At 65.9% G+C, this 56,438-nt stretch carries 51 protein-coding genes and 10 pseudogenes (2 of these 61 running past the window's edge); 26 read left to right on the top strand and 35 right to left on the bottom strand.

Annotated features, from left to right (window positions below; genetic code table 11):
• Positions 1-70: pseudogene (locus tag RHA1_RS37845) on the bottom strand (PDDEXK nuclease domain-containing protein); its annotated part reaches 305 nt to the left of the window's first position; the annotation flags it as partial.
• A gap of 319 nt (positions 71-389) precedes the next feature.
• Here RHA1_RS37845 and RHA1_RS37850 point away from each other — a divergent pair.
• From RHA1_RS37850 to RHA1_RS37860, 3 genes and pseudogenes are all read left to right on the top strand, one after another.
• Positions 390-1,523, top strand: coding sequence for a site-specific integrase (locus RHA1_RS37850; protein WP_007298607.1), 1,134 nt, complete (start codon positions 390-392; stop codon positions 1,521-1,523).
• The gene (locus RHA1_RS37855; RefSeq protein WP_007298608.1) at positions 1,520-2,455 is read left to right on the top strand and encodes a tyrosine-type recombinase/integrase; all 936 of its coding nucleotides are present in this window, start codon (positions 1,520-1,522) and stop codon (positions 2,453-2,455) included. Before RHA1_RS37850 ends, RHA1_RS37855 begins: the two co-directional genes overlap by 4 nt.
• Positions 2,452-3,303, top strand: a pseudogene (locus RHA1_RS37860) (tyrosine-type recombinase/integrase); the annotation flags it as partial. The gene RHA1_RS37855 and the pseudogene RHA1_RS37860, both read left to right, overlap by 4 nt.
• A gap of 285 nt (positions 3,304-3,588) precedes the next feature.
• Here the strand turns inward: RHA1_RS37860 and RHA1_RS49855 are convergent.
• From RHA1_RS49855 to RHA1_RS52520, 4 genes and pseudogenes are all read right to left on the bottom strand, one after another.
• Positions 3,589-3,729, bottom strand: a pseudogene (locus RHA1_RS49855) (PDDEXK nuclease domain-containing protein); the annotation flags it as partial.
• 44 nt (positions 3,730-3,773) lie between these two features.
• A complete protein-coding gene (locus RHA1_RS37865) occupies positions 3,774-5,039 on the bottom strand; it encodes an IS256 family transposase (protein WP_011599287.1) in 1,266 nt (421 codons plus the stop codon).
• A gap of 69 nt (positions 5,040-5,108) precedes the next feature.
• Positions 5,109-5,681 (bottom strand): annotated as a pseudogene (locus tag RHA1_RS37870) (DUF1016 N-terminal domain-containing protein); the annotation flags it as partial.
• A gap of 88 nt (positions 5,682-5,769) precedes the next feature.
• Positions 5,770-5,976, bottom strand: a complete 207-nt coding sequence (locus RHA1_RS52520) for a sigma factor-like helix-turn-helix DNA-binding protein (RefSeq protein WP_237727055.1) — start codon at positions 5,974-5,976, stop codon at positions 5,770-5,772.
• On the opposite strand from RHA1_RS52520, the gene RHA1_RS52525 reads away from it, so the two are divergent.
• Positions 5,969-6,106, top strand: a complete 138-nt coding sequence (locus RHA1_RS52525; protein ID WP_237727056.1) for a hypothetical protein — start codon at positions 5,969-5,971, stop codon at positions 6,104-6,106. The genes RHA1_RS52520 and RHA1_RS52525 overlap by 8 nt on opposite strands.
• A 122-nt stretch (positions 6,107-6,228) precedes the next feature.
• Entirely contained in the window at positions 6,229-6,768 is a 540-nt protein-coding gene (locus tag RHA1_RS37880) for a helicase associated domain-containing protein (RefSeq protein WP_011599290.1), read from the top strand.
• Between the two features lie 118 nt (positions 6,769-6,886).
• Here the strand turns inward: RHA1_RS37880 and RHA1_RS37885 are convergent.
• A pseudogene (locus RHA1_RS37885) lies at positions 6,887-7,597 on the bottom strand (HNH endonuclease family protein); the annotation flags it as partial.
• Between the two features lie 639 nt (positions 7,598-8,236).
• On the opposite strand from RHA1_RS37885, the gene RHA1_RS37890 reads away from it, so the two are divergent.
• From RHA1_RS37890 to RHA1_RS51245, 3 genes are all read left to right on the top strand, one after another.
• The gene (locus RHA1_RS37890; protein ID WP_007296749.1) at positions 8,237-8,461 is read left to right on the top strand and encodes a hypothetical protein; all 225 of its coding nucleotides are present in this window, start codon (positions 8,237-8,239) and stop codon (positions 8,459-8,461) included.
• Between the two features lie 58 nt (positions 8,462-8,519).
• The gene (locus RHA1_RS37895; protein ID WP_041813177.1) at positions 8,520-8,759 is read left to right on the top strand and encodes a hypothetical protein; all 240 of its coding nucleotides are present in this window, start codon (positions 8,520-8,522) and stop codon (positions 8,757-8,759) included.
• A gap of 244 nt (positions 8,760-9,003) precedes the next feature.
• Positions 9,004-9,495, top strand: coding sequence for a hypothetical protein (locus RHA1_RS51245; protein WP_011599293.1), 492 nt, complete (start codon positions 9,004-9,006; stop codon positions 9,493-9,495).
• Between the two features lie 112 nt (positions 9,496-9,607).
• Here the strand turns inward: RHA1_RS51245 and RHA1_RS37905 are convergent, their stop codons facing one another.
• The 3 genes from RHA1_RS37905 to RHA1_RS37915 form a co-directional block, all read right to left on the bottom strand.
• Positions 9,608-10,690, bottom strand: coding sequence for an IS630 family transposase (locus tag RHA1_RS37905; protein WP_011599198.1), 1,083 nt, complete (start codon positions 10,688-10,690; stop codon positions 9,608-9,610).
• Between the two features lie 151 nt (positions 10,691-10,841).
• Positions 10,842-12,281 carry an ISNCY-like element ISRjo3 family transposase gene (locus RHA1_RS37910; RefSeq protein ID WP_011599295.1) on the bottom strand — a complete coding sequence of 480 codons (1,440 nt, stop codon included), beginning with the start codon at positions 12,279-12,281 and terminating at the stop codon, positions 10,842-10,844.
• Between the two features lie 530 nt (positions 12,282-12,811).
• Complete coding sequence (locus RHA1_RS37915; RefSeq protein ID WP_011599296.1) at positions 12,812-13,057, bottom strand: helix-turn-helix transcriptional regulator; 246 nt, start codon at positions 13,055-13,057, stop codon at positions 12,812-12,814.
• An 896-nt stretch (positions 13,058-13,953) separates the two neighbouring features.
• Here RHA1_RS37915 and RHA1_RS37920 point away from each other — a divergent pair.
• Positions 13,954-14,361: pseudogene (locus RHA1_RS37920) on the top strand (ATP dependent DNA ligase); the annotation flags it as partial.
• Between the two features lie 282 nt (positions 14,362-14,643).
• Here the strand turns inward: RHA1_RS37920 and RHA1_RS37925 are convergent.
• The 3 genes from RHA1_RS37925 to RHA1_RS37935 form a co-directional block, all read right to left on the bottom strand.
• Entirely contained in the window at positions 14,644-15,396 is a 753-nt protein-coding gene (locus tag RHA1_RS37925) for an SOS response-associated peptidase (RefSeq protein WP_007298012.1), read from the bottom strand.
• A gap of 52 nt (positions 15,397-15,448) precedes the next feature.
• A complete protein-coding gene (locus RHA1_RS37930) occupies positions 15,449-15,796 on the bottom strand; it encodes a histone-like nucleoid-structuring protein Lsr2 (RefSeq protein WP_011599299.1) in 348 nt (115 codons plus the stop codon).
• A gap of 215 nt (positions 15,797-16,011) precedes the next feature.
• Positions 16,012-16,404, bottom strand: coding sequence for a hypothetical protein (locus RHA1_RS37935; protein WP_007298010.1), 393 nt, complete (start codon positions 16,402-16,404; stop codon positions 16,012-16,014).
• 71 nt (positions 16,405-16,475) lie between these two features.
• On the opposite strand from RHA1_RS37935, the gene RHA1_RS37940 reads away from it, so the two are divergent.
• Positions 16,476-17,618 (top strand): IS701-like element ISRhosp2 family transposase, encoded by a 1,143-nt coding sequence (locus tag RHA1_RS37940; protein ID WP_011599300.1) that lies wholly within the window; start codon positions 16,476-16,478, stop codon positions 17,616-17,618.
• Between the two features lie 434 nt (positions 17,619-18,052).
• Here the strand turns inward: RHA1_RS37940 and RHA1_RS37945 are convergent, their stop codons facing one another.
• From RHA1_RS37945 to RHA1_RS37995, 11 genes are all read right to left on the bottom strand, one after another.
• On the bottom strand, positions 18,053-18,853 hold the full coding sequence (locus RHA1_RS37945; RefSeq protein ID WP_007296684.1) for an SDR family NAD(P)-dependent oxidoreductase: 801 nt from the start codon (positions 18,851-18,853) through the stop codon (positions 18,053-18,055).
• Positions 18,854-18,878: 25 nt separating this feature from the next.
• The gene (locus tag RHA1_RS37950; RefSeq protein WP_007296683.1) at positions 18,879-19,901 is read right to left on the bottom strand and encodes a sugar ABC transporter substrate-binding protein; all 1,023 of its coding nucleotides are present in this window, start codon (positions 19,899-19,901) and stop codon (positions 18,879-18,881) included.
• A complete protein-coding gene (locus RHA1_RS37955; RefSeq protein WP_011599301.1) occupies positions 19,898-20,911 on the bottom strand; it encodes an ABC transporter permease in 1,014 nt (337 codons plus the stop codon). The genes RHA1_RS37950 and RHA1_RS37955 overlap by 4 nt, the downstream gene beginning before the upstream one ends.
• Positions 20,908-21,906 carry an ABC transporter permease gene (locus RHA1_RS37960; protein WP_007296681.1) on the bottom strand — a complete coding sequence of 333 codons (999 nt, stop codon included), beginning with the start codon at positions 21,904-21,906 and terminating at the stop codon, positions 20,908-20,910. The genes RHA1_RS37955 and RHA1_RS37960 overlap by 4 nt, the downstream gene beginning before the upstream one ends.
• Entirely contained in the window at positions 21,899-23,452 is a 1,554-nt protein-coding gene (locus tag RHA1_RS37965) for a sugar ABC transporter ATP-binding protein (RefSeq protein WP_011599302.1), read from the bottom strand. Before RHA1_RS37965 ends, RHA1_RS37960 begins: the two co-directional genes overlap by 8 nt.
• A gap of 256 nt (positions 23,453-23,708) precedes the next feature.
• Positions 23,709-24,491 (bottom strand): SDR family NAD(P)-dependent oxidoreductase, encoded by a 783-nt coding sequence (locus tag RHA1_RS37970; protein WP_011599303.1) that lies wholly within the window; start codon positions 24,489-24,491, stop codon positions 23,709-23,711.
• Between the two features lie 75 nt (positions 24,492-24,566).
• Positions 24,567-24,956, bottom strand: coding sequence for a nuclear transport factor 2 family protein (locus tag RHA1_RS37975; protein WP_007296678.1), 390 nt, complete (start codon positions 24,954-24,956; stop codon positions 24,567-24,569).
• A 49-nt stretch (positions 24,957-25,005) separates the two neighbouring features.
• Positions 25,006-26,082, bottom strand: coding sequence for a maleylacetate reductase (locus RHA1_RS37980; protein WP_007296677.1), 1,077 nt, complete (start codon positions 26,080-26,082; stop codon positions 25,006-25,008).
• On the bottom strand, positions 26,079-26,975 hold the full coding sequence (locus RHA1_RS37985; protein ID WP_007296676.1) for an intradiol ring-cleavage dioxygenase: 897 nt from the start codon (positions 26,973-26,975) through the stop codon (positions 26,079-26,081). The genes RHA1_RS37980 and RHA1_RS37985 overlap by 4 nt, the downstream gene beginning before the upstream one ends.
• Positions 26,976-26,989: 14 nt before the next feature.
• Complete coding sequence (locus RHA1_RS37990) at positions 26,990-27,715, bottom strand: SDR family NAD(P)-dependent oxidoreductase (RefSeq protein ID WP_011599305.1); 726 nt, start codon at positions 27,713-27,715, stop codon at positions 26,990-26,992.
• Between the two features lie 44 nt (positions 27,716-27,759).
• Complete coding sequence (locus tag RHA1_RS37995; protein WP_007296674.1) at positions 27,760-28,611, bottom strand: sugar phosphate isomerase/epimerase family protein; 852 nt, start codon at positions 28,609-28,611, stop codon at positions 27,760-27,762.
• Between the two features lie 256 nt (positions 28,612-28,867).
• Between RHA1_RS37995 and RHA1_RS38000 the strand changes: the two genes are divergently transcribed.
• The 4 genes from RHA1_RS38000 to RHA1_RS38015 all read left to right on the top strand — a co-directional run bounded on the left by RHA1_RS38000 (position 28,868) and on the right by RHA1_RS38015 (position 31,510).
• Positions 28,868-29,518 (top strand): helix-turn-helix domain-containing protein, encoded by a 651-nt coding sequence (locus RHA1_RS38000; RefSeq protein ID WP_007296673.1) that lies wholly within the window; start codon positions 28,868-28,870, stop codon positions 29,516-29,518.
• 167 nt (positions 29,519-29,685) lie between these two features.
• Positions 29,686-30,891, top strand: a complete 1,206-nt coding sequence (locus RHA1_RS38005; protein WP_007296672.1) for an MFS transporter — start codon at positions 29,686-29,688, stop codon at positions 30,889-30,891.
• Positions 30,892-30,962: 71 nt separating this feature from the next.
• On the top strand, positions 30,963-31,184 hold the full coding sequence (locus RHA1_RS38010) for an antitoxin MazE family protein (RefSeq protein ID WP_011599308.1): 222 nt from the start codon (positions 30,963-30,965) through the stop codon (positions 31,182-31,184).
• The gene (locus RHA1_RS38015) at positions 31,181-31,510 is read left to right on the top strand and encodes a type II toxin-antitoxin system PemK/MazF family toxin (RefSeq protein WP_007296670.1); all 330 of its coding nucleotides are present in this window, start codon (positions 31,181-31,183) and stop codon (positions 31,508-31,510) included. The genes RHA1_RS38010 and RHA1_RS38015 overlap by 4 nt, the downstream gene beginning before the upstream one ends.
• A gap of 148 nt (positions 31,511-31,658) precedes the next feature.
• On the opposite strand, the gene RHA1_RS38020 is transcribed toward RHA1_RS38015, so the two are convergent.
• Together RHA1_RS38020 and RHA1_RS38025 are read right to left on the bottom strand one after the other, a co-directional pair.
• The gene (locus RHA1_RS38020; protein WP_011599309.1) at positions 31,659-32,540 is read right to left on the bottom strand and encodes an SDR family oxidoreductase; all 882 of its coding nucleotides are present in this window, start codon (positions 32,538-32,540) and stop codon (positions 31,659-31,661) included.
• The gene (locus RHA1_RS38025; RefSeq protein ID WP_011599310.1) at positions 32,537-32,962 is read right to left on the bottom strand and encodes a nuclear transport factor 2 family protein; all 426 of its coding nucleotides are present in this window, start codon (positions 32,960-32,962) and stop codon (positions 32,537-32,539) included. The genes RHA1_RS38020 and RHA1_RS38025 overlap by 4 nt, the downstream gene beginning before the upstream one ends.
• 62 nt (positions 32,963-33,024) lie before the next feature.
• Between RHA1_RS38025 and RHA1_RS38030 the strand changes: the two genes are divergently transcribed.
• The 4 genes from RHA1_RS38030 (at position 33,025) to RHA1_RS38045 (ending at position 35,807) form a co-directional block, all read left to right on the top strand.
• The gene (locus tag RHA1_RS38030) at positions 33,025-33,669 is read left to right on the top strand and encodes a TetR/AcrR family transcriptional regulator (RefSeq protein ID WP_011599311.1); all 645 of its coding nucleotides are present in this window, start codon (positions 33,025-33,027) and stop codon (positions 33,667-33,669) included.
• A gap of 334 nt (positions 33,670-34,003) precedes the next feature.
• On the top strand, positions 34,004-34,558 hold the full coding sequence (locus RHA1_RS53765) for a DUF6226 family protein (RefSeq protein ID WP_050787565.1): 555 nt from the start codon (positions 34,004-34,006) through the stop codon (positions 34,556-34,558).
• 89 nt (positions 34,559-34,647) lie between these two features.
• A complete protein-coding gene (locus RHA1_RS38040; protein ID WP_007299267.1) occupies positions 34,648-35,163 on the top strand; it encodes a DUF6578 domain-containing protein in 516 nt (171 codons plus the stop codon).
• Positions 35,160-35,807, top strand: coding sequence for a hypothetical protein (locus RHA1_RS38045; RefSeq protein WP_007299268.1), 648 nt, complete (start codon positions 35,160-35,162; stop codon positions 35,805-35,807). Before RHA1_RS38040 ends, RHA1_RS38045 begins: the two co-directional genes overlap by 4 nt.
• 41 nt (positions 35,808-35,848) lie before the next feature.
• On the opposite strand, the gene RHA1_RS38050 is transcribed toward RHA1_RS38045, so the two are convergent.
• On the bottom strand, positions 35,849-36,295 hold the full coding sequence (locus RHA1_RS38050; RefSeq protein ID WP_237727057.1) for a hypothetical protein: 447 nt from the start codon (positions 36,293-36,295) through the stop codon (positions 35,849-35,851).
• A gap of 323 nt (positions 36,296-36,618) precedes the next feature.
• A complete protein-coding gene (locus tag RHA1_RS38055) occupies positions 36,619-37,218 on the bottom strand; it encodes a recombinase family protein (RefSeq protein ID WP_007299270.1) in 600 nt (199 codons plus the stop codon).
• Between the two features lie 176 nt (positions 37,219-37,394).
• Here RHA1_RS38055 and RHA1_RS38060 point away from each other — a divergent pair, with 176 nt between their 5' ends.
• Positions 37,395-38,654: an IS701 family transposase gene (locus RHA1_RS38060; protein ID WP_011595195.1), complete on the top strand. Its 1,260-nt coding sequence runs from the start codon at positions 37,395-37,397 to the stop codon at positions 38,652-38,654.
• 214 nt (positions 38,655-38,868) lie between these two features.
• Here the strand turns inward: RHA1_RS38060 and istB are convergent, their stop codons facing one another.
• Positions 38,869-39,639, bottom strand: a complete 771-nt coding sequence (gene istB / locus RHA1_RS38065) for an IS21-like element helper ATPase IstB (RefSeq protein WP_011599313.1) — start codon at positions 39,637-39,639, stop codon at positions 38,869-38,871.
• An 8-nt stretch (positions 39,640-39,647) separates the two neighbouring features.
• Complete coding sequence (gene istA, locus RHA1_RS38070) at positions 39,648-41,162, bottom strand: IS21 family transposase (RefSeq protein WP_011599314.1); 1,515 nt, start codon at positions 41,160-41,162, stop codon at positions 39,648-39,650.
• A gap of 248 nt (positions 41,163-41,410) precedes the next feature.
• On the opposite strand from istA, the gene RHA1_RS38075 reads away from it, so the two are divergent.
• A complete protein-coding gene (locus tag RHA1_RS38075; protein WP_007297898.1) occupies positions 41,411-41,917 on the top strand; it encodes a hypothetical protein in 507 nt (168 codons plus the stop codon).
• Between the two features lie 102 nt (positions 41,918-42,019).
• Here the strand turns inward: RHA1_RS38075 and RHA1_RS38080 are convergent.
• Positions 42,020-43,166: pseudogene (locus RHA1_RS38080) on the bottom strand (IS30 family transposase).
• A gap of 65 nt (positions 43,167-43,231) precedes the next feature.
• Positions 43,232-44,218: an IclR family transcriptional regulator gene (locus RHA1_RS38085; RefSeq protein WP_011599318.1), complete on the bottom strand. Its 987-nt coding sequence runs from the start codon at positions 44,216-44,218 to the stop codon at positions 43,232-43,234.
• 104 nt (positions 44,219-44,322) lie between these two features.
• Here RHA1_RS38085 and RHA1_RS38090 point away from each other — a divergent pair.
• From RHA1_RS38090 to RHA1_RS52540, 3 genes and pseudogenes are all read left to right on the top strand, one after another.
• Positions 44,323-45,501, top strand: a pseudogene (locus tag RHA1_RS38090) (NADH:flavin oxidoreductase).
• A gap of 247 nt (positions 45,502-45,748) precedes the next feature.
• Positions 45,749-46,450, top strand: coding sequence for a Ca2+-dependent phosphoinositide-specific phospholipase C (locus RHA1_RS52535; RefSeq protein ID WP_007297812.1), 702 nt, complete (start codon positions 45,749-45,751; stop codon positions 46,448-46,450).
• A pseudogene (locus tag RHA1_RS52540) lies at positions 46,441-46,749 on the top strand (NHL repeat-containing protein); the annotation flags it as partial. The gene RHA1_RS52535 and the pseudogene RHA1_RS52540, both read left to right, overlap by 10 nt.
• Before the next feature lie 475 nt (positions 46,750-47,224).
• Here the strand turns inward: RHA1_RS52540 and RHA1_RS38105 are convergent.
• From RHA1_RS38105 to RHA1_RS38110, 3 genes and pseudogenes are all read right to left on the bottom strand, one after another.
• On the bottom strand, positions 47,225-49,573 hold the full coding sequence (locus RHA1_RS38105) for an FHA domain-containing protein (RefSeq protein WP_007297810.1): 2,349 nt from the start codon (positions 49,571-49,573) through the stop codon (positions 47,225-47,227).
• 561 nt (positions 49,574-50,134) lie between these two features.
• Positions 50,135-50,397, bottom strand: a pseudogene (locus tag RHA1_RS47300) (acyl-CoA-binding protein).
• Positions 50,354-51,028, bottom strand: a complete 675-nt coding sequence (locus tag RHA1_RS38110) for a hypothetical protein (protein ID WP_007297808.1) — start codon at positions 51,026-51,028, stop codon at positions 50,354-50,356. Before RHA1_RS38110 ends, RHA1_RS47300 begins: the two are co-directional and overlap by 44 nt.
• A 243-nt stretch (positions 51,029-51,271) precedes the next feature.
• Between RHA1_RS38110 and RHA1_RS38115 the strand changes: the two genes are divergently transcribed.
• Positions 51,272-53,233, top strand: a complete 1,962-nt coding sequence (locus RHA1_RS38115) for a serine/threonine-protein kinase PknD (RefSeq protein WP_007297807.1) — start codon at positions 51,272-51,274, stop codon at positions 53,231-53,233.
• Between the two features lie 150 nt (positions 53,234-53,383).
• On the opposite strand, the gene RHA1_RS38120 is transcribed toward RHA1_RS38115, so the two are convergent.
• Positions 53,384-54,615 (bottom strand): IS3-like element ISRhosp5 family transposase gene (locus tag RHA1_RS38120; RefSeq protein WP_085996103.1). Its coding sequence is split into 2 segments (ribosomal slippage): positions 53,384-54,294 and positions 54,294-54,615, totalling 1,233 coding nucleotides; the frame shifts between segments, so codons are not numbered across the junction.
• A 399-nt stretch (positions 54,616-55,014) separates the two neighbouring features.
• On the opposite strand from RHA1_RS38120, the gene RHA1_RS38130 reads away from it, so the two are divergent.
• Both RHA1_RS38130 and RHA1_RS38135 read left to right on the top strand, forming a co-directional pair.
• Positions 55,015-56,055 carry an iron ABC transporter substrate-binding protein gene (locus tag RHA1_RS38130; protein ID WP_011599323.1) on the top strand — a complete coding sequence of 347 codons (1,041 nt, stop codon included), beginning with the start codon at positions 55,015-55,017 and terminating at the stop codon, positions 56,053-56,055.
• A gap of 71 nt (positions 56,056-56,126) precedes the next feature.
• A protein-coding gene (locus RHA1_RS38135) for an ABC transporter permease (protein WP_237727059.1) crosses the window boundary here: on the top strand, positions 56,127-56,438 show its 5' end (the start). 1,203 nt of this gene lie beyond the right edge of the window; 312 of the gene's 1,515 nt are visible here — the first part of the coding sequence; the start codon lies at positions 56,127-56,129; the stop codon falls past the right edge of the window.

A 56,438-nucleotide genomic window follows, 5' to 3' on the forward strand; every position in this document is an offset into this window, starting at 1 on the left:
ACCGACCTACCTTCAGCTCGACCACGACGAAGCGGGCCTGGATCCAGTTGAAGAACAGCAGGTCGATGAAATTCCGAGGTCGGAATTTTGTCGATTATTCCGATTCCCGGGTTATGCCGATCTGCGCGTAGGCCCTGCGCTGACGACGTGTTTTCGGAGCGGTTGTCGGAATAGTTCCCTCAAACCGCTGACCATCTCCGGCCGATAGCGCGCTGCCGGGTCATGCCGTTGTGTTGGTTGCGGACGTTCCGATGGAGCGTCCGTGACCGTCACGATGGAAGGACGAGACCATGGAACCAGCCATGTCTGTGTTGGTGGACGGAGTGTTGACGGCAGCCCGGGGTGCCGGACTGACTGAGGCATCGCTGAAGTATCAGAGGAGCTGTTGCGTGACCGTGGCACGGTACTGCACCGACCACGCGATCGACGAGTACAACGAGCAGGTCCGCGACAGGTTCCTGGCCGAGCAGGACACCCGACTGCAACAGGGCAGCATCGGTCCGGTGTTCCGGTCGTCGCTGGAGAAGACAGCGAACATGCTGCTCGAGTTCAAGCTGGCCGGGAAGGTGGCATGGCGCAGGCGGCGTCCGATGTCGACACAGCTGCCATCACGCTTCGAGACGGCCCTGCGCTTGTTCGACGAGTCGCTCTCGGGAACCCTGGCCGTCGGATCGGTCGAGTTTGCTGTAGGCGAGATCAGGCAGCTGCTTACTCATCTGCGTGACCGTGGCCATGACAGCTTCGGCAGTGTCGGGCTAGACGACGTGCGGGGATTCCTGATGGCCGTGGCCCCGAATCACCGGTCGGGCATGGGGAACACCGTGTGGGCGGTCAAGCGATTCTTCAGCTTCCTCAACGACTTCGAACTGTCCGACCTGCCAGTGCACGCGATGTTGTCACAGGTCTCACCGAGACGGATTCGGACCTTGCCGCGCTTCACCCAGGACGAGGTCGCCCGGCTGCTAGCAGTGATCGACACCGCGACGGCCGTCGGCAACAGGGATTACGCGATGGTACGACTGGCCGTGTCGACAGGGCTGCGCTGCGGCGACATCACCGATCTGCGGTTGGAGAGCATCGACTGGCGACGCGATGAGATCAGAATCGTGCAGCGAAAGACCGCGGCCACGCTGGCGCTGCCGCTCACCGCCGAGGCGGGCAACGCGGTCGCCGACTATGTCTTGAACGCCAGACCTGCCTCCGATGCACCCGAGGTGTTCCTGCGCGCCAACGCTCCGCACGTCAAACTGACGGGACCGACGGGCGCGTTGATCATGAGACGCTATCTGGCCGCGGCGGGCATCCACCACAAGGCCGGCGACGGAAAGACGTTCCACGCGTTACGTCGCACCCTGGGCACCAGGCTGATCGAGACCGGTACGGAACTGCCGATGACCGCCCAAATTCTCGGTCATGCCCGAATCGACTCGTCGAAACGCTACATCGCCTTGGACACGGACTCGCTGCGCGAGTGCTACCTGCCCTTGACCGGCTTTGGATGCCGGGCGGAGGCGCTGCAATGACCAACTACACCAGCGCGTTCGCCTCCCATATCACCGCAATGCTGGAGCTGAGGGACTCGCTGGGCCTCTACACGGGCCCGCTGCCGTTCGTGATGCAAAACTTCGACCGATTCTGCCTAGCCAAATATCCCGACACCACCGCCCTGACCCGGGAACTGGCCACCGAGTGGTGCGACGAGGGCAAGTCGGCGGGCGGGTCAGGCTACAAGATGCATGCCATCCGGTCTTTCGGCAAATGCCTTCAATCCGTCGGTGCCGATGCGTTCGTGATGCCGTCCGCCTGGATCGGCAAACCGGCCAGGCGATTACCGCACATGTTCACCGACGACGAGCTGGAACGGTTCTTCAACGCGTGTGACCGGATCGGACCGTCGAAGCTGAGCCCGTACCGCGAGCACATCATCCCTGTTGTGTTCCGCCTCATGCTCGGCTGCGGGCTTCGACCGCAGGAGGCCCGGCGCCTACGCCGCGCCGACGTCGACCTCGACACCATGGTGCTGACCGTCGTCCAGGGGAAGCGCCGCAAAGACCGCCTCGTCCCAGTCGGCGACGACATGACCGAGCTGCTGGCGAGGTTCGACCGGCTCGCCGACGTGCGCCAGCCCGATCGCGAGTGGTTCTTCGAACAAACCTCCGGCCGGCCCTACCCGCCCCGCTGGCTGACCGCGCAGTACCACCGCGTTCGGGCAATAGCCGACGGGGTCGCCCCCGGCTCGACGCCCTACACGCTGCGCCACAACTACGCCACCCGGACACTCGCGCGCTGGGTCGACGAAGGCCGCGACCTCGGCGTCTGGTTGCCCTACCTGTCCGCCTACATGGGCCACGCCACCTACACAGCCACCGCCTACTACGTCCACCTGCTGCCCCAGCGGATCGCCGCGACGGGCCTGACCAGCGCGGACGGGGTCATCCCGGAGCCGCCGCTATGAGCACCCCGGCCGACACCTTCCTCAAACACCTGCGCGACTGGTTCACCGTGTTCCTGCCGAGGCAACGCGCCGCCAGCCCCCACACCATCGAATCTGCCCGCCGCGCCTGGAACATGCTCCTGAGCCACGTCTGCGACACCGGCGGCATCCCCGTCGACAAGATCACCTTTCCGATGCTGGACCGCGCCTGCATCACCGGGTTCCTCGAACAGACACGTGCCGAACGCAACTGGACAGCGGCAACCTACAACCAGCGCCTCGCCTGCATCCGGTCGTTCTTCAAATACGCCGCCACCGCCGAGCCGACACTCGCCATCCACCTCGCCGATCTCGCAGGCATCCCGCTGATGAAAGCGCCCGCCACCAAACCCGTCTCCCACATGAGCCAGCAAGCGATCAAAGCGCTCCTCGCCCAACCCGATCCGACCATACGGACCGGACTGCGAGACCAGTTCTTCATGATCTTGATGTATGACACCGCCGCCCGCGACGCCGAGATGCTCTCTGCCGCCATCGGAGACCTCGACGCGACACGTCTCACCATCGACCTACTCGGCAAGGGATCCAAACCCCGCCGCATCCCCATCACGAAGGAGACCGCCGCCCACTACAGGCGCTACACCGCCGCGTTCCACCCCGACCCCCAGCTTGGCGACCCGCTGTTCTACACCATCCACAGCCACCGCAAGAGGCGCATGTCCGACGACAACGCCGCCCGGATCATTCGCCAGCACGCCCAAGCCGCCCACCGAAAATGCGCCGAAGTGCCCGCCGGAGCGCACCCCCACATGCTGCGCCATTCCCGAGCCATGCACCTCTACCAGGCAGGCATGCCGCTCGCCCTCCTCACCGAGTGGCTCGGGCACGCCGACCCTGAGACCACACTCATCTACGCCCACGCCGACACCGAAATGAAAACCGTGCCATCCAGAAGGCCACCGCCAACGGCGCCCCGACACCCCAGCCATCCCAGGCTGTCTGGCACGACAACGAAGACATCCTCAACCGGCTACTCGGACTCAGATGACCGCAATATCCCGACACCCAACCAACCGAAACCAACATCACCCCAGGCTGCAAGCACAAAGCAGCCGCTCGACACCGGGCCTCGGAATAACCCGGGAATCAGAATAATCGATGTAGAAGTCGTCACCGTCGACGTCGAAGTGGTACTGGCGGCCGACGAACGCGAAGCCGTGACCGAGCTCGAGCAGGAACCGTTCCAACCGGGCCATCAGCGCGGCCTCGAGCTCTCGCTCCGCGACCCGATCGGTCGGGACTGTCAGAACATCGGTGGATCCAGTTCTGGCGCATGAATCTAGATCACGGTTGGGGTGATTCGGCCTTCGAATGTGATAGCAAACGCGTTGAGGGCCGGCTTCCACCTCGTCACCCATCGTGCTCTTCCCTTACCCGTCGGGTCCAGTGACCGGGTGGCGAGGTAGAGGCACTTGAGCGCGGCCTGCTCGCTGGGGAAGTGGCCCCTCGCCCGCACCGCCCGCCGGTAGCGCGCGTTGAGGGACTCGATCGCGTTCGTCGAGCAAATGACCCGGCGGATCTCGGGGTCGTAGTCGAGGAAGGGCACGAACTCGCTCCAGGCGCTTTCCCACAGCCGGACGATCGCCGGATACCTCGGCCCCCATTTGTCGGCGAACTCGGTGAACTGCTCCTTGGCCGCGGCCTCGTTGACAGCGGTGTATATCGGCCGCAGGTCCCGTGACATTTCGTCCCAGTACTGACGCGATGCGTAACGAAAGGTGTTACGCAAGAGGTGAATCAGGCAGGTCTGCACCACCGTGAGTGGCCACACGGTAGTGATCGCGTCGGGCAGTCCCTTGAGTCCGTCGCAGACGGCGATGCACACGTCTGCGACCCCGCGGTTGCGGATTTCCGTCAGGACGGCGAGCCAGAACTTGGCCCCCTCCCCGCCGTCACCTGCCCACAGCCCGAGGATCTCGCGTTCCCCGGCGGTGGTGACGCCGATGGCGACATAGACGGGCCGGTTGGCGACCTGACCGTCGCGGATCTTGACGTGGATGGCATCGATGAACAGCACCGGATACACCGGGTCGAGGGGACGGACGGACCATTCGGCCATCTCCGTGAGGACCTTGTCGGTGATCTTGCTGATGGTCTCCTTCGAGACCGATGCGCCGTAGACGTCGTCGAAGTGTGCTGCGATTTCGCCTGTGGTCAGGCCTTTCGCCGAGAGGGACAAAATGATTTCGTCGACCCCGGTCAGGCGTCGCTGCCGTTTCTTGACGATCTGCGGATCGAACGAGGCATCGGTGTCTCGTGGCACCTGGATCTGTACCGGTCCGATTTCGGTGAGCACGGTCTTCGTCCGCCTCCCGTTCCGGGAGTTTTCTCTGTTTCGTCCCGTGACGTGGTGTTTCTCGTAGCCGAGGTGCTCGTCCATTTCGGCTTCGAGTGCGGTTTCGAGGACGTTCGCGGTGAGCTGGTTGAGTAGTCCGTTCGGTCCGACCAGCTCGACGCCCTCGGCTTTGGCCTGGGCCAACAGTTGTTGGGCCAGCTTCTGGTGGTCAATCTTCGACTGATCCATGTGATCAAGTGTTTCGGTCATCGTCTTGCCTTCTCGCCAAGAGAACTCGGCGTGTCGGCCAGATCCAGTTCAACCGTTATCCCGACAGTCCCGATCGGTCAGATCCAGGAAGTCGAAGACGTACGGGTCGCGGACCAGTTGCTGCGCCAGGTCGGAGTCACCGGTGGGCAGGTGGTCGGTGAAGTTCGATGGTGCTGCCCCGATCCGCTGGTCGAGTCGGTTGCGGATCTGATGGGATAGGACGTTGCGGGACCAGCCCCGCTCGAACGCCGCGGCCGCGTACCAGTCGCGGGAGTTCTGGTCGTCGAGCCGGTCGACGAGCACGGTCACGTGTCCCCACGGGATTTGTCCAACAGCTTGTTGGACGAATGCGCTCCGGGGCCAGGCCGAGGCGATCTTCCGCATGTAGTGCAGATTGCTGCGGGAGAACCCGCGCATCTCGGGGAACTCGGACCGCAGGTCGACGGCAAGTCGGTCGATGACCTTGCTCCCCCACCCCTCGGCTGCCTGGCGGTCCAGGATCGCGCGGCCGATGTCCCAGTACAGCAGGAGCAACTCGGTGTTGACCACTCGTGTGGCCCGGACCCGGGCCTGCCGGACCTGGGTTTTGAGGTGTTCGAGGAAGTCGCGGTAGTCGTCGGGCAGCAGTGGAGAATCACTCACCCGCCCATCCTCCCGTACGACCGGAAGCACGAGGGTTAGGCACCGCCGATGCGTACCGTGCGTCGCGTATGAATCACGCGTGGTCGACTCACGGGTCGATCGCCGGTGCGAGGAGTGTGGCCAGTTGTTTGCGGGCGCGGTGGATTCGGGTTTTCACGGTTGCGACGGTGACGCCTTGGTGTTCGGCGATGTCGGCGTAGGGCGGGGAGGCGAACTCGGCGAGCACGATGGCGGCGCGGAAGTCTTCGGGGAGTTGGGCGAGGGCGGACCGCGTCGATGGTGGTGATTTGCTCATCGAATCGGGGTGCGGGGTCTTCGAGCAGGATGCCGTATTCGCCGTCGGTGTCGTCGAGGCTGTCGGTGTTCTTGCGGCGTCGGACGACGTTGAGGGCGGCGTTGGCGGCGATGCGGTGCAGCTCCAGTAGCGCATCCCCTTACATTCGGTTGGATAATCCTGCTTTCTTGCAGAATCGTCAAACCGATTGACATACTTGGAATAATGACAAATTCGAAGACGTGCGACGGTTTTCGGAAGGATGCGATATCAATGCGCGCCACCCAGTCCGCAGCCTCTCCCCTGCAGCACTACCGCATTTTTCGGCGTCAACATCCTCGCACTGCGATTCCGGCCGACTACGTCACCGAAGACGGCTTACGACTGGGGCGTTGGCAGGAGCGCCAGCGAGTTGCCCGCATGCTCGGCACCCTGCCGCCCCAACGCATCGCGCAACTCGATGCGATCGGGTTCATGTGGAGCGACGATGACGATGTCCCAGTTCCGGCTGTGTCACGTGCCGACAGCAAGCAGCGGCGAATGCTCACCGAAATCGCTGCGTACCGCGAAGAGCACGGCAACGCGCTGGTGCCCGCGAATTATGTCGCCGACGGCGAACAGGTCGGTCAGTGGCTGTATCGGGCGGTCAAGAAATGGCGTGCCGGAGCATTGCCCGACGAGGAGCGTCGTCCTCTCGCCGCTCTCGGGGTCTCCCCCGGTCCACGGCCGCGGGGTCCACGAGCGTCGGCACAGCACACCGGAGCGGGAGTCCATCGCCGCGACCGGCGGCTTTCGGCTCGAGCACGGAGCTGAGCGCGAATCCGCTGGCGGAACATCCATTTCCGCAGTCGGATGAGTGCTCTCTTACGTCGGGGGCAGCGATGGTGGCCACCACTGCCCCCGCGGCCGAACCCAGGGGTGGGTGTCGTTAGCAGGAGTGCAGGACCTGGCTCATCGCGTCCTTCTCGGCCTGCGTCACCCACAGTCGGTAGAGCGCTTTGACGTCGATCTGCCGCGAGACGTAGGTGCACCGGTAGGCCTTGTTCGGCGGCAACCACGATGCGGCGTCGGAATCGGACTTCTGCGAGTTCGTCGGCCCGTCGACGGCCTGCAGGTTCCGGGGGTCGTTGGCGAGGTCGCGGCGCTGCTCCGGGCTGAGCTGCTGGGCGCCCTTCTGCCACGCATCCGACAGGGCGACGACGTGATCGATCTGCACCGCGGTGGAGGTGTCCTGGCCGCGGACGAACGCGATGGTGGTGCCGGTGTAGGTGTCGTGCAGGGTTCCGGTCGCCACCACACAATCCCGGGTACTGGTCTTGTAGGTCAGGTCGACCAGGTCGCGGCGGAGGATGTCGTTGCGGGTGTCGCAGCCGTTGTGGCCGCCCTCGACGCTGTTGTCGTCGGACCACGACGGGCCGAACTGTTCTCGCGTGTATCCGGTCTTGGGGGCGCGTCCCTTGACCGCCAGGGTGTCGAGCTTCGCCAACGCCGGTGCCGCATCGAATGCCGGTGCGGGGGTGGCCGGGGCGCCGCCGAGTGACCCGGTTCCCGGATCCGCATCAGCGATGGCCGAGCACCCCGACAGACCGAGGACGGATGCCGCAGCGAGAGCGAGGAAAGCGGCCCGGGGGCGATGGTGCATGGTGTCTGTTCTCCTGTTACCTGTGGGGCTGTTGTGATTGCAGTATTGCGGGTGCCTCTGACAACTGCGCGAGTGCTACCGGCTGAGGCGGACCCGGTGACGGAGTGGTATGAAGCCCGTCGATGATGCCGGATGTTGCACCCCGAGCCGCCAGAGAAGGAGGGTACGGCAGGGAATGTTTTAAATTGTCCAGCAGCCTGCTGGACAATTTCTACAAGTATGGAACCGGCTTGCTGCTGCTGGCGTCCGAGCGAGTATGACGATGCGCCACGATGACCCGAATCTCGACGCCTGATCCCGGCCCGGTGCTCGCCTATGCCTACCGGACAAATCATTAGCACTCCACCATGGAGAGTGCTAAATTCGTCATACTCGGTGACACGATCAGCGAGAAGCCGCTGGGCCCAGTCACAGTCGCTGGTTACAGGTGCAGTGCACTTGTTACCGGGTTGGGGCAGTGGCTGGAAGGTGATTGATTGGCACATCCGGCTTCGCAACATCGACGACCGGGCCACCCGACGCACTGGAGGAGGATCAGTGACCGCCGCTACCTCGCGCCCATCAGGTGTCACCAGTGACGGGTGTTCCTCCGGGCGCGCACGCCGTCGAGCGCCGTGTGATGGATCGCGGTTGCCCTCCGTGTCGATTTTCCTGGGGGCGTTGTCCATCGCGTCGTTCTGGGTGGTCGGACTCGGGTTCGTCCTGGGCGTGAGCGCCGTGGTGTGTGGCGCTTTCGCCACGTCCCGGTCCGGCGTAGCGGACGATGAGTCCGCATCGCTGCGGGCGTTGCTCGGAGTCGTCGCCGGAGTCGCGGGGATCACGGTGTCCGCGATCGCGCTCTTTCCGGTGCTGGAGTACCTGTGACCCGCGCATCAGCCTTTTACACCTCCTGCCCTCTGCTTTGGAAGGATCCCCACCACCCGTGACCGTCGTCCCCGGCCCGCATCTGTCCGCCACGCGTACCACCCTCGACACCGGGCGCGACGACCCCGCGGCGTCCGACGCTGCGCTCCTCGAGTGCTGGCAAGCGGGTATCGCCGTGACCATCGGCTTGGCGCTGCTGACCACCCTCGTGTGCACGGTCCTCGGATCCTTCCCGCTGGCCCTTCTCGCGCTCGTCGCGGTGGCCGGCATTGCCGGCCTGATCACCGCCGCCCTCTGACACTGCCCGCATACCCCGTCCGCCGGCGTGCGTGTTCCAGTAGTGCGCGGTGTCACCCAGCATCCTGCGTTCGTCGTACTCGGGGGGACCTGGAGCAGACACGACCCTCTTCGGCGACAGCACAGGCGCCGGCACCCTGCTCTCAGTTACCGGGCTGTAGGTCTCGTTCTCGAATCGTACTCGCGGGGAGGGACTCTCAGGAAATTCACAGACACCGCGGGGCCGAGTGATGCGACGATGAAGCATGCGCCGCCATCGTTGGCCGGCCCTCGCGCCGCCCACCACCGGAGGGATCACCGTGCACGCGGGCATGCCGATCGTGGCCGAGAACGACCTCACCCTCGAACTGTCCGCCGCGACCGCGTTCGCGTCCGGGCTTTTGCTGCGGTTCGCACTGTGCGTCACCGGTGTCCGCGCCGACTTCGCGCGCTACGAAACCCGGCCCCTGACCGACCCCCAAGATTGGTCGGCGCAGTGGTCCTACCTGGCCGTGCGCATCCTCGCCGACGACCTGGGCGGGCTCGCTGACCCGTTCCACCCGGTCCCCGACTCCGGCCCGGAGGGATCCGGGCCGTACCGAACCACGCCGCAGCACTGGATCGGCACCTACCCGACCACCGGATCGCTGACCGTCACCACCAGCTGGCCTCAGGTCGGACTCCACCCCACCTCGGTCACCCTCACGCTCGGTCCCAGCCCCTTCCCCACCACCTTCGGGTCCGATGCCCGCCGGTGACGGTGTCCGACTGCGCTCAGCGAGGAAATGTTCAGCCGCTGGTGACGATTCCTGGCTATCGGAACTCTACCCGGGGCCACTCTGCTAGCTATCCTAGTGGTGTGTCTCTGATTTAGCTGATCTTTTCCAGTGCGACGCGGCCGCGCGCAACCTTGGCGAGGATGGATTCGGCGGTCGCGGTCCATTCGTACGGTCGGGGGCTTTCATTGTGGGCATCGAGGTATTCCTCAATGGAGGCGATGAGGTGCGGTACGGAGTGAAAGACCCCGCGCCGCAGAGCTTTATCTGTCAGCTCTCGGAACCAACGTTCGACGAGATTAAGCCACGAGGAGGAGGTGGGAGTGAAGTGCAGGTGGAACCGTGGATGCTTATCGAGCCAAGCCCGGACCTTCTCGTGCTTGTGGGTGGCGTAGTTGTCCAGGATCAGATGGATCTCCAAGTCCTTGGGCACCTCACGGTCGATGGTGCGCAGAAATCTCAAGAACTCCTGGTGACGGTGGCGCGGCAGGCACTGGCCGATCACCTTGCCGGTAAGGACGTCGAGCGCGGCAAACAAGGTGGTGGTGCCGTGACGCTTGTAGTCGTGGGTCATCGTCTCGCCGCGGCCCTTGATCATCGGGAGCGAGGCCTGGGTCCGGTCGAGGGCTTGCACCGACGACTTCTCGTCCGCGCACAACACGATCGCCCGCTCGGGCGGGTTCAGATACAGACCGACGACGTCGACGAGCTTGTCCTCGAATCGCGGATCATTCGACAGTTTGAACGTCTCGACCCGGTGCGGCTTGAGTCCGCGAGCAGACCACACGCGCTGGACGGTGTCCTTGGAGACCCCGACATACTCTGCCATCGTCCGGCAACTCCAATGAGTCTCGCCTTTCGGGCGGTAGTTCTGCGTCAGGTCCACGATCTCCTCGATCTTCTCCTGCGGGATCGAGGGCTTGCGACCACGACCCTTGCGCACCTCACCCAACCGCGCCATGCCGTCCTCGGCGAACCGCACCCGCCAGTTCGCCACCGATCCCGGCGATACCGACAACGCCTGCGCGATAGCAGTGTTAGCCAAGCCCTCGGCCGCCATCAACAACGCCTTGGCCCGCACCACCTCCCGATGTGCACCCGACTGCGAGCGCGCCAACGACTCGAGTACAACGCGCTGCCCATCGGAAATCTCCAAAGCTGGTACCGGGTTCCTCATGTACGGATTCTATCGAATCGATCAAGAATTATTTGCGAGACACACCACTAGCTACTTCGACCTGAAAAACGAGGCGCCCCGGTGAGCATGATTCGGCCGTTCTCGGCCGGTCGTGATTGGGTTGGCCGCAATTCCCCCCGATCGGCGCCTTTCACGCTGCCAGGGTGCTGATCTTGACCAGGTTGTGCGCCAGGACCCCGTGGCCGACCCAGATCTTGGCGCCTTCGGTGCTGTCGATGCGGGTGCGGTCCCAGCCATATCCACGTTTGAGGGCGCTGATTCTGCCTTCGACTCCGGTGCGCCACTTGATTGTTCGTCGGAACGCCGGGCGGTGTTCCTCGGCTCGCCGGTCAGCTGAGGGTTTGCCCTTGCGGGGGATGACGACGTGGCGCACGCCGAGGTCACGGAGGTCGTCCTCGACGGCCTTCTCGCCGTAGCCGCGGTCGGCGGTGACCGTGCGGGGTGGCCGGCCGGCGCGTGTGCGGACCCGATCCACGGCTGGGGCCAGCTGGGGTGCGTCGGCCGGGTTGCCGCGTTCGACGTTGTGGTCCACGATCACGCCGTCGTCGCCTTCGACGAGCTGGGTCTTGTGGCCGAACTCGACCGGTTTGCCGAGCCGTCCCTTGGCGATGGGCCGGGCGTCGGGGTCGTGCAGGCTGACTCGCCGGGTGGCTCCGTCCGGGGTCTGCCCGGCCAGCCGCTGTCGGGTCTGCGCGGTGATCTGCCGGGTGGCGGTGACCAGGTCCTCGAGGTCGTCGATGGCGCGGGCCAGGCGTCCGCGCCGGCGGCCCGCGGCCCCGTCGTGCTCGCCCTGGGCCTTCCGGGCTGTGGCCTTGGTGCGTGCCCGGCGCAGCGCGTGTTTCGCGTTGGTCAGCAGCCGTTCGGCATCGGTGGCGGCGGTCTCGGCCAGGTCGGCCAGCTCCCCGGTGGTGCGCCGGACCGCCGCCAGGGCCTCGTCTCGGCCGGCGGCGCTGCGCGACCGCAGCTTGAAACCGATCGCGTGCGCACGCCTGCCCGCCGCACGGGATCGGTCCCGGACCGTGGTGCGTGTCGCTCCACCGGCGGCCTGGATCCGCTTGCCCGTGACCGCGATCCGTCGGATTGCCTTGGCCAACAAACCGGAGTCGGTGGGGTAGGACACGTTGCTGGGCACCACGGTGGTGTCGGCCCGCAACTTGGTGGTGCGCAGCACCTTGGCCTCGGTGGCCTTGGCCAGCAACGCCTCGTTCAGCCCGACCACCGCCGCCGCGCCACAGCGGGTGGTCAGCTTCATCAACGTCGTCGGGTGCGGCACCGACCCGTCCAAGGGGATCCGGCAGAACCGGCGCCAGGTGAACGAGTCGCTCACCTCGCGGCACAGGCTCTCGTAGCCGAGCCGGTAGCGGAACTTGAGGAACATCAGCCGCAGGTAGGTCTCCATCGGCGTCGACGGACGACCGATCCGCGGGTCGAAGTACGGAACGAACGGTGCGAAGAACGCCGGATCATCCAACAGCGCATCCACTCGCTCGAGCTCCGCGGGAAGCCGCAGCAACTCCTGCGGCAGCACCGACTCGAACAACGACGGTTGATCGCCTACGGTACGGAACACGATGGCCTCGATCCCTTCTAGCCCAACGGGTTGAGGCCATTGTTCCGGTTCAGGACTGGCTGATCACGTACCGCCACACCCCGACTTTTTCAGGTCGAAGTAGCTAGGATTGCATTGTGTCAGATGTCGACCACAGGTTCGTGCACCACACCCTTAACCGAGCGTCCGCCGCCATCCTTTGAGAAACCACCCATCTGCCCCAATGGCTTTCACCAGATGATCCCAACGCGCGCCACTCTCGCCACTTTCGTCACGGTGATGCAATTCGAGCGCCGGCGGCCGTACCGCTCCTTCGGGCGCCCACGACGAACAGCCGACCCGTGAAGCCGCGGAAACACTCTCGACCTACACGTGCGGCCGTAACGCCATCTCGCGCACCGGATGCACGTCGAGCATGCGCCCACCTCCGCCTGTGTACACCACCACTTCCCCGCGCCGTCCCGCTGGCGTAGTGCGGACCGGCCTTCAGGTGTGGGCGAACGCCCGTGGACCGGCCTCCAGGTCTTCGACGTCGCAAGAGGGAAACGCGATCACTCGGCGCGGCGCCGACGCGGTTTGCGGATATCGGTGCGCGCGCCCTGACCCGGCCTGTTGTTCGCCCACTTGACGATTTCCGAGCGCTTCCACAGCGGGGTGCGGCCGATCTTTTCCACCGGCGCCGGCGCTTGCCCGCGGGAGACGTATCCGCGGAACGTCGAGACTGACAGTTCGGTACCGGTTTCCTCCTTGATCAGGTCGATGACCTGATCGGTGGTCAGTCGATGCGGGTTGGCCATCTGGTGAGGGTCCTTCCTGTTCATCGCCCGTCGACGATGCGGCGAGTAGTCCGGTTGCCGCAGCCTGGGGGGTCGACCGGCAGACGGGCTGCGATACGACGTCTCAGGCGGTGCGGAACTTTCCTCGACATGACTCTACAACGGCGTGCTGTAATGCTCACGCACGCGTTCAGTGGTCAGATAGCGGTCCATTCGGCCCGGATCCCGCTCGTGGGGCGGATGTTTTCGTCGTTGTTACCGCAGGGGTGTGGCCCGGCATCGGGGGGGTGATGCCGGGCCACAGGGGGGTGTTCTGGAAACAAAATTGGGGGGATGTTCACCAGAACGCCCATCAGTCTAATGACTGCCCGGGACGATTACGTCGCGGGGTCAGGCGGATCCGGGCAGCACGTTTTTCGAGGTTGCCCGATCTCCCGGACGAGGAGATTGCGGGCATCTCGCGCCCCAAGTCACGCCCGACTGCGCCTCCGCGTGGCTGTGGACTCGATGTCGAGAGCGACGAACGCCATTCGGGATCATCGAGTGGATCGTTCCTGCCATATTTGCTGCGCTGCCGTCGATGTCGAGCCGAGCCAGGAGGCGGTTGATTTCGGATCCGAGTGACCAACCCCCTGCCGCGGTTGTTTCGACCAGCGCGGCATATCTGGGTTGCGCACTCGATGTTCGGTGAGTGGCGGTTGGGGGTCATTCATTCCCTGCCGTCCGCGGGTGGCCGCGATGAGGAACAGGTCGTCGGCGTCTCACTGGATCCGAGTGCAGCAGATCGTCACCGGTACCTCACGCAATGTCCACCGCCGGGCGGGTAGGAACGCAGTAGATGGGTCAGGCCTGGTCGGCGGCGGTGACGGCCGCTGCGGGGCACCAGTGGGTGACCTCGAGACTTCCCAGCTTGTTGCCAGCGCACCCGGTCGTGGCGGAAGGTTCTCCTGCGCACGAGGAGCTCTTGCTTGATTGTTGGTTGGATCGCGGGCGGGGGTGCACAGCGCAATATGGTCAGCTCACTCGTCCTCGGTGCCTACGATGACCAGGGCGTTCTTCGCTACGTGGGCAGTGTCGGGACCGGATTCACGATGGCCGTGCGCCGCCAGCTGAAGGAGAAGCTGGCCACCCTCGAGCGCCGCACCAGCCCGCTTGGAACCGATGCACCGGCCGCGGAGGAGCACGGGATCGTGCGCTGGGTCGAACCGGTGATCGTCGTGGACGTCGCGTATCGCGAATACCAGCCGGGCGGGCTGCGGCATCCCAGCTTCAAGGGACAGCGACGAGACCTCGATCCGGGGTCGATCACCCGGGATTCACTGTGACGGAACGTATCCGGGCAAACGGAAGCCGCTGTCGCCTTCCCCGGTGATAGCGGCTCCTCATCCCCTTCGCCCGGGAACGCTACGCACTGTAGGCCTTACCCGGCTAGCGGGACGGTGACGCCATATCGCCTCTCGGCAAGTGGTCGCTCGCAGCGACTTTTCTGGTGTGGTACCCGGGGTATGAGCGCCACCGTCAGACTCTTCAACAGCGGTCCATCGGGTGGTATTCCGAAACCGGTGTCCGCCGGCAGTGCGTGGTGTTTGCGCGGGGTCCACCAGTGGTCAGTGGGCGTCCTCGAGAGTGATCGGCTTCAGCAGGTCTTCGCCGTTGTTGCGGACGTTGTTCACGGCCTTGGACACCGGGTAGGTCTCGAGGCTGCCCGGTGCCGGCGGCGCCATCAGCGATCGGATGTAGTCGATATCGGTGTTGGTGGGGTCGAGCCAGTCCGCCCAGTTCTCCGGGGCGACGCTCATGGGCATCCGATCGTGGATATGTCCCACATCGTCGGTGGCGTTGGTCGTGATCACGCAAAATGTGATCAGCCAGGCGTCCGGATCGTCGCCGGGGACGTCGGGGTTGCGCCAGAAGTCGAAGATGCCCGCCAACGGGAGAATGCCGCTCTCGGCCGGGTGGATGTAGTACGGCTGCTTGAGGGGTTTCCCGGACTTGCCGACCTCCTCGGTCGGGAACCACTCGTAGAACCCGGACACCGGGACGATCCCGCGCCGCGACCTGAAACACTGCCTGTACGCGGGCTTTTCGTGCACGGTCTCGGCGCGAGCGTTGATCATGCGTGAGCCGATCTTCGGATCTTTGGCCCAGAACGGTGTCAGGCCCCATTTGAGGTTGCGGAGTTGTCGTTGGGGTTGCTCGTCGTCGGTGTCCTTCGGTACCCGCGCGATCACAACCGGTGAGGTCTTCGTGGGCGCTACGTTGTAGTCCGGCGCCAGCTCCGGGTCGGCCCGTTCAGGGTCGATCTCGAAGGTCTCGAGCAGCGATCCCCGGCTCGTCGTCGATGCGTAGCGACCACACATACCGATAGCCTGCCACGACCGACCACCGCGACGGGGAAGGCGCTGCGCAGGTTCAGTGGGCGTCGTGGAAAGCCTGCTCGATCTCGGTGGGGATACGTCCACGAGAGGACAGTTCGTAGCCCTGCTCGAGTGCCCAGGCGCGGATCTTCGTCGTTTCGCCCGACGGCCGTCTCTCGGCAGTGGGGTTGACCGGTCGGTCCGAGCGGTGCTTGCGGCCGCCGACGCGGGTGGAGTGCGCGATGTAGTACTCGAAGGTCTCTCGGAGTTCCTTCGCGTGCTCGTCCTTCAGGTCGATCACGTACTCGACGCCCTCGACTGCATAATGGATGCTCTCACCGTCCTCACCGAAGGTGGTGCCGTCGATGTCGTCGACCATCTCAACTACAAGCTTGCGTGCCACAGATGTCACTCCTCAGCTCTCCAGTACGGACCAGATAACAGTACTGGCAGTACCAGTAATTTCGTGAAGTCCAGCGTGGACTGTGGGTGCCCATGGGACTACGAGAGCTGTGGCAGCTCGATCAGGCGACGCGAGAACAGTGTTCCACACCCAATTGGCTTCTCGCGGATCGGATTCGCCCGCGTGCCGTGTGAACGAGGCGGAGTCGGGGTCGCTCATCCGACGGCAGCGAACTGCCGGGCAGCGGCGAGCACCTGAGATCCGATGTCGGCGAGTTCCCCCTCGCGCAGCAGCAGCGCCGGTGCCCGATCGTCGAGGATCGGGTTCAGGCCCTGAAACCAGGCCTGCGCCACCGCCGGGGTGTCGCGGTCCGTGATCAACCGGGCGGCACGGTAGGCGATCCGTAGCCGTTCGACATCGGAGGCGTTGCCGATGGTCCGGGTCCCGTCCGCCCACTGCCGCACCGCGCGGGTTTCCTTGACCCGGCCCAGGTAGGCGACCAGCTTGACGCCGAGCAGCTCACGCAGGGCAGTGACCAGCTCCGGCTGACTCATCCGAGCGGCCTCGTTGTACGCGGCGAGATCCGGTCGCGGGTGTGCGGTTGCCATGGGCAGATCCACCTCCTAATACTGCAACGACAGTTTGTGACTAACGGGACTGTTGTGGTAATTGATCTAGGGTGCAGTCAGAGGTGCTGGAGTGGTCAGCGGGGTTCACCGCGTTCTGTGCGCGGTTCGCCCACCGGTTTTCGCGGGTGGAGTCGCGGCGGCGGATGGCCGCGTATGTGCGCGGACTGCTCGGTGAGGTCGAACGTAAGAACGGATGGACACTGGCGGAGGCGGCCGGTGATACGGGCCCGGAGGGCATGCAGCGGCTGCTGAACTTCTACTCCTGGGACTGCGAGGGGCTTCGTGACGACGTGCGTGAGGTCGTGGTCGAGACGATCGGTGACGCCGACAAGGGCGTGTTGATCGTCGACGAGACAGGATTTTTGAAGAAGGGCACCCGCTCGGCCGGGGTGGCCCGGCAGTATTCCGGCACGGCCGGACGTATCGAGAACAGCCAGATCGGGGTGTTTCTCGCCTACGCCTCCGACCGGGGCCGGGCGCTGATCGATCGCGAGTTGTATCTTCCGAGGGCCTGGACCGAGGACCGCGATCGGTGCCGGGCTGCCGGGATCGGCGACGAGGTGGCTTTCGCGACGAAACCCGAACTGGCGCAGATGATGATCGAACGGGCTCTCGATGCCGGGGTGCCGTTCGGGTGGTTTACCGGTGACGAGGCCTACGGGCAGGTCGGCAAGCTCCGGCTGTGGCTCGAATCCCGTGGTGTGGCCCATGTTCTCGCCGTTCCGAAGTCGCAGATGGTGATCTCGATGGAGTTGCGCCAGCGCCGCGCCCACGCCGTGATCGCCGACCTGCCGGCGACCGCGTGGCAGCGGATCAACTGCGGCGACGGCGCCCACGGACCCAGGCTCTACGACTGGGCGGTCGTCGACATTCGGCCACTGCGCGAACGGGGTAGCGGCCACTGGCTGCTGGCCCGCCGGTCGATCACCGACCCCGACGAGATTGCCTACTACATCTGCTATGGCCCCGCCGACACCGAACCCGCCGAGCTGGTCCGGGTAGCTGGCAGTCGCTGGGCGATCGAGGAGTGCTTCCAGACCACCAAGAACGAGACCGGACTCGATCACTACCAGGTGCGCGGGTACCCGGCCTGGTACCGGCACATCACCTTGTCGATGGCCGCGGCTGCCTTCCTGACCATCCTGCGCCGCGGCGCTCAAAAAGGGGATCTGAAACCGGTACCCGAGATCTAATACCTCTGACAATCAACGAGATCCGGCGATTGTTCAACCGCGTCGCCTGCCCAGTCCAACACGCCCTCGTCCACGTCTGGCACTGGTCGAACTGGCGCCGCGCCAGCCAGGCCAGAGCCCGCGCCAGCCACTACAAACATCGACATCACAAACTGTCGTTGCAGTACTAATCCCAAGGTAAAACACAAACATCCCCGCCATTGTTCAACTCGACCCACTGCGCGCGCAGCAAGCGAGGAACCCGACCGGGCACGCCGTCCCCGCGCCTGCGGTCGGCCATCCTGCCGGCGATCGGTGATGCGATGGCTCCGGCGGCTCCGGCGAGGGTTTCACTCTGGCGATCTCGGAGCCACAGACGGCAATTGTCGGAGCCAGCCATCGACCTGCCGGTGTTCGGACAGGCCCCCGATTCGGCGCGCGGTTGTGCGCTGCGGTCAGGTGATGCTGCGGAATGATCCGCCGTCGACGCCGTACACCGAGGAGGTGACGTACGAGGCGAGGTCGGAGGCGAGGAAGACCACCACGTTGGCCACTTCCTCCGGAGTTCCGATGCGTTGCAGAGGAAGTCCACGATGTTTCATCTCGACGTCGATGGACTCGTCGCGGTGCACGCCGTGGACGGCGGCGAAGGTGTCGGCGAGGCCGCCCTCCGTCAACCACATCGGCGAGAGGATCGGCCCGGGTGCGACCGCGTTGACGCGCACGATCGGTCCCTCGCTGATGGCGAGTGAGCTGGTGAACGACAGGATGGCTGCCTTGGACGCGGCGTAGTCCGGTCCGGCGGCGATCGGCTGGCGGCCCAGGTCCGAGGCGTTGTTGACGATGACACCGCGTCCGGCGGCCCGCATGGCCGGCAGCACGTGGGTGGCGGCGCGGACCTGGCTGAGGAAGTTCAGTTCGAGGGTGGAGACCCAGTCGGTGTCGGTGAGGCTGTCGAAGGTTCCCAGGCTGCCGGCGCCGACGTTGTTGAACAATACGTCTACCCGGCCGTCGTAGGGGGCGAGGACCTCGTCGAGGCTGCTGGTCACCCCCGTCTCGGTGCTCAGATCGGCTACGGCGCAGTGCACCTCGGTGACCTGCTCGAGTTCCTTGGCGAGGATGTCGAGGCCGTGCCGGTCGTGGTCGAGCAGGGCGAGGCGGGCGTTTTCCGCGGCGAAGGCGCGTGCGGATGCGGCTCCGATTCCGGAGCCGGCGCCGGTGATGACGACGACCTTGTCCCCTAGTCCGGTTTCCATCGTGATTCCTCTCGGGCGTGGGGCGTTAGTTGGTGGCGGGTTCGGAGTACCCCTCGGGCAGGCAGCCGTTGGGGGTGAACTCGTCGAGGTTGTCCTTGGTGACCACCGGCAGCGGCATGTAGCTGACCGGCGGCACGTCCTTGCCGGCGAGGACGTCCATCATGGTGGTCAGGGCGTGGGTGGAGTCCCAGCACGGTGACTGGAACAGGGTGGTCGACATGGAGCCGTTCTCGAGCAGGGACCGGGCGACCGGGGCGTAGTTGTGGCCGAGGAGTTTGACCTGTCCGGCCATCCCCGCGGCGTCGAGGGCTTGGGCGGCGCCGGAGGCTATGATGTCGTCGGGGGTGACGAGGGCATCGATCTGGTTGCCGAATCGGCTGATCAGTGCGCTCGCTGCAGTCTGGGCCTGGTTCTTGTCGAAGTTGCCCGGCTGGGAGCCGAGGAGCTTGACGTCGGGGTGGTTGGCCATCTCGCGTTCGAGGCCGATCTGACGGTTGATCGCGGCCGCGTTGCCCGGGGTGCCGCCGATGTAGACGTAGGTTCCCTTGCTGCCGAGCAGCTTCGCGAGTTCCTTGCCCTGGAGTTCGCCGATTCGTTGGTCGTTCGGTCCGGTGAACGCGTGGTAGAGGCTGGTGTCGAGATCCTCGGGGGGCTGGGAGTTGCTGATGTCGACCGGAATTCCGGCGCGTTGGGCCTGGATCAGCATCGGCTGTTCGGCGCCGTAGAGCGCGGGCCAGATGACGATGCCGTCGACCTTCTTGGCGATCGCGATCTTCATCTGCGACGCCTGCACCGAGGCGTCGTAGTTCGAGTTCATCACGAAGGCGTTGACGTGGTGTTCTTCGGCTGCCTTCCGCAGGGACGAGACGTAGTTGCGGCCGTACTCGTGGTTGCGGTCCATCGGCACGAGGAAGGCGATCGTCGGCCAGTCCTCGTTGTCGGTTGCCGCGCCGGGAGCGCCGCATCCGGCGCCGGCCAGCGCGGTGGCCGCGCAGACGGCGATCGCGAGTGCGGCCCGGTGGAACAGAGAATTCTTGTGCGCCATCATTGTGCCTTTCCTGCTGCGACGGCTGTGTGGTCCGAGGATGCACCCGTGAGGGGACCGAGCAGCGACGGCAGCCGCAGGGCCCGCACCCCTTCCTTGGTCAAGACGATCGCGGCGAACAGGATCGCGCCGATGGCGATGCTTTCGACGCTCGAGTCCAGCCCGCTCATCTGCAGGCCGATGCTGATGCCGCCGAGTGCGATCGCCCCGATGACGGCGCCGATCACGCTGGCGCGGCCACCGGACAGGCTGGCGCCGCCGACGACGGCGGCCGCGATGGCCAGCAGCATCACCGTCGATCCCAGGGTGGGTGAGGCGGCGACCAGGTTGAGGGTGTCGACGACACCGGCGAGGCCGGCGACGCCGCTGCAGATGGTGAAGGCGAGGATTTTGCGGGTGTCGATCGAGATGCCGCCCGACGCCGCGGCTTCGGCGTTGCCGCCGATGATGTAGAGCTCACGGCCGGTACGCATCTTGGTCATGAAGAACCACAGGGCGGCGGTCGCGGCAACGGCGATGACGATGTCCGGGGTGATCTGCCCGATCAGCGGGACGCTGAATTCCAGGGCCCGGGTGGCGTCCTGCAGTGGCACCGGGGCGCCGTCGGTGATCGCCAGGGCGAGGCCTTGCAGGGTGATCAGCATGCCGAGGGTGGTGATGAAGGAGTTGATGCCGACCTTGACGACCAGGAGACCGTTGATCAGCCCCACTACCGCACCGGTGATCAGCGCGAGGGGGATCGAGACGGCGAGGTTGCCGGAGACCTGCGCGGTGACGGCCGCGGTGACGGCCATGGTCGATCCGACGCTGAGGTCGATCTCGCCGAGGACGAGGACCGGGACCAGCGCGATCGCCACCAGCCACACGTCGACGATGCGGGACAGGGCGATGCCGTAGGAGCCGAGGGCGGTCGGCTGGACCGCGAGCAGCACCACGACGACCAGGGCCAGCAGGATCACCGCCCGGAATGCGGTCCAGCTCTTGAACTGGGTCAGAAGAGTGTGGCCGTTCACTTGAGACCTCCACGTCGGCGCAGGATGGCGTCCGCCGCGAGGGTCGCGACGATGATGAAGCCCTGCACGAACTGTTGCCATTGGAACGGCAACCCGGCCAGGGACAGCACACTGAGCAGCACCTGGACGAACGCGACACCCAGGACGGTGCCCAGGATCGACCCGCGGCCGCCGAAGAGGCTGGTGCCACCGATGACGACGGCGGCGAGGGCGTTGAAGTCGTAGCCGGCGGACATCGTCGAGACGGCACTCGAGCTGTAGCCGGCCAGCGCCATGCCCGCCGCGGCGGCCCCGAGCGAGGAGACGGCGAAGGTGAGGGTGAGGGTGCGGGTGGTGTTCAGCCCGGCGATCCGGGCGGCACCGCGGTTGGTGCCGGTGGCCCGCAGCGAGTACCCGAAGCTGGTGGCGGAGAGCAGGTTGTGGGCGAGCACGGCCACGACGGCGAAGATCAGGAACACCACCGGAATGCCGGCGACGGAAGCGTTGCCGATCCACGACAACAGCGTGGTGTTTCCGGAGTACTGGGCGCCGCCGGTGATGTAGTTGAGCACGCCCATGCCGGCGGTGGCGGTGGCCAGGGTGACGATGACTCCGTTGCCGCGCATCAGTCCGGCGCCGATACCGTTGACGATCACGAACACCAGGCACGCCAGGATCGCGGCCGGTGCGGCCACGGCGATGCCGTGCGGGCTCAACGCGATCACGACGATGGCGGCGAGGGCGATTTGCGGCACCACCGACAGATCGATGATCAGGCCCGAGACGACCACGAACGTCATTGCCAGTGCGACGAATCCGAGGAAGGCGCTGTTACGCAGCAGCGTGCCGAGGTTCTGTGCGGACCAGAAACCGTCGAGTCCGACCGCGGCGAACAGCAGTAATGCGATCAGCGCCCCGGTGACCACGATGGCGGTGGGGTTCTCATCGAATTTGCGCCGCAGGGGCGGCACGTAGGGTGCGACCCTCCCTGCCGGCGCGATCTGGGTGTCAGACATGTGCGGCTTCCTTGCGTTGGTGCGTGGTGTCGTGATGGGTGCCGAGCCGGACGATGGCCTGTTGGTCGGCCTCGGTGGCGGACAGTTCGCCGGTGATCGTGCCGTCGCGCAGGACCGCGATTCGGTCCGACAGCGACAGCAGCTCCTCGAGGTCGGAGGAGACGACGATGACGGCGGTGCCTTTCGCGGTCAGGTTGCGGACCAGTTCGTGGATTTCGGCCTTGGCGCCGACGTCGACGCCGGCGGTGGGCTCGTCCAGGACGAACAGTCGCGGGTTGGTGGGTAGCCACCGGCCGAAAGCGACCTTCTGTTGGTTGCCGCCGCTGAGCAGTTTCACGGTGGCGGAGGTGTTGGCGGGGCGCAGGTTGACCTCGCCGGCGAGGCCGGTGGCCATCTTTTTCAGTGCCTTGGTGCGGATCTGTCCGAACCGGCTCAGCGCGGTCAGCGAGGGCAGCGCCAGGTTCTCGCGCACCGAGCGGGCCAGCAGCACCCCTTCGGTGCGGCGGTCTTCCGGGACGAAGGCGACCCCGGACCGGACCGCGGAGCGGTAGGAACTGATGGTGCGGCGGTGGCCGTCGTAGCGGAGGGTGACCGATCCGCGGGAGCGGGGTTCGAGGCCGAGGATGGCCCGGACCAGTTCGCTGCGGCCCGAGCCCATCAGACCGCCGAGACCGAGGACCTTGCCGGCACGGACCTCGAGGCTGGTGCCGAATACCCCCGGTGCCCAGAGGTTGTCGACGGACAGCACCACCTCACCGAATGAGTTCGTCTTCTCTTCCCGCTCGTGTTGTTCCTGGTCGAGCAGTTTCTGCCCGACCATGCTCTCGACCAGTCGATCGGTGGTGGTTTCGGCGAGGTCGAGGTGTTCGACCAGGCGGCCGTCGCGGAGCACGGTGGCGCGGCTGCACAGTTCGAAGATCTCCCGCAGCCGGTGCGAGATGTACACGATGGTCACACCCTGATTGCGCAGGGACTCGAGCAGTTCGAGCAGCTGGTCGGTTTCTTGGGGTGTCAGGGAGGCGGTGGGCTCGTCGAGGATGAGGATCTGCGGGTCCAGGCGCAACGCCTTGGCGATCTCGACGAACTGTTGCAGGGTCGTCGGCAGCTGACCGACGAGGGTGTCGGGGTCGATGTTCACGCCCAGCCGCGCGCACAGTGCGGCGGCGATCGAGCGCATGGCTTTGCGGTCGACGAGTCCGTGTTTGGTGGGAGTGGTTCCGACGCAGATGTTTTCGGCGACGGTCAGGTCCGGGCACAGGCTCAGTTCCTGATGGACCAGTGCGATGCCGGCGGCCTTGGACGCTACGGTTCCCCCGGACAGCGGTTGTCCGGAGACCAGTACCTGACCCTCGTTGGGGGAGTAGAGGCCGGCGAGCACCTTCATCAGTGTGGATTTGCCGGCGCCGTTTGCGCCGACGATGGCGTGGCAGGTACCGGAGTCGATGCGGATGCTCACGTCTTTGAGCGCGTGCACACCGCCGAAGTGCTTGCTGACCCCGGTCGCCTCGATGGCGGCGGGTGACGAAGCGGGGATCTGTGAGGTCACGGGGGCTCCTGATACAGGCTGGGAAATAACGCGGTACTGCGGGGCTCGGGGGTGGAGACGCCCCAGACGGCTTTTCATCGTTACTTAACCGTGTGATGCCAACCATACCATTTAGTTCAGCGTGACTGTCAACACTAAGGGACTTCAGAGTTATTCGGGGAAAGATTTACCGTGGCTGAATGCAGACGCGGTGGTAATCGATCGGGTGAATCCGATCGGTTACCACCGCGGTGTCTGCGCCGAGGCGGCCGGAGGTCTAGAAGAAGACCTGCTCGCCGCCGGTGAGGTTGAGAGCGGAACCGGTGGTGAACGAGGCCTCGTCGGAGGCCAGCCAGGCGACCATCCGGCCCACGTCCTCGAGAGTGCCGAAACGTCCCGTGGGGATTTTGGCGTCGAGGTAGTCCTGCAGCTTCTGCTCGAGCGTAATTCCCTCGCTCTGAGCGATTTCCGCGAACGACTTCTCCATCATCTCGGTGTGCATGCAGCCGGGGCAGATGGCGTTGACGGTGATGTTGTAGGGCGCCAGTTCCAGCCCGAGGGCCTGCGTCATCAAGATGACGGCCGCCTTCGATGCGGAGTAGACGCCCTCGTTGGGGCGGGCGAGTTTGCCGAGCTGGGAGGCGGTGTTGATGATCCGCCCCGACTTTTGCTCTTTCATCACCCGGGCGGCCGCACGGGATCCGTTGAAGACGCCGCCGATGTTGACGTCCATGGTGCGGCGGAAGTCGTCGTCGGTGACGTCGGCGATTGCACCGTAGGTGTAAATGCCGGCGTTGTTGACCATGATGTCCAGGCGCCCGTGCGTCTCGACAGTGGAACCGACCAACTCGTCCACCGACGCCGCGCTGGACACGTCGACCTTGGCGGAGCTGCTCTTCGGGCTGCCGGCGGACTGCAGCGTGGTGGCGGTGTCCTCGGCGCTGTGCAGGTCGGCGCAGACGACGGTGGCCCCGCGTGCGGCGAGTTCGACGGCGATGCCCTCACCGAGTCCGCGGCTGGCTCCGGTGACGATGGCGATCTTGTTCTCGAGGGTGGACATGGGGAATCCAATCTGGTGTTCGGGTGGGGTGAACTCCGCCGGCACACCGGTGCACGGGGGTCGGGTGAGGGGGATTTACGCGGTGGGCACCGGGGTGGGCTGGTAGGCGAGGAATCGCCAGCCCGCATCATCGGTGTACTTCCACACGGCCAGGCAGCGGTTACGCAGCTTCTTCTCGCGTCCGTCGGCGGTGATGCTGGCGTTCATCTCACCGATGACGAGCGCGACGTCGTCGACGATCCGGATGAACTCGATCGGGTGGTCGATGTCGTGATAGACGTAGTAGCCCGACCGCACCTTGTCGAGGTAGGAGTCGAGGCTGTCCGTGTCGCCGGAGGAGTGCGAGTAGGCCAGGTCGGGGTGGCTGAGCTCGGCGAACCGGGCCAGGTCCTGCTCGACGATCGCCCGGTACCGGGCGTTTTCGAGGTCCCGGATGGTGGTCGTCGCGTCGTGGGTAGCTGTCACGTCGGCTCCTGGGCTGTTCAGGGTGGGTGAGGGTGGGTGTCGTACCGGGTCATCGGCGGGTGGGACGATCGCCGCGCAGAGCCTGGCCGAGGAGGTGGCGCAGCCCGTCCTCGGTGACCGGGGTCGGGTTCGAGTAGGGGTTGGACAGGACCTCGTCGATGACGGCAGGGAGTTGGGTTTCGCGTACGCCCAGTTCTTCGAGCGAGTGCGGGATCTGCAGCTGCTGCTCGAGTTCCCACAACGCGGTCGACGGGTCACCATCGGTGCCCAGGGCCCGCTGCAGGGCGGCCCGCGCTGCCGGGGCGTGGGATTCGTTGTAGCCCAGCACATGGGGCAGCACGATCGCGTGCGTCTGGGCGTGCGGCAGGTCGAGGGATCCACCGAGGACGTGGCAGAGCTTGTGGTGCAGCGACATCGTGGTCGCCCCGAGGCAGGCGCCGCACAGCCATGCCCCGTAGAGGGCTTTCGACCGGGCGTCGAGATCGTTGCCGTCGGCGACCACCGCCGGCAGCGATTCGGCGAAGGCGCGTACTCCCTCTTCGGCCATCAGCGAGATGATCGGTGAGGCGTCCGGGGCATAGAGCGCCTCGACGGCATGCGCGACCGCGTTCAGACCGCTGGCGGCCGAGATCTCCGCCGGCAGCGTGGCGGTCAGCTGTGGGTCGTAGATGACGCTCTGCGGCAGCACCTTCGCGTCGCGCCCGGTCTGCTTGCGCCCGTCGCGGGTCAGGCCCCAGATCGGGGTCATCTCCGATCCGGCGTAGGTGGTGGGGATCGCGATGATCGGTAGCCCGTGTTCGAGGGCGATCGCCTTGCCGAGGCCGATCGAGGAACCACCGCCGATCACCACGCAGCTGTCCGCGCCGAGCTTGCGGGCCCGGTCCCGGGCGCGGTCCGCGGTCTCGACCGGCACGTGCATGCGGGCCTGGTCGAAGATGCCGGCACCGCGGTCACCGAGGTGATCCATGACGAGATCGGCCAGATGCTTCTGCTCGGGGGTGCACAGCACCAGCGCCCGGCTCAGCCCGAGTCGGTCGAGTTCCTCCCCGATCTTGGTCACCGCGCCGACCTCGAAGCTCACCCGCATCGGCAGGGCCTGATAGTGGAAGGAGCTGGTGAAGGTCACAGTCCGGCCTCCTCTCGTACCTCGGTTTCGAGCAGGGTCACATCGAAATGGACCGTGCGGAAAGGATTGTCGAACCCGAGCTGGCGGGCCCGTTCCGGGTCGTCGACGACCGGGAACTCCCGGATCAGGCTTTCCTTGACCCCGAACACGACATCGGAGTCGATGTAGGGGGTGCCGTCGACGAACAGGTGGGTGGTGACCGGTTCGTGGCCGGGCGCGGTGACGATGAAATGCACGTGCGCCGGCCGGTTGGGATGGCGTCCGGTGATCGCCAGCAGCTCCCCTACCGGTCCGTCGTCGGGGATGGGGTAGTACCGGGGAACGATCGAGCGGAACCAGAACTTGCCCTCGTCGTCGGTGGTGAACAACCCACGCAAGTTCAGTTCCGGCTGGATGCCGGGTTGCTGGACGTCGTAGAAGCCGTCGGCGTTGGCCTGCCACACGTCCACGCTCGCCCCGGCCAAGGGGGTGCCGTCCGCGCTGCGGACCTGTCCGGTCACCAGGCACGGCTCACCCCCGTCGTCGAGGGCGATGGTGTCGCCGAGCTCGCGCGGCGGGGAGTCGACCATGTGGAACGGGCCCAGAACGGTCTGCTCGGTGGCGTGATCGAGGGCGCGGTGGTTGATCGTCTCGACCAGCATCGATACCCCGAGGACATCGGAGAGCAGGATGAATTCCTGACGCACGTCGTTGCAGGTGTGCCCGGTGCGGGTGAGGAACTCGATGCCCTTCTCCCACTCGGACTCGGTGAGCTGGACGTCCTTGACGAAGTCGTGCAGGTGCTCGATCAGGGAGGTCAGAATCTGCCGCAGCCGGGGATCGGTGTCGGCTCCGAGGCTGTCGATCACCACCTCGGCTGAGCGGCCTTCGGTGAACAGTCCACGATCGGTCATCGGTTCAACTCCTTTCACGGTGCGGTGTAGCCGCCGTCGACCGGCAGTTCGATTCCGGTGACGTAACTGGCCTCGTCGCTGGCGAGGAACAGTGCCCCATAGGCGATTTCGCGGGGATTGGCGGCACGCTTCATCGGGGTGGCGGCGATCACGTCGGCGGTGATCGCCTCGTCCTGAGCGTCGATCATCGGGGTGCTGGCCAGACCCGGGTGCAGGGAGTTGACCCGGATGCCGTCGTCGACGTACGACAGGGCGGCGTTCTTGCTCATCATCCGCACCGCGGCCTTACTGGCCTGGTAGGCCGAGACTCCGGCGGCGCCGACGATGCCCCAGATCGACGAGACGTTGACGATCGAGCCGGCGTGCTGGGCCTGCATCGTCGGCAGGACCGAGCGCATGCCGTAAAAGACCCCGGTCTGGTTGACCGCGATGATTTTGTGCCAGTCGTTGAGGTCGATCTTGGCGATCGCCTCGTAGGAGCCGACGAGGCCGGCGTTGTTGACCAGGATGTCGATCCGCCCGTGCTGGGCGACCACCGAGTCGACGAGCCCCTGCCAGCTGTCGAGCTGGGTGACGTCGAGGGGGGTGAAGGTGATGTTCGGGTGATCGAACGGTTCCGGCTCGCGCAGGTCGCCGACCACCACCCTCGCGCCTTCCTCGGCGAACAGTTCCGCCGTGGCGCGGCCGATACCGCGGGCTCCGCCGGTGACGATAGCTACCTTCTGATCCAACCGCGCCATTGCGATGTCCTCTTCTTTCGGTATTCGATCGGTATCCGGCCAGGTCAGCGCAGGTACTTCATCGACGCTTCATAGGCGGCGGGAACGGCCTCGCCGATCGGGAGCTTGCGGTACTCGGCGGACAGGATCTCCACGCCGTAGATTCCGTCGTAGCCGGTCTTACCGATGGCGTCGACGAAGCCTTGGACGTCGAGTTCGCCCTCACCGGGAAGCCGGCGACCGTTGAAGGTGTCGGCGATGAGGTCACCTTCGAACGTCAATGGAGCATCGTCGAGTTCGACGTCGAAGATGTACTTCGCCGGGATGTCGGCAAGAGTGTCGAAGTCGACGCCGGCGCGGGCGACGTGCCAAATGTCGATCAACAACCCGCCAGCAGGATGATCGGCCTTGGCGATGAACTCGAGTGCCTGCTGCGGGGTCTTGACGTTCACGAACGGCATCGGCTCGAACACCACCGTGGTACCCGCGTTTGCAGCGTCGGTGCAGAGCTTCACGAACTCGGCCGCCATGTAGTCCGCATCAAATTCACCACCGCTGAAGTCGCCGCCGACCTTGATGTGGCGGGCGCCGAGGGCCTCGGCGGCCCGGAACATGTTCGCGCGAATCTCGTCCGCGGCCGCCCGGCGCTCGTCGGTGAGAAACCAATTCTCCAGAAACTCGAGCTCAAGGTGAGCGATGCCGTTGTCGGCGAGCATGGTCTTGACGGTGGGGAACCCGTACTGCTGCTCGGCGTCGAGAAGATCCAGGTAACCAATGCCCACGCCGGTGAATCCGGCCTTCGCGGCAACCTCGATGCGCTCCTGGAAGCTGTGCGGACTGCGATCGTTCTCCGCGTTGCCGGCGTCGGCGTCACCAGCGGTCGTCCACGTTCCCGCGATCAATTCGATCTTGCTCACTATCAAATCTTCCTTCCAGAGGGGGTTGGGTGGGTTGCATCCTGCGGCGTAGCGCAGGTTCATCACGATGCCAGACCGACCAACTCGATAATTCATCCTGGCTTAAATCTGTGACTCCAATCATGCAAGTCGTGTAGTGTGAATGTCAACATCGGGCGATGAACTGCGGTGTTGCACCACCGCCGGAGTTAAGCCAGAGTGGATATCGAGCGTCAGACACACAGAACGGGGCACAGTGGTGGAAGAGGAAATCGGCGTGGCCTTGAAGCGGGCCCGCCTGGACAAGAAACTGTCACTGCGCCAGGTCGCCGATCAGCTCGGCATCTCCACCAGCCTGCTCTCGCAGGTGGAGAACGGAAAAACCCAGCCGTCGGTGAAAACGCTCTTCGGTCTCGCGACCGTGCTCGAGGTCTCCCTCGACAAAATCCTTTCCGGTCGCAGCGGACTCGACATCGAGCTCCCCGCGGACCGCGACGCCGCGGCCGGTATCCAACGCGCCGCAGACAATCCCGTCCTCGAGATGGAAAACGGGGTCACCTGGCAGCGGCTGGCCACCGGCGGTCGTACCGAGATCGAACCGCTCTACGTCACCTACGAGGTCGGTGCCTCCAGCTCGGTCGACGGCAAACAGATGCGCCACGACGGAGCCGAGTTCGCGTACATCCTCGAAGGCACGCTGCGGCTCCGGCTCGACTTCGACGAACACGATCTGGGCCCCGGCGACTCGTTCTGCTTCGACTCGAGCCGACCACACCTGTTCTACAACCCGGGCACGGTACCCGCCCGCGGCGTCTGGTTCGTCTTCGACACCGCGACCCACACCGCCGACGTCAAATCGCTGCTCGACGCGATGCGAACGGCCAACGGAAGCGGCCAGGGCCGCACCCATCTGCCTATGTTCAGGTAACCCCACCAAGAGCCTGTCCCCCACCCCCGGCGACCTCCGCCGATCGCGCTGCCTGCCGGTGAGTCACCTGCACCGACCTGAGTGCCTTCTAGATGCGTAGTGCGCGCACCACACCGTGAATAACTGTCCGACGGCGTGCACACTTGTCGCTGCCGAGAGGAATCTCGATGTCCCGAGCCGATACCACCCCGGCCACCGAGACCCGTACGGCCATGCCGACCTGGCTCGTGCTGCTGATCGCAACCGCCTGCGCAGTGGTGGTCGCCAATCTCTACTACTCACAGCCTTTGATCGGCGAGATCAGCGCATCTCTGGGCCTACCTGCCCAGTCAGCGGGGCTGATCGTCACCCTCACCCAGATCGGCTACGGCGTAGGACTTCTCCTCGTCGTACCCCTCGGTGATCTCTACGAGAACCGCACCCTGGTAACGGTCCTGCTGGCCGCCGAAACGGTGGTCCTCATCGCAGCGGCCCTCGTCACGGCGCCGATTGCCTTCCTGGTGATCTCCGCACTCATCGGGCTCGCCGCGGTCGCAGTCCAGGTGTTGGTTCCCTTCACCTCGCACTATGCCCCCGAACACCAGCGCGGCCGGATCATCGGCACGGTCATGGGCGGCCTCACCATCGGAATCATGCTGGCCCGCCCTGCCGCGAGCCTCATTACCAGCGTGTGGTCCTGGCGGGCCATCTACGTCCTGTCCGCCCTCCTCGTCGTGATGATCGGCGCCGCGATCCGATTCACGATGCCCGCCCGGCGCCCCGAACACACCGCGGGCTACCGCGCACTGCTGGCATCCCTACCTCGCCTCGTGCGCGACATCCCGGTCCTGCGCCGCCGCGCGCTCTACCACGCCTGCCTGTTCGGGGCGTTCAGCCTCTTCTGGACCGCCGTTCCGCTGCTGCTGACCAGCGACGCGTTCGGAATGTCCCAGAGCGGAGTCGCACTGTTCGCCCTCGTCGGAGCCGCCGGAGCCATCGCATCACCGATCGCCGGCAGAATGGCCGACCGCCACCGAACCCGATCATGGACGCGGATCGCCATCGGCTGCGTCCTGATTGCACTGCTGGCCGCGGCCCTCGCCCCCGCCGGATCCGCCCTCGGGCTCTCAATCCTCGTCGGTGCGGCAATTCTGCTCGACTTCGGCGTCATGACCAATGTAGTGCTCGGACAACGCGCCATCTACAGCCTCGGACCCCAACTACGTGCCCGCCTCAACGGCCTCTACATGGCCATATTCTTCGTCGGGGGCGGAGTCGGCTCAGCACTCGGCGGATTCGTCTACGCCCACCACGGATGGACAGCCGCCGCACTGACCGGGGCCGTCCTGCCCGTCCTCGCCCTCGGATACTTCCTCACCGAGCGACACGACTAACACCCGGATGACGATCGGCCAGCGGACGCACGTCTGTTGTCGACTGAACCCGTTACATGTAACATTGGCGGATGGCGAGCACACGAGAGCGGGTACGCGAGCATCGCCGGCGGTTGCGCGAGCAGGGCCTGCGGCCTGTTCAGATCTGGGTGCCCGACGTACGGGCTCCGGAGTTTGTCGCGGAAGCTCACCGCCAGTCGGCTGCCGTCGCGGCGAGCGAGCATGAAGCCGATGACCAGGCATTCGTTGATGCCATCTCAGTCGATTGGGATGAGGCGGAGCCCGGCGAGTGAGGCGGGGCGACATCTACATCGCTGCTGCGCGTGGCGCCTACACCGGCAAGCCGAGACCCGTGGTCATCGTCCAGGACAATCGGTTCGACTCGACCGCTTCGGTAACGGTGTGCCCGTTGACGACCAATCCCGTCGAGGCGCCACTTGTCCGGATCGCCGTGCAGCCGACCGACACCACCGGAATCGAAAAGCCAAGTCAAATCATGGTCGACAAGGTCACGACGATGCCGCGGGCAAATGTACGCGACCGCCTCGGCCAACTCGCCGATGCCGATCTGGTTCGGCTGGACCGCGCACTTGTGGTATTTCTCGGGCTTGCCGATTGAGCCGGCTCGCTCGGCGGAGCGATGCCGCAAGCGGTTCTGCTTCCGGAACGCCCGCCAGTCCACACGTTCGCCTGAGGGAGGGCGTTGTTGTCGATTGCGAGGGGTGTTTGTCTCTGGTTGGCAAATTCGGCTGGCTCCGCGGTGGGGGCTACGGGCTGAGTGCTGCTGCGATGTTTGTGGCCGGGAGTTGCGGGTATCGGTCGTGCAGCGGTGACGAGTCGAATGTCATGTCGGCCGTGTCCATGTAGAGGGCGAGTTCGGCGAGTCGCGCCTGTGCGGTCGGCCAGAGGTGACCGGTCGCAGCGAGCGCGCGCAACACGAGTCGGGGAACATGCCGGGCGCGGACAGCATTGTCGCCGATCCGATTTCCGAGGATTTTCGTAAGTTCGCCGAATGTGAGGTTTCGGGGCCCGCCGATCTCGAACAGTTGGCCACGGGTGCTGGCGTCGAGTGCGACCAGTTCGATCAGCGCGGCGACATCGTCAATGGCAACGAAGTTGATCGGATTATCGCCGCGACCGAAGAGGACCGGCCGGCCGGATCGACCGGCGGACTGCGCGAGAAGGTCGAGGTACAGCTCGGCGAATGCGGTCGACCGGACGATCGTCCACGGGACGCCACTGGTTTGCAGGTAGTGCTCGGCGACCGCCTTCATCCGGAACAAGCCGATCGGATGGTTGGCAGTCGTGCCGATTGCGGAGACGAGAACAAACTCGGCACCTGCGGCGCGTGCGGCGTCGACAAGGTTGATGATGCCGTCGCGGTCCACCGCCGCCGGGTTCACCCGGCCCGGGCCGATCAGTCCGTGCACCGCCGAGATGACGAGGTCCACCCCGTCAACAGCCGGCCGCAGTGATGGCGCATCACGGACGTCACCGGTCACGGTCTGTACACGTTCGGCGGCGAGGCCGGTCGCTGCGGCGCTTGCGGGATCGCGGGTCAGAACGCGGACCTGGTGTCCGCGCGCGGCGAGCCGGTGCACGACCAGCGAGCCGAGGCGGCCGGTGCCCCCGGCGACGAGGATGATCATCGGGCACCGACTTGCGCGTGGACGGTGGGCTCGACTCCGACGGGCGAGTCATCGACCGGTTCGAGGTAAAAGCGACTCCATTTCGCGCGACCGTCGTCGACACCGAACACGATCACTCCGCGCATCAGATGCGGGTGCCCATCGCGGCGGGTGCCGACCATCTCCCACTCACCCCAGATGGTGTCGCCGTCGACCGCCCAGCGCAGCACCCTGGCCCGTAAATCGGGCACGCCGCCGAAAATTTCCGTCCAGTTGCGTCGCACCTGCTCGCTGCCGGTGAATCCGCGCGCCGGATGCGCCGGCGTCTCGTTGAGATAGTCCGACGCGAAGCAGTCCACTACTGCGTCGAGATCATGTGCGTTGACCGCGTTTTCGAGTCGGCGGAGCATCGCCAGGGTGGGGTCGGGCTCAGGTGTCGGCATCTCGCACTCCGTCAAATTTTAGATACAGTGTGGTGTATCCAATATGAGGAGTATCCGCCCCGATGACCGACCCAGTCAAGACTCCGCGACGCTACGACGCCAGCCTCCGACGCAGCCGGGCGCGGATGCGCCAGCAGAAGGTGCTCGACGTCGCGCGGGAGATGTTTCTGCGTGATGGCTACGCCGCCACGACCGTGGCGGCGATCGCCACCGCAGCGGACGTCTCGGTCGAGACGATCTACAAGACGTTCGGTGGCAAACCCGGCCTGATCCGCGAGATCCAGGCCGCGGCACTGACCGGGACCGGCCCCGTGCCGGCTCCGCAGCGTTCCGACCATATGTCGGCCTCCGAGCCCGACCCCGAGGTCGTGCTTCGGAATTGGGCAACCCTGGCCACCGAGGTTGCACCTGCGGTGACGCCGATCATCGGGCTCGTCCGCGCCGCCGCAGCGACCGATCCGGATATGGCCTCACTGCTCGACGACATCAATACCCAACGCCTCGCCCGGATGACGCACAACGCGCGACGTCTCCGCAGCCACCTGCCGCCGACGATCTCGCTCGAACATGCCCGCGACGTGCTGTTCACCTACACCGCGCCCGAAATCTACGAGCTACTCGTCCTCGCCCGACATTGGAGCGTGGAACAGTACGCCGAGTTCATCTATCGCGGCATGGCCGCACAGTTGCTGCCCCCGCCCGACTGACGGACATCTCCACTCCCACCATTGACACCGAACCCAAACCGGGCTCCGCACCTGCAGGCGACAGGGGGTTCACCGACCCAGTGGTCCGCCGGGAGCTCGGGGTCGGGCTCCAAGAATCCGCCCGGACAAAGATCCACTTCCGGAACGCGTCGGTGACGGTTCCCCTGAGACGCCGGGTTCCGACGCCTAAGGGTTCCTACTCGATCTGTGCCAGGTAATTGCGTTGCCGCTGATCTGAGTTGCCGAGGACGATGGACCTACTGGCAGCGAATGCCGCAATCGGCACAGGAACGGAGCGGTGGTGGAAGATCCACCGGCAGAGGCATACGGGCGGGTGACGAACCCGGAACGGTTCGCCCCGCTGCTTCCGGCTGCCGAGGATCTGATCGCCGACCTGGAGCGCCGGTTCGATGTCAGTGTCGCCCGTGGTCCCGCGCCGCCGTCGGAGTCGGCGACAGTCGAGTTGGTGGAGTTGGTGGAGATCACTCCTATTCGCGTAGACCAGGCGCCGTTGGCGATCACCTTCACTTCGTTTCCTGGTCTGTATCTCGACGCGGGCGCATGGGCGCACATCGCGCTTCCCGCGTGCGGGTGTGACGCGTGTGATGAGTCCGCGGAGGACGTCTTGCGGGAGTTGGCCGAGTATTCCGAGGCGCTGACTGCCGGGCAGCTGTCCGAACGGATCACCGGTAGATTCCGGCCGATCCTTGAGCATTCCTGGGACGGCGAAGGCTGGGTTCGGAGCGGCACAAGACGAGACTGTCCGCGGCACAGGCCGCTGAGCTGCGTGCCAGACCGGTGCAGCCGCCGACAGATGGGCGCTGGCGGCCGTGGTCCCTCCGATCCTGAGCACGCGGTGGCGGCTCCGACACCGGTTGCCGATCCTTGACCGGATGCCTGTTGGTCCGTGATAGTGGTCGGAGGTGACCCCGAGTCCGCGGCGTTCGTGCCGCGGTTCCCGAGTACTCGGGGCCTGACATGCACAGGTTCACCGAACCGACCCCAGTCCCCACACGCGTCGACCTCATCTCCGTGTTCGTGGAGAACTGGGAGATCGAATGCTGCGGTATCCCTCCCGTAGTCGGATACGACACGTGTGCATTGACCTTCATCGAGTCGGCATCCGAACGAGGGAGGTCCCTGCCTGACGATGCCCGCTGGAGCCGACGGACCCACCTCATCACTGCCGGCGGGATCGAGGCCTACTGGCCAACCACCGACGCACCGCAGGTAGACGCCGTGTTCGGCTACTTCTCCGGCACCCGTCACGGGCCGACCGTGCCCGATGGAATACACCCCACGACGGGACTCGTTGTGGACCTACAGTTGGAAATCGCCGAATACCAGCAGACCGCCTGCCAGTGGCAACCGATCCCCGACGCGAGGCTGCTGCGGCGCATCCACGCGAGTCCCAAGTGGTTCGCCAACAACCTCGACACCACCGGATGCATCGAGACCGGGGTCCTCATGGAGCTGGCGGTGATGCGCCCATGAGGAATCGACTCGCCGATCCACGACGCCAACACGTCATCGGTGCCGTCAGCCAGCTTGTGGACGGCATCGCCCGCCAGGATCGATGGACGATCGCACGGCGATCCACCGGGCGACTACTCGACCAACTGCTCTCGCACAGCGGCGATCCCGCATTCACTTACCGGAGTGGGAGCTACAGCCTGGGCGTGGACGGTGCTCCCGTTGCGGTGGTCGAGGACGACGACACCGCCGTGGTGCTCGGGGGCGTCTGCTCATCAACTGGGCGCGACCCGATACCCGTTGCCGCCGTACTGGTGGCCTCGACCGCGGCGCCGCGCACCTGGCTCGTCGCGTCGCTGGACATCGCCACTGCCGTCCACAACGACTTTCAACGCGCGATCCAGCACGGACGGTTCTCCGAGACGATCGACGCCGACATCATCGCCCGACACAGTCCCCTCGACACGAGGGCCGCCGCGATCGACTGGGACGACCCCACCGTCGTACTACGCAAGAGCTCGAACGGGACGACCACGGTGGCGGACGCCCTCAGCGAGTTGGCCGAGTGGGACCAGCGAGCGTGGACGTGGATCGCCGACGAATGTCCGACGTTCGGCGGACTCTATCTCCGTGCCCGCCACCCCGAACTCGTCCGCCAATACTGACCGGTGACGGATCCTCGATCGGTGAAAGGGATCGCGGGCACTCAGGACAACGAACGATCCCAACTGACTGACTCGAACAGATCCCGCATGCAGTGTTCCTGGCTGTCACGGGTGCCGGGATCGGACACCCACGTCTTGTACAAACCCGGAGCAGCGCGGTTGATCTGCACCTCCCGCGAGTTGTACGCATCATCCGCAGGCAGCGGGCCCACGCCCGCAATCTGCCCAGCACAAAGAGCCGGGTGAAGCAGGCCGTCCGTCACACGGGAAGACAGGAGCCGCACCCAGACGTTCATGCCGGCCTCCCGCCGGTCCATCCGCGGCGCCCCGAGAGGATCGAGAATCGCCCATCGACGTTCGGCACGGTTCTCATGGGTAAGACCCGACGTCGCCTCGAGAACGATTCGACCGACTCGGGTATCGAGACCATGGGCGAACTCGGTTTGCTCCCGTGCGATGGCTTTGCTGAAGTACTCGAGTTGGTCCAACCCGGATCGTGGCCCGCCTTCTCTGAGTGGGTAGCCGGACAGATCCATCAGGAGGTTGTCGACGGCGTCCCGGAGAAACGGATCCTGAGCAGATGGTGTTCGAAGCCGACGCGCCTCGGCGAGGGTGATAACGCCCTGCAGAAGAAGTTTTTCCACCATTCGCTGATCCTCACGCATCAACCAGCTCATGCCACTCCAGCGGGATCGATCTCGGTGCGCGCCCCCATCGCCACAGTCTAAGAGCCGACAGGTATCGGCACGTCCGATAGCCGAACGTCCGCCGGTGCGGCCGGCCCGGCGAACGTTCGAAAGGACTGAAAGCGCTAGGTACTGGAAACTGAGTAACCGTCGTGTTGAGGTCGGCGGGCGCGTTTAATCGCCCGGTACACCGTCGACCGGCCCACCGAGAACAAATCCGCCAGTTCAGCGGTCGAGTACTCGCCTGACGTGTGAAGCTCGACCAGGTGCCGTTCCTGGCGTGGGTTGAGCTTCGGCTTCTTGCCCTTCAGGTGTCCCTTCGCCTTCGCGATCCGCATCCCCTCCCTCGTTCGTGCCCGAATCAGGTCGCCCTCGAACTCGGCGACCATCGCCAGGACGTTGAACAACAGGCGGCCGACCGGGTCGGTCGGATCGTGCAACGAGGCTCCGATCTGTAGGCACGCGTTCCGGGACGTGAGCTCGTCGACGATGTCCCGGGCGTCGGGCAACGAACGAGCCAGGCGATCCAACTTGGTCACCACGAGAGTGTCGGTGTTTCGGCACGCTGCAAGGGCGTTCTGCAGACCGGGCCGCTGACGAATGGTTCCGGTCAAGCCGTGATCGACGTAGATCCTTTCCGGTGAGACGCCGAGCTTGAGCAGTGCGTGCTGCTGTGCGGTCAGGTCTTGCTGATCGGTGGACACTCGTGCATACCCGATGTACATCGCTGATTCCCATCTCTTGAACGCGCAACGCCGGCGGCGTGGTGCTTGGGACTCAACGGTCAGATAACACGACGAGGGCTATTAGACCCGCTCCCGATGAGCTAGTGCCCTAGTAGTACTTTGTTAGCTCGGCGTGTCGGCTCGAGTTTTCGTGGTTTTCTCGAGAGCATGCGGGCATGGATACAGCCGCTCTCGCCCGGGTCGGGGAACAGTTGGATACGTTTGTCGGTGAGGTGTTCTCGTCGCTGGCACGGAAGGATCAACGGGAGAAGGCGGGGCTGTATGCGCGGGGGTTGATGCTCGACGGCCGGCGGAAGTCGATGCAGCCGATGGCGCAGCGGTTGCAGGTCGACCATCAACAGTTGCAGCAGTTCGTGACGACCTCGCCGTGGGACGTGGTTCCGGTACGGAAAACCCTCTCCCGCAAAGCGTGCGATCTGATCGCCCCGGATGCGTGGGTCATCGACGACACCGGGTTCGTCAAGGACGGCGACCGCTCGCCGGGTGTGGCCCGGCAGTACTCGGGCACCCTCGGCAAGGTCGGCAACTGCCAGATCGCGGTCAGCGTGCACGCGGCCACCGATGCCGCGTCGGCCCCGTTGGACTGGCGACTGTTCCTGCCGCAGAGCTGGGACGATCGGTCCACCACCGATCCCGATGCGGTCGCGGAGATCGCCGCCCGCAGGAAGCGGTCCGCGATCCCCGACGCGGAGCAGCACCGCACCAAGTGGGAGATGGCGATCGAGATGATCGACGAGCTGATCGAGTGGGGCCGGATTCCGCCGACCACGGTGGCGGACGCCGGCTACGGCGACGCCACCGCCTTCCGGCTCTCGCTGACCGAGCGGGGCATCGACTACGTCGTCGCCGTCAAGGGGTCCACCAGCGCCTTTCCCGGCGACGCGGTCCCCGAGACACCTCCCTACAGCGGGCGCGGACGGCAACCGGCCCCGCGCTACCCGGGACCGGCCGCCAGCTGCAAGGACCTGGTCCTGGCCGCCGGACGGAAGGCCCTGCGGACGGTGACCTGGCGCCGCGGCGGCAAGGCCGACCCGACCAATCCGACCGCGGCGATGCGCTCGCGGTTCGCCGCACTGCGCCTCCGCCCGGCGAACCGCGACATTCCCCGCGCCGACGACGGCACCCTGCCCGAGCTCTGGTTGCTCGCCGAGTGGCCCGCCGGCGCCGACGAACCGACCGACTACTGGCTCTCCACCCTGCCCGCCGACACCCCACTGAAAGAACTCGTGCGCCTGGCGAAACTCCGCTGGCGCGTCGAGCACGATTACCGGGAGCTGAAAACCGGTCTCGGACTGGATCATTTCGAGGGTCGTTCCTGGCTGGGCTGGCATCACCACGCCACCCTGGTCACCGCCGCTCACCTATTCCTCACCACCCTCCGACTCACCGACCCAAAAGCAGCTGGGCAGGACTGAGCCTCTACGCCGTTCTCCGCGAACTCCAACGCGCACTTGCCCGTTGGATCGGTACCTGCCCACTCTGTGACCACACCTTCCCAACCTAACAAAGTACTACTAGTGCACTGCCGTTGGCGGATCCCTGACCGCGTGGGTCTTCGCTAGCGGGACTGAGTTTCGTCAAGTGGTCTGGCCCCGTTGATCGGCATGAATTGCGGCCCCACTGGTGGGGTCAGGCGCGTTTTCGGTGGTGGGTCTTGCTGGTGCGCAGTCGATAGGATTGGGTGCCGGTTTCGAGGATGTGCGCGTTGAAGGTGATGCGATCGACGATCGCGGCGACCAGTCGTGGATCGGGAAAGACGGTGCCCCACTCCGAAAACGGCAAATTCGATGCGATCCCAATACTCGCTCGTTCCTCCCGTTCGGTGATGATCTGGAACAGCATTTCCGCTCCGCGGGGATCGATTTGGACGTAGCCGAGTTCGTCGAGCAGCAGCAGATCCAGGCGCCCGTAGCGGGCGACGACGCGGGAGAGGATCCGTTCGTCGGCGGCCTCGACGAGTTCGTTGACCAGTTGGGCGCAGGTGATGTAGCGGACTCGGCGGCCTTGTTCACAGGCTGCCAGGCCGAGCCCGATCAGCAGGTGTGATTTGCCGGTGCCGGAATCCCCGAGCAGCACCACCGGTTCGCCGGCGTCGAGGTAGCCGCCGGCCGCGAGATGCCCGAGCGTGCCCGCAGAGATGCCCGGCACGGCATCGACGTCGAAGTCGGCGAGCCGTTTGATGCGGGGGAACTTGGCGTCGTTGAGTCGACGCGTCCGGCGTCGTTCGGTGCGGTCGTCGACCTCGGCGGCGAGTACTTCGGCGAGAAACGCCAGATGTGATTGTTGTTCTCGGACAGCGATTTCGGCGATCCGGACCGCTTCGGTCCGGATGGTCGGCAGATGCAGTTCGCGGGTAGCCGCGCCGATCGCGGCCTGGGCTGCGGCATCGGAGGAGACCATGTGAGACCTCAGCTTCCGGTGAGCAGGGTGTCGTAGGCGGTCAACGACGGAACGGGACGGTCGTAACGGGTGAGCACTCCGATCGGGACCGCGGGGGTGGAATCGGTGCGGGCCAGTCGGCGGGCATCGATGAGGACGAGTTGGGGATCGATGCACCCGGTCTCGATGGACCGGTCCAGGGCCTGGCGCAGTACTTCGGGGGCCAGGCCGCGGTGCGCGAGCAGCACGTCGATCAGGGCGCGGGTGCCGGCGCGGTCACCGAGCAGGTTGCGGGCGCTGTCCCAGTACCGCTGGTGGCTGACGGTGAACGCCCCGACCGCCTTGGCCTGCGCCAACGCGGTCGCCCCGGGAAGGGCGCCTGGTTTGCGGATCAACACCTCGAGGTAGTGATCGAGGGTGAGGACCTCGGTGAACCGGCCGAAGGCCCGGTCGTGAACCGCGACCATCCGAGACCCGTCGAGCACCTCGACCCGGCCCGCGCTCAGCCGCACCGGCAACCGCCGGCCCGCGTAGCGGGCGGGCACGGAGTAGAAGTTCTGCCGCACCGACACCCGCGCATGGGTGTCGACCCGCGCATACAACAGTCGCGCGCAGTCGAACGGCTCAGCAGGCAGCGGGAGCAACGCGGGTTGCTCGTCGGCGAACGCGGCGGCCACCGTGATCGGTCGGCCCCCGATGACCCGGGTGTCGTCGATCAGGTCCGCGGCGGCGACCTTCTCGTTGAGTTCGGTCAACGACGCGACCTTCGGCACCGGAACCAGGTGCCGGCGCCGGAATCTGCCGATCTCGCCTTCCACGCCGCCTTTCTCGTGGGCGCCACCCCGGCCGGGGATACAGAAGAACGAATCGAAGCCGTAGTGGCTGCGCAGGGCGACGAATCGGTCCGACTCGACCCGGTCACGACCCCGAAGCACCCGCACCACAGCAGGTTTGAGGTTATCGTAGCGGATACGATGCGGCACACCGCCGAACCACTCGAAGGCCCGCACGTGTCCCTCGAAGAACGCCTCCTGCGCCTGGGTGCCGAACACCACGTGACAGGCCCGCCCCGAATGCGACAGGCGCATCACGAACATCCAGCACTTGGTCATCTCCCCGCCGATGACCGCGTAGACCTCCCCGAAGTCAACCTCCGCCTCCGCGGCCGGCAGGTGGGTCTGCGGCACCGTCACCTCGACCTCGACCAGCCCCAACTCGCTGCGTCGGCGGCGCACATACCGGGTCACCGTCGCTTCCGACATCGTCGCCCCGTGCTCGGTGACCAACCGCTGCCACACCCTCCGCGCGGTATGTCGCTGCTTGCGCGGCGCCTGCTGGTCGGCAATCAGCCAGGAATCGATCAGCTCGGACCAGTCATCGATCGCCGGCCGGACCCGGCGGCGATACGGTTTGCGCGGCGGTGGCACCGCCGAGGCCAACGCCTGCCGCACCGTGCGTCGATGCACCCCGTGCCGCTGGGCCAACTCCCGAATCGACAATTCCGAATCCCGCCGATCACGGCGGATCTGCTCGAATAATTCCATCCGCGAACCCGATCTCTTCACCGGTCCTCCCTCGCTGAAACACGTCCAACGAGGAGAATCCGAACCCGGGTGGGGCCAAGATTCGTGCCGACACGCCGCACCACCCGTCCGCAACCACCGGCCACCTCAGCCGGGGCCGGAATTCGTGACGATCAGTGGCCGAACTGGGGCCTACTCAGGTGACCACACCCACGGGACAGAACTACTTTGTCACCCGGAGCAAAGATCTGCCCGTTCATACTCGAACGATGTCGCAGTTCAGTTGGATCGACAACCCCGTCTCCCCGGAACTGGGTGCAATCGCGCACGGACCGCTCCTGCTATCCGACTCGAACGGCTACCGCGTGGGACTTCGATACCTCATCGCGTATCGGAATGTCATGGATATGGCGCTGACCGTCTCCGCTTCGGGATTGAAGTCAGCGGAGCTTGCCGCCCAGTTCCGCACCACCTCCGCCCAGTTCCGCACCACCTACGGTGCCGCCGATCTGCCTTTGGTTGGAACGTCCGAGGGTGGGTTCAGTACGTGGGTGGTGTCGCCCGACCTGAACATTTACACGGAGAGGTCGAGCCAGAATCCGCACACGGAGGAAGGACACTACGTCCGTGAGTTCTCCCATGTCATCAATGGGCGTCCCACCGGCACCTCCCTCGAAATCGAGTACCGATGGCCCACCATCGGCCTCGACCGGACACGCGTCGTCTTGGAGATTCCACCGGCTCGAGCTCTCGACGAAGCGATTGTGCCGATCTGATCCGCCTCCGCCTCCGCCGAGGAATGCGATCACCCACGGGACGGGTCGAAGGCTCAACGGTCGGACGGTTCGTCCCGGTCATGGTTCGGCGGATTCTGGCGGTCATCGCAACAGCAGTCGTTCCATCTCTTCGATGGGTGTGCGAAATTCTAGCCGTTTCCGGGGGCGCTCATTGAGTTGCCGTGAGACCCACTCCAGGTCTGCTTTCGAGTGCACACTCAGGTCCGAACCTTTGGGGAAGTACTGACGGAGAATGCCGTTCGTATTCTCGTTGGTCCCGCGCTGCCAGGGTGCGTGTGGATCACAGAAGTAGATGTCGATGCCGGTGGCCGCGCTGACGCTCTTCCAGTCCCGCATCTCCGAACCCTGGTCCCACGTCAAGGTTCGGCGCAGGCTCGTGGGCAGCGTCTCGAGCTGTTCGGTCAACGCGGGTGCGGTCTGCTCGGGCTTGTATCCGTCGGGCAGATGAACGAGCATGACGGTGCCGGTGGAACGTTCGACGAGTGTGCCGATGCGCTCAGATTCCGTTTGCCGATAATGAGATCACCCTCCCAATGTCCCGGTACTACACGGTCTTTCACGTCTTTGGGGCGGTCCGCGATGTTGGCCATGTCGGGGATCCGATTCTTGCGCTGGCCGGCCTTCCGACTGGGTCGGCGCAGCCCACGTCCGGTCCGCAGCGACCGGGTGAGGGTGTGTTCGAGTCCGCCGCGCGAGGGTTGGTAGAGCGATTGGTAGATGGTCTCGGTGCTCACCCGCATCTGTGGATCGTCGGGGAAATCGAGTCGGAGGCGGCCCGCGATCTGCTCGGGTGAATGGCGCTCGGTCAGGGATTTCTCGACCGTCTCGCGCAGCGGCGGATTGGTGGCGAGCTTGGACGGCTTGGGCCGCGAGGCCCGATGGTAGGCGGCTGCGTGCGCCGATCTGGCTCGGTACCGCCCCGACGGCTCACGATTGCGGGCGATCTCGCGTGAGATCGTCGACGGACTCCGGTTCAGGGCTTTCGCGATCTCACGAAGCGTGTGACCTGCGGCGATGCCGATGGCGATCTCTTCCCGCTCCGCGAACGTCAAACACCGGCCCTTCAGGTTGCGGCCACGCCGGGGACGCACCCCACCACAGGCCGCAAGCCACCGAGCACCCTGTTTGCGATACGAGCCGGCCGCCTCGGCCGCGCCCGTGATGAACTCACCCGCCGCCATCCCCGACCAGAACGTCTGAAAGATCTCCGGAACCATCCGATGAGAATATTTCGCCATGTGCAACACCCTTTGATCAGTGGTGTTGCGATCACCGCACGAACCCAAGGATCGCTTACCGGCCGCCGAGGGCGATGCTCGCGTGTTGTGCCGAGTCGACGAGGGCGGTGGCCCATTGCGTGCACTGGGCCATCGTGGCGTCTACGCGTTCGGGGACGAGGGTCAGGGTGTACTGCTGACTGCCGTGCCGATCGAAGATGGGCGCGCTGATGTGGGCGACCGGGATGGTGGCGGTGGCATCGATGGGCTCGGTGAGCAGATACTCGGACCAGTCGGTCGGCGGGAGATGCCGGCAGAGCTCGTCGATGATGCGCTGTGGCAATCCCGAGGATAGGAGGCTCGCGAGCACGACGGTCGACGTACCGGATGTGCGTAGGCATTCGATGATGTAGCCGCGCCGACGTCCACCGTCGATGATGGCGCGGACCGACTCGTCACCTGCCGCCTCGTCACCGGCCACCAGGGGAAGCAGCGGCGGCCGGCTCAGCCATGCGTCGACCACCGTGTCGTGCTCCCACGCGATGTTCACCAGCCCGAGAGGCGGCGCCAGCGGCAATCGCTCGCCGACGAGGTCGCGGCGGTCCCCGGCCATCGCGGCGCCGAGCCTGTCGAGAATCACGATGTGGCCGTCGTGCGCGGCGCTGAGGACACAGCTGATACCCAGGCGATCGTGCAGCGCGGTCACGAAGGGGCGAACCAGATCGAGATTGGCGAGCCCGGATTCGGCGGCCGACCCGAGGCGCAGCAGCGCCGGCCCGAGGCCGTACGACTTCGCCGCATCTCGCGTGACGAACTCCGCATCCGTCAACGCGGTGAGGATGCCCAGGCAGGTGGGTTTGTTCAGATCGAGAGCGGCCGAGACCTGGGTGAGCGTGAGCCGTTCGCGCGGCGTGTCCGCCAGCAGATTGAGGATCTGCACGACCCGTTCGGTCGGCGGCGACTTCCGCTCGACCACCGGCGGGGTCGGCGTTTTCCCGGTGCCGACTCTTGAGACGGCCAGCGGAGTGTGCTTAGAATCACCCGCAGATTTGAAATCTTGCATTCATATTTTGTAACACATGGGTGTGTTGGGATCCAGCCCGATCCCGCCTCGACTGGCATACCCAGCACCCGACTTACCGCACCACCGTCAATCGGAGAACAGAGATGACCTTGCACCACCCCGATGCGCTGGCACCGGCACAGCTCGGCCCGATCACCCTGCGCAACCGGATCATCAAGTCGGCGACGTTCGAGGGAAGGACGCCGAACGCCCTGGTCACGGATGAGTTGATCGAGTTCCATCGGCGCTCCGGCGGCGGGCGGGGTGGGCATGACGACCGTCGCCTACTGTGCGGTCGCGCCGGAGGGGCGCACCGAGTACGGGCAGCTGTGGATGCGTCCGCAGGCGCTGCCGGGCCTGCGGCGGCTCACTGACGCGATCCACGCCGAGGGAGCGGCGGCGTCCGCGCAGCTCGGCCATGCCGGGCCGGTCGCGAACGAGAAGTCCACCGGGTATCGGGCACTGGCACCGTCACGGTCGTTCAACCCGTTGAGTATGCGGATGATCCGATCCGCCTCCGCCGCCGACATCGCCCGGATCACCCGGGCGCACGGCACCGCCGCCCGGCTCGCCGTCGAGGCCGGATTCGACGCGGTGGAGATCCACTTCGGGCACAACTACTTCGCGAGCTCGTTCCTGAGCCCGAAGCTCAACCGCCGCACAGACTCCTACGGCGGTTCGCTCGCGAATCGGGCCCGCATGGTCCTCGACACCGCACGCGCCGTGCGCGGCGCCGTCGGCGACAAGATCGCGATCCTGGCCAAGCTGAACATGGACGACGGGGTGCCCGGCGGCTTCTGGATCGACGAGGCCATCCAGGTCGCGCGGTGGCTCGAGGCCGACGGCAGCCTCGACGCCCTGGAGCTGACGGTGGGCAGCTCACTGCTCAACCCGATGTACCTGTTCACCGGGGACGCGCCGATCCGCGAGTTCGCCGCGGCGATGCCGCAGCCGGTGCGGTCGGGGGTGCAGCTGGTCGGGAAGCGAATGCTCCACACCTACCCCTACCGGGACCTGTTCATGCTCGAACACGCGCGGCAGATCCGCGCGGCGGTGACGCTGCCGCTGGTACTGCTCGGCGGGGTCACCGACCGGGCCGGCATGGACACCGCGATGGCCGAGGGCTTCGAGTTCGTCGCGATGGCCCGGGCCCTGCTGCGCGAGCCGGACCTGGTCAACCGGATCGCCGACGACGCCTACACGAAATCGCTGTGCATCCCTGCAACAAGTGCATGCCGACGATCTTCACCGGTGCCCGCTGCGTCCTCGTCCCCGACTGCTGAAACCGTCCCGAGCGCGTTGCCCAGGGCTTGAGGGGCACCGCACGAGGTGCATACGTGGTCCGCGCTACTCCACACCTCCCGCCCGAGATCCGCACAGCATCTCGCGTTCCTGCCGGCAGGCGGGAGACCGCGGGTGTCCCGTCGACCTACCCAGACAGTCTTCGAACCAACTCAAAGGAGAGTCATGCATTTCCCACGTCCTTCGTCGAGGCGCAGATGGACCATCAGGGCTGCCATCGCGGCATCGATGTGTTCGCTTCTCGCCGGAGTCGCCGCTCCGACGGGCAGCGCCGCTCCGCCCGGCGGCGGACACAATCCCTATCCGCTCGATGACACCCTGCGGATGAACCAGATGCAGACCATGGGCACCCACAACAGCTACCACACCGGGCTGATACCGCAGGGCCTGCCGCCCTCGGTGGCCGCCAGCTTCCCGGGCTACACGCTTCCGCAGATCACCGCTGCGCTCGACTACCGGCACAAGCCCCTGACCGAGCAGCTCGACAACCTCGGTGTGCGGCACATGGTCTTCGACGTCTATGCCGACCCGCAGGGTGGCCGCTACGCCGACGCCCCGATGCTCGCCGAAGTCGGAGCGCCGACCCGGATGGCCGACCCCGCCTGGAACGAGCCGGGAATGAAGGTCTTTCACGTACCGCAGGTCGATCAGCAGACCTCGTGCGTGAAATTCACGCAATGCCTCCGCGAACTCAACGCATGGTCGGACCGGAACCCGGGCCACCTACCGTTCATGGTCGTGGTCGAGATCAAGGACATCGACGTGATGAACACCGATCCCCATCCACCGCTGAGCCCGTGGGGGCCCGGGGACTACAACCGGCTCGATGCGGAGATTCGGTCCGTGGTCGGCAACAAGCTCATCACCCCCGACGACGTCCAGGGCAAGTACCCGACCCTCGAGGCCGCCGTGAAGGACAACGGGTGCTGAAGCTGGCGGCCGGGTCGAGCACACAGACCGAGCTGTTCACCGGCCTCAGCTACCCCTGGGGGGTGGCGGTGGACACCGCGGGAAACGTGTACGCCGCCGACTGGAACAACCGGGTGCTGAAGCTGGCCGCGGGGTCCACCACCCCGACCGAGCTGCCCTTCACCGGCCTCCACTACCCCGAGGGGGTGGCGGTGGACACCGCGGGGGCCGTGTACGTCGCCGACTGGCGCAATCTCCGGGTACTGAAGCTAGCGGCGGGGTCGAGCACCCCGACCGAGCTGCCCTTCACCGGGTGGTGAAGCTGGCGACGGGGTCGAACTCGCAGACCGAGCTGCCCTCCACCGGCCTCAACAATCCCGAGGGCGTGGCGGGATAGCCGGGGGCCGTGTACGTCGCTGACGTGCTGACCGTCTGCTGCCACCGCTGCGGCGACGGCCCGCTGATCCCGAGGCCGACGATCTACCGACTTCGGCCCTGGCCTGGCTCGAGCGGCACGGATGGGCAGCGAGCCCGGACCTGCTGTGCCCCAACCACTCCTGACGTCTGGGTATCACGGGCGGGCGTCCCGTTCGCTCGGCTCAGTACGCATCGGCACGGCCCGCATCGTGATGTCCTCTGAAGAAATGCCAGGAAACTGAGACAGATTGCGGTGGCCATACCGTGAGACAAATGATAAACGCGCAGGTCGCAGCGCCCATATCCGATGCGCTCAGTTCAGCGGCTGCGTGTGACGTCGCCTCTGGCGGCGTGCGTGTCGGTCTGTCATCGCTTAAGTTAAGACTTCAGGCGGAGGTGACGCAGGGTCGCGAACCCAAGCGCCGCGCCGAGGACGACCAGAATCGCAACGTCGAGCAACCATATCTCGGATGTGTGCTGCCACAACTCATCTGGCTGCACCGTCGCGACGTGTGCCCGAAGATCGACCGTCGACGCCCCGGCCGCGAAGCCCCATCTCGCTGGGAACAACCAGGACAGCTGGTCGAGCACGGCTCGGTCGGTGACCGGGATCAGCCCACCGCACATCACCAGCTGCGCCATGACGGTCACGACCAGCAGCGGCATCACCTGGTCACTCGACCTCGCGAGCGCGGAGAGCAGCAGCCCCACCATCACACAGCAGCACGCCGTCAGGGCGATGTCGACCAGCAATTCGACACTCCCCGGGGGGATCACCGCACCCGAACCGGGTGCCCCCTTACCTGCCACCACGATGCCCACGAGCACGATCGATTGTACGAGGGCGGCGAGGCCGAACACGATGCTCTTCGCGAACAGGTACGCGGCCGGCAGCAACCCGACTGCACGTTCGCGGTGGTAGATCGTGCGTTCGCCGACGAGGTCGCGTACCGACAGCGCCGACCCCATGAAACAGGCGCCGAGAATCAGGAGCACCATGACCTGCGCCGGCTCCGTCGGTGCGCCCGGGCCGGCCATGCCGAAGCCCGCCTCACCCGGGACCACGAGCGAGAGCGCGCCCAGGACGAAGGGGAGCACGACCAAGAAGGTGAGATAGCCGCGATCGGCGAGGATCAGCCGAAGTTGGCGGCGCGCCACCGTGGAGATCTGTCTGCCGGTGCTGGTGTGCGCCGGCCTGCCGGGTGGTCCGACTCGGGGCGGCGCAGGGGCGGGCCGCCTCGACCCCCGTGCCTCCCGCGCCCGGTATGCGGCGAACACGCCGTCCGGGTCCGCGCTGACCCTGGTGAAGATCTCCGCCCAGTCCGAACTGCCCAGTGCGGCTCCGACTCCGGCGGGGTGTCCGCAATAGGCGGTCTTCCCGCCCGGAGCGAGCAACAGCACCTGGTCGCACATGTCGAGGTGCGTGACCGAGTGCGTGACCACCACGACCACCCGACCGGCGTCGGCGAGTTGGCGCAGCATCGCCATCACCTGCCGGTCCAACGCGGGATCGAGGCCCGAGGTCGGTTCGTCGAGGATCAGCAGCGACGGGCCGGTCAGCAGCTCCAGCGCCACCGACGCACGCTTACGTTGGCCGCCGGAGAGCCGGTCGACCCGGGTGTCGGCGTGCTCGGTGAGCGCGAGCTCCGCGAGTACCCCGGCGATCACCCGGTCGCGGTCGGCGGCCGTCGTATCCGGCGGTAACCGCAACTCGGCCGCGTAGCGCAGCGCCTGGCGAACGGTGAGCTGGCGGTGCAGCACGTCCTCCTGCGGGACCAGCCCGATTCGGGTGCGCAGCGCCGGGTACTCGGCGTGCAGATTACGGCCTTCGAAGGTGACCGCGCCGCGGGAGGGACTGGCGGAGCCGGCGATCACCCTTGCCAGCGTCGATTTCCCGGCACCGGACGGTCCGATCATCGCGGTCAACGAACCCGGCCCGGCGCCCATCGAGACGTCGACCAGCAGTTGTTTGGTGCCCTCGACGACGAACTCCACGCCGTGCAGACTCAGGCCCGTCTCCGCGGGGGCACGTTGCCGATGCCGGACGCTCCCGCCCGCAACGACGAGGTCGACCTTGCCGATCGTCACGATGTCGCCCTCGCACAGCACCGTTCTCCGCGTTCGGGCACCGTTGACGAAGGTGCCGTTGACGCTGCCGAGATCTTCGATGCCGAGGCCCTCTCCAATTCGGACGAGCCGGGCGTGGCGTCGCGAGGCGAGTACATCGTCGACGACGATCTGATTTTCGCCGGTACGACCGATGGTCAGACCCGCCGGTGGAATACGGGTGGGTGCACTGATCGGCGCCGTCGACGGACGATGCCGGACCGGAGGCCGCTGCGTGGTGCTCGCCATCACCGTCTTGTGCACAACGGGGGTCGGCGTGTGCGCGGGCGTCGGTGAACGCTCACGTCGTGACCGATGAGGGGTCAGCACCACCAAGGGCCCGGTGGCGGGATCCCCGAGACGCAGCTGAACCTGTTCGTCCACGCGCACCGGTTGAACGACACGCCGACCGTCGATGAAGACCCCGTTGGTGCTGCGCCGGTCGGTGAACACCCAGCCGCCCTGCCACGACAGCTCCGCGTGGACCCGGGACACCCAGGGACTGTCGACGGTCAGGCCGACCTCGGGTGCCCGGCCGATCGTGACCGGCTCGCCAGAGTCGAATATCCGGTCCACACCGTGGATGCGGACGGTAATCGCGTGCACCCCCGGTTTGTTCATACACCAAATCATATTCCAGTCGGTGACTCGCCGATGCCCGCCACCTGCGGTTTCACACCCGGGAGCGCAGGTCCCGGCGCGAACGGTCACCCCGACCTTCCGGAGCCCCTCGAGATCCGAACAGCCGGACTCGGCCATCGAACGGCGCGGTGCGCCCACCAGATTCAGCGAACGAACGGGTCGTCACGCGGTGGCACGCACCGACCACCGGTGGCGTCCACGGTGCAGCACCTGCAGGGCGATCCGCACCGGCGACCGCGTTGATTCGCGCGCCACACCGTGCGCCTCCCCCGACACCCACCACGCGTTCGATGGTGTACCCGGTGAACACCTCGTACAGCAATCATCGAGAAAGAGAATCAAAAGCCGCCTGGGGTCTGAGGGGAATCGATCACACCTAGGAACCGAGGTCGCTCAGCGCAGTTACCCGTCATCCCGCATGTCCTCAACCATGAGCATGAGGCATCCGGTGCACCCGGTGTACCGGATGAAGTCGACAGCCGAGGGCATGTATGACGCCGTGCCGCCAATCTCGGCGGCGGTGCGGAGCCTCCCCCGAACTCAGCCCTGCGTGAGCCGGGCTACCAGGTCGACGTAGCCCTGCTTGGCGTCGGCACTGCTCGTACCGCCAACGTGGCCCAGGCGTCGTACTTGGCGCGGTTGACCATGTCGAACCGCCCGGGCCGCTTGCCCTCGACATCACCCTGCGACCCCTGCTTGAGCAGCGCGTACAGCCGCAGTAGCTCAGTGTTTCGCCCAGCCCAGGTAGGGCGCCACCCGTCAGGTGACCGTGACCGTTGCGGCGACCGCTCCGCTGCTGTCACACACCACGGTCACGGTTTGCTCGCCGGGTGGAGTACCAAAATACAAGGTGAGAGAGCCGGTATCATCCACCACGCCATCGAGGAAGAGCGCCTCGTTCGCGTCGGTGGTGGCTACGCATGTCTCTCCCGGCGCCGCGCCGGCAATGAAGATGTCGGCACCGCCGGGGCCGCCATAGATGTTAACGAAGTAGCCCTGGGCGGGTCCTGGGGCCGGTGCTGGGGCCGGTCCCGGGCCGGGTCCGGTGGGTGTGACCGTGACCCATTGGCCGTAGCCTCCGCTGCTGTCGCACGCCAGAGTCACCTGGTGGTCGCCGGGCTCGGCCGGAATAAGGATTGCCAGAAAACCTGCATCATCCACTACGCCGCCAAAGGTGTAACCGTTGTCGTCGACCAGACAGTTCTCCCCTGGCGTACCGTCGGTTACATATACTTCGACCTCGCCGGCATTGCCATACATCTCAACGGTTCCTGCGGCGGAGGCTATTCCATCGCCAAAAAGCACCAGGGGAACCGTGGCGCCGACACACACAGCGGCACGAAGACCGGTGTGTTTCATGATCGAACCCGTGACTGGGGGCGCCGGTGTGTCGGCGGCGACGCGAGCGGCGGACTTGACGAACTCGGGGAACATGGCGGGTCCTTTTCTGTGAGTGCCTCGGCGGGTAAGAAAAGGATCTGGCATGCCGCTTGTCGGATTCTGAACAAAGTCTTGTGATGGACTCGCGAACTCGACGCGAGCCTGGCACCGGTCAGCGCCACTCCGGCGAGACTTCTGCGCCCTGTCCCGCGGACGAGGGCGGCCGATGCCCGGACATGGTGGATGTGTCCGGTGTTGACTGGAAGCGGCGACACATCCGGGTGAGGTGGTGACGGCATGGGAGAGCACGGCCCGTTGCGGCCGGGTGAGGTGTTCGCCGGGTACACCATCGAACGCGTGCTCGGGGTCGGGGGAATGGGCACCGTGTACGCGGCCGCGCATCCGCGTTTGCCGCGGCGGATCGCCCTGAAGGTGCTGCACCCGGCCCTGGCCGAAGACGACGACGCCCGCTCCCGGTTCGAGCTCGAGGCCGACCACGCCGCCCGACTCGAACACCCGAACATCGTCGCCGTCTACGACCGCGGCCGGGAGGGCGACCGGCTGTGGATCGCGATGCAATACGTCGACGGCACCGACGCCGAAACGGCACGCGAGGGTGCTCCCCTCGATCCGGCCCGGGCCGTGCGCATCATCACCGAGACCGCCAAGGCGCTGGACTATGCGCACGAGGCGGGGGTGCTGCACCGAGACGTCAAACCGGCCAACATCCTCCTCGAACATCCCCGGCCCGGTCATCCCGGTGATCCCGGGCGGGTGCTGCTCGCCGACTTCGGGATCGCCAAGGCCCTCGAGCACACCCAGCACCTGACCAAGACCGGGATGTTGGTGGCCAGCCTGCAGTACGCGGCTCCGGAACAGTTCGCGAGCATCCCCCTCGATGCCCGGGCCGATGTGTACTCGCTCGGCTGCACCCTGTTCCGCCTGCTGACGGGGCAGCAGCCGTATCCCGGATCGACCCTGGCTCAGCTGATGGCCGGCCACCTGAACTCGCCGATCCCACGCCCCGCCGCCCTGCGGGCCGGGCTGCCGACCGGGTTCGACGCGGTCATCACGCGGGCGATGGCCAAGGACCGGGAGCACCGCTACCCCAGCTGCGGGGCCCTGGCGGCGGCCGCGCAGCACGCACTCGGGCCGCCACAGGCCGACATCCCGACATTGGTGCGGGAGGTGCCGGAGACGGACCGGTACCCGGCGCCCGGGCCGCACGGGCCCAAACCCGGCCCCCAGCCCGCCGCACCGACCGCGCGACGGCAGGAGACAGAACCCGCGCGTGCACATCCCGCCGCATCGGCCGAACCCTTCGGACACGCACCCGACCTCGAGCGGCTCGAACACCCCCGAGCGCGGATTCGCTGGTGGCGCAGGACGTCCACCGTGGTGATCGCCGTGATCCTGACCCTCCTGGCCGTGGCCACCGTCGGCGTGGTCGTGTACCGGCAGACTCAGACACCAACCCAGACAACCGAGACCGAGACCGAGACCCAGACCCAGTTGCCGTTCACCAGCCTCAGCCAACCTGAGGGGGTTGCGGTGGACACCGTGGGAAGCGTGTACGTCACCGACCACGACAACAACCAGGTGCTGAAGCTTGCGGCCGGGTCAACCACCCAGACCGTGCTGCCGTTCACCGGCCTCAGCCAACCTGAGGGGGTTACGGTGGACACCGTGGGAAGCGTGTACGTCACCGACCACGATAACAACCGGGTGCTGAAGTTGACGGCCGGGTCGAATTCGGCTACCGCACTTCCCTTCACGGACCTCCGCTACCCCCGAGGGGTGGCGGTGGACGGTTCGGGGGGCATCTACGTCACAGACACCGGCACCGGCCGGGGCGACGGCCGGGTGCTGAAGTTGGCGGCCGGGTCGACCACCCAGATCGTGCTGCCCTTCACTGGCGAGACCGACTGGGTGGCGTTGAACGCCGCTGAGGATGTGTTCTTCTCTCAGTTCCTGGGCAGTCGAGTAATGATGTTGGCGGGTGGGTCGAATTCGGCTACCGCACTGCCCTTTACCGACCTCTATGACCCAAGCGGAGTGGCGGTGGACACAACGGGCACCGTGTACGTCGCCGACTCCGGTAACGCCCGGGTGCTGAAGCTGGTGGCGGGATCGACCACCCAGACCGAGCTGCCGTTCACCGGCATCAGCGGTCCCACGGGGGTGGCGATCGACACTGCGGGAAACGTGTACGTCGCCGACACCGACCACGGCCGGGTGCTGAGGCTGGCGGCCGGATAGACGGGACCTGGGTCCTGTAGACGATATGGAGGTCTGGGCTGGGGCCCCGCTGACATGTGGGCGTGGGTTGCCGACGGGAAACGAGTCCTGGCCGGTAGAGCCACAAGATGTGGGAGGGGGGCGTTCCCCCCGAGATGTGGACACCAATTCCTATGCAGCGGTGGCCAGCGTAGCCGATCGCTGCTCGAACTCGATCGGACAGATCTGACCGAGGGTGGAATGCCTCCTTCGCGTGTTGTAGCGGGTGATCCAGCGGAAGATGGCGGCGCGGGCCTCACCCGCACTGTTCCAGCGCTTCCGCCCCTGCAGCGTCTCCCGTTTCAACGTCGCGTTCAGCGACTCGGCGGCCGCGTTGTCCGCCGACGTTCCGACCGCACCCCGCGACCGGGTCACCCCCAGCTCGCGGCAGAGGTCGGCGAACTCGGCCGATGCATACTGGGCTCCGTTGTCGGAGTGGAAAATTGACCCCTCGAGCCCTGCGGCGCCGCGACAGGCCGCCGCCGCCCGCATCGCATCGGTGACCAACTCGGTACGCATGTGGTCGGCGATCGACCACCCCGCCAACCGTCGCGAGCCCAGGTCCAACACCGTCGCCAGATACAGAAATTCACCGTCACCGACTGGGAGGTAGGTGATGTCGCCGACGTATCGAGTGTTCGGTGCGCTCGCGGTGAAGTCCCGCCGGATCAGGTCCGGCACCGCGGCCGCGTCCGGATCGGGGACGGTGGTGCGCACCGGTTTGCGCAGGTGCACCCCGACGATCCCGTGCTCACGCATCACCCGCTCGACCCGCTTGTGATTGACCTCGATCCCGGCCTCGCGCAGTTCGGCCGTGATGCGCGGGGCACCGTAGGTGCCATCGAAGTCGGCATGGATAGCGCGGATCCGCTCGGCCAGCTCCTCGTCGGCGCGGGCACGGGCGGCCCGGGCCGGTCCGGAGGTCCGCCACCGGTAGAAGCCCGAGCGGGAGACTTCGAGGATCTGGCACAGCCACTTCACCGGAACGGTGTCGCAGTGGTCGTCAACGAACTGGAAGCGGCTCACCAATTCGTCTCGCCCGCGAAATACTTCGCGGCCTTGCGCAGGATCTCCCGCTCGGTTTCGAGCTTCCGGATTTGGGCCTTGAGCTGCTTGTTTTCTTCCTCCAACACGGACTCGGACGATACCTCGCCGGCCCGGGATGCCGGCCGCGCAGCCCCGTCGGCCCGGAGCTCGGCCGTGGAGGTACCGGTGCGTTTGCGTTCGGCCCGCACCCAGTTGCGCAGGGTCTCGCGGCTGACTCCCAGGTCGTTGCCGATGCCCTCAAAGGTGTGGCTCGGGTCGGACAGGTACAGCGCGACGGCATCGGCCTTGAACTCCGCCGAGTACGCCTTCATCGCCATCAGTGACATCTCTTCCTCTGGGACCTTCACGACCCAGTGTTCACGATGTCCTCACTCAGGGGGGAACCCCCGGGTGCAGCCTCACCGACCATGCTGTTCATGCACGCGGCATTCGCTGGACCCTCTCAAGAAGGCGGGCGGTGCCTGTGAATGGGAAAGGCCCGGTGCTCAGTTTCGCTGCTCGCAGGGTCGCCCGACCCATTACTTCGTGCACAGGTACATCCACCCAGTTCCGCATCCGGTCCTTCATACCCCTCCTCACCTGGACGGGCCTACCACTTCCACCTGTCACCACGGTCCACCAAGATCCGGATGGTTAGGTTTGCCAATCCTGTATGTAGCATCGTTTTCCTGGAGGTGGCTGGGAGAGGTCCCGCTGCGGAGGAGGACGGACAAACGATGAGGATGCGGATCGGACTGATGTCGGGGCTGGCACTGGCCACCGCCGCGGTGATGACGGTGTCGGGATGCTCGGACTCCGGTTCGGACAGCGGCACCGACTCCGGCGGAGCCAACCAGATCACCGTCTACAACGCCCAGCACGAGTCGCTCACCCAGGAATGGGCCGACGCCTTCACCGCGGAGACCGGTATCGAGGTGGAACTGCGCAACGGCAGCGACACCGAGCTCGGCAACCAGCTCGTGGCCGAGGGCGACCAGTCGCCGGCCGATGTGTTCCTCACCGAAAACTCCCCCGCGATGACGCTGGTCGAGAACGCCGGGCTGTTCGCCGACGTGAACCAGGACGTCCTCGACCAGGTCCCGAGCCAGTACCGGCCGTCGAGCGGCAAGTGGACCGGCATCGCGGCCCGGTCCACTGTCTTCGCGTACAACAAGGACATGTTGCCCCAGGACCAGCTGCCGAAGTCGCTGCTCGATCTGCAGGACCCCGCGTGGAAGGACCGTTGGGCCGCCTCGCCCTCGGGGGCCGACTTCCAGGCCATCGTCAGCGCACTGCTCGAGCTCAAGGGTGAGGACGCCACCCGGCAGTGGCTGGCCGGGATGAAGGACAACGTCCGCACCTACAAGGGCAACGGCGCGGTGATGAAGGCCGTCAACGCCGGGGAGATCCCGGGCGGCGTCATCTATCACTACTACTGGTTCGGCGATCAGGCCAAGACCGGTGAGAACAGCAACAACGTCGCGCTGCACTACTTCAAGAACGAGGACCCCGGTGCGTTCGTCAGCGTATCCGGTGGCGGCGTCCTGAAGTCCAGCACGAAACAGGACGCGGCGCAGCAGTTCCTGAAGTTCGTCACCGGCCAGAAGGGGCAGGAGGTCCTGCAGACCGGGACGTCGTTCGAATACACCGTCGGCAGTGGCGTGCCGGCGAACCCGAAGCTCGTTCCCCTGGCCGAACTCCAGGCCCCGCAGGTCGACCCCGCGAAGCTCAACAGCCCGCAGGTCACCGAACTGATGACGGAAGCCGGTTTGCTCTGAATCTCGCACTGATCGGCCGCGTGCGGTCGGGGGACGCGGACACGACGCGTCGCCCGACCGCCCGGCCTGGCATGCCACTGCCCTTGGCCGTTGCCGCGGTGATCGTGGTCGCCGCATCGTTCATCCCGCTCGGGTACGTGATCGCCGCGAGCGTCGACACGGGCTGGGACACCGCGTCGGCACTGCTGTTCCGGCCCCGGGTCCGCGAATTGCTCACCAACACCGTGATGCTGGTCGTGGTCACGGTGCCGATCTGCGTCGTCGTCGGTGTCACGGCCGCCTGGCTCGTCGAGCGCACCCGGGTGTTCGGGGCGAAGGTGTGGGCGGTGCTCCTCGCGGCGCCCCTGGCCGTGCCGGCGTTCGTGAACAGCTATTCGTGGGTG

The sequence above is a fragment of the Rhodococcus jostii RHA1 genome (assembly GCF_000014565.1).
Taxonomy (GTDB): domain Bacteria; phylum Actinomycetota; class Actinomycetes; order Mycobacteriales; family Mycobacteriaceae; genus Rhodococcus_F; species Rhodococcus_F jostii_A.

Bases quoted from the DNA above. Each gene is read 5' to 3' on its own strand.
- RHA1_RS37905 (WP_011599198.1), bottom strand. From the start codon at position 10,690: ATGAGGAACCCGGTACCAGCTTTGGAGATTTCCGATGGGCAGCGCGTT.
- RHA1_RS38025 (WP_011599310.1), bottom strand. From the start codon at position 32,962: ATGCCGACACCTGAGCCCGACCCCACCCTGGCGATGCTCCGCCGACTC.
- RHA1_RS37970 (WP_011599303.1), bottom strand. From the start codon at position 24,491: ATGTCCACCCTCGAGAACAAGATCGCCATCGTCACCGGAGCCAGCCGC.
- RHA1_RS37950 (WP_007296683.1), bottom strand. From the start codon at position 19,901: ATGATGGCGCACAAGAATTCTCTGTTCCACCGGGCCGCACTCGCGATC.
- RHA1_RS38055 (WP_007299270.1), bottom strand. From the start codon at position 37,218: ATGTACATCGGGTATGCACGAGTGTCCACCGATCAGCAAGACCTGACC.
- RHA1_RS37880 (WP_011599290.1), top strand. From the start codon at position 6,229: ATGCGCGCCACCCAGTCCGCAGCCTCTCCCCTGCAGCACTACCGCATT.
- istB (WP_011599313.1), bottom strand. From the start codon at position 39,639: ATGGTCTCCTCCGATGCCGCAGCCCAGGCCGCGATCGGCGCGGCTACC.
- RHA1_RS38030 (WP_011599311.1), top strand. From the start codon at position 33,025: ATGACCGACCCAGTCAAGACTCCGCGACGCTACGACGCCAGCCTCCGA.
- RHA1_RS37945 (WP_007296684.1), bottom strand. From the start codon at position 18,853: ATGGAAACCGGACTAGGGGACAAGGTCGTCGTCATCACCGGCGCCGGC.
- RHA1_RS52535 (WP_007297812.1), top strand. From the start codon at position 45,749: ATGTGTTCGCTTCTCGCCGGAGTCGCCGCTCCGACGGGCAGCGCCGCT.
- RHA1_RS38020 (WP_011599309.1), bottom strand. From the start codon at position 32,540: ATGATCATCCTCGTCGCCGGGGGCACCGGCCGCCTCGGCTCGCTGGTC.
- RHA1_RS38040 (WP_007299267.1), top strand. From the start codon at position 34,648: ATGCACAGGTTCACCGAACCGACCCCAGTCCCCACACGCGTCGACCTC.
- RHA1_RS37985 (WP_007296676.1), bottom strand. From the start codon at position 26,975: ATGACCGATCGTGGACTGTTCACCGAAGGCCGCTCAGCCGAGGTGGTG.
- RHA1_RS38045 (WP_007299268.1), top strand. From the start codon at position 35,160: ATGAGGAATCGACTCGCCGATCCACGACGCCAACACGTCATCGGTGCC.
- RHA1_RS37925 (WP_007298012.1), bottom strand. From the start codon at position 15,396: ATGTGTGGTCGCTACGCATCGACGACGAGCCGGGGATCGCTGCTCGAG.
- RHA1_RS51245 (WP_011599293.1), top strand. From the start codon at position 9,004: ATGCGCCGCCATCGTTGGCCGGCCCTCGCGCCGCCCACCACCGGAGGG.
- RHA1_RS38005 (WP_007296672.1), top strand. From the start codon at position 29,686: ATGTCCCGAGCCGATACCACCCCGGCCACCGAGACCCGTACGGCCATG.
- RHA1_RS37960 (WP_007296681.1), bottom strand. From the start codon at position 21,906: ATGTCTGACACCCAGATCGCGCCGGCAGGGAGGGTCGCACCCTACGTG.
- RHA1_RS52520 (WP_237727055.1), bottom strand. From the start codon at position 5,976: ATGAGCAAATCACCACCATCGACGCGGTCCGCCCTCGCCCAACTCCCC.
- RHA1_RS38105 (WP_007297810.1), bottom strand. From the start codon at position 49,573: ATGAACAAACCGGGGGTGCACGCGATTACCGTCCGCATCCACGGTGTG.
- RHA1_RS37990 (WP_011599305.1), bottom strand. From the start codon at position 27,715: ATGGCGCGGTTGGATCAGAAGGTAGCTATCGTCACCGGCGGAGCCCGC.
- RHA1_RS38115 (WP_007297807.1), top strand. From the start codon at position 51,272: ATGGGAGAGCACGGCCCGTTGCGGCCGGGTGAGGTGTTCGCCGGGTAC.
- RHA1_RS37915 (WP_011599296.1), bottom strand. From the start codon at position 13,057: ATGGCCAACCCGCATCGACTGACCACCGATCAGGTCATCGACCTGATC.
- RHA1_RS38060 (WP_011595195.1), top strand. From the start codon at position 37,395: ATGGATACAGCCGCTCTCGCCCGGGTCGGGGAACAGTTGGATACGTTT.
- RHA1_RS37855 (WP_007298608.1), top strand. From the start codon at position 1,520: ATGACCAACTACACCAGCGCGTTCGCCTCCCATATCACCGCAATGCTG.
- istA (WP_011599314.1), bottom strand. From the start codon at position 41,162: ATGGAATTATTCGAGCAGATCCGCCGTGATCGGCGGGATTCGGAATTG.
- RHA1_RS37865 (WP_011599287.1), bottom strand. From the start codon at position 5,039: ATGACCGAAACACTTGATCACATGGATCAGTCGAAGATTGACCACCAG.
- RHA1_RS38085 (WP_011599318.1), bottom strand. From the start codon at position 44,218: ATGCAAGATTTCAAATCTGCGGGTGATTCTAAGCACACTCCGCTGGCC.
- RHA1_RS38075 (WP_007297898.1), top strand. From the start codon at position 41,411: ATGTCGCAGTTCAGTTGGATCGACAACCCCGTCTCCCCGGAACTGGGT.
- RHA1_RS38130 (WP_011599323.1), top strand. From the start codon at position 55,015: ATGAGGATGCGGATCGGACTGATGTCGGGGCTGGCACTGGCCACCGCC.
- RHA1_RS37935 (WP_007298010.1), bottom strand. From the start codon at position 16,404: ATGGCAACCGCACACCCGCGACCGGATCTCGCCGCGTACAACGAGGCC.
- RHA1_RS38010 (WP_011599308.1), top strand. From the start codon at position 30,963: ATGGCGAGCACACGAGAGCGGGTACGCGAGCATCGCCGGCGGTTGCGC.
- RHA1_RS38110 (WP_007297808.1), bottom strand. From the start codon at position 51,028: ATGTTCCCCGAGTTCGTCAAGTCCGCCGCTCGCGTCGCCGCCGACACA.